The following is a 57,671-nucleotide window of genomic DNA, read 5'->3' as shown; positions in this document are numbered from 1 at the left end:
TGTTTATATGGTGTGTAGCACTTGCAGGGATCTGCACAGCCGGCTGCCGCTACCTGTTACCCCTAATTAACAGCGACACGATCTACACCGGCTTCCTGGCCCAGTCGTTAATCATCCGCTTTTTTACCGACTTTTTGGCTATAGGCTGGATGGCCATGATCAGCCTGCTGTGGTTTTCGCAACTCGACCAGAAAGAAACGCTGAAACGTAAAACCGAGGCCGAGCAGCTTGCCCGCGAAGCCGAATTATATAATTTGAGGCAGCAACTGCAGCCCCACTTCCTGTTTAATAGTCTTAACTCTATCAATGCGCTTATTGGCTTTAAGCCTGATGAGGCCCGCAGGATGATCCACCAGCTATCCGATTTTTTACGCGGAACGCTTAAGAAGGACGATCAGCTGCAGGTTAGCTTAACGGAAGAACTTGCACATCTTAACCTATATCTCGATATAGAGAAAGTACGTTTTGGTCACCGTTTACAAACCGAAATAAGCTGTGATCCCAAATGCGGAACCGCCATACTGCCATCTATGCTGTTACAGCCTTTGGTTGAAAATGCCATTAAATTTGGTCTGTACGACACCATAGGCGAAGTTACCGTGAGCATTCGCGGTGAAATTGAGGATGGCTATCTGAACTTAATGGTACAGAACCCTTACGATCCGCAAACATCGAAACCAAAAAAAGGTACAGGTTTTGGTTTGCGGGGAGTGCAACGGCGATTATATTTGCTGTATGCCCGCAATGATTTAATGGAAACCCATGCGAGCGATGATCTGTATACTACCATTATAAAAATACCGCAACTATGAAGCGAGCTTTAATTATTGATGATGAACCTTTAGCCCGCATGGTTGTAAGGGAATACCTGCTTGATTTTAAAGACATTGAACTGATACAGGAATGTAACGACGGCTTTGAAGGCCTTAAAGCCATTCAACAGCACCAGCCCGACCTGGTTTTTTTAGATATCCAGATGCCCAAAATTACCGGCTTCGAAATGTTGGAACTGGTTGAACAGCCTCCTGCCGTAATATTTGCTACCGCATTTGACGAATACGCCATCAAAGCTTTTGAAGCCCACGCGGTCGACTATTTATTAAAACCCTTCAGCAAAGAACGTTTTAATAAGGCGGTTGAAAAATTCCTGGCCTCAGCCACGCCAAAACCTGCTGTTAAACAAACGGAAGAGTTGCTGGAAACTGCCGCTACCCAGTCGCCTGCCCAGCATGAGCGTATTGTGGTTAAAACCGGCACCAAGGTAAAGATCATCCCGGTTGCCGATGTTGAGTATTTGCAGGCCGATGATGATTATGTAAGTGTGATCACCAAAGAAGGCTCGTATCTCAAAAACAAAACCATGAGCTTTTTTGAGCAAACCCTTGATCCTAATCATTTTGTTCGTGTTCATCGCTCCTACATCGTAGCCATACAGCAGATCACCCGTATCGACCCATACGAAAAAGACGCGCACCTGGCCATCCTGAAATCAGGCGCTAAAATCCCGGTAAGTAAAACAGGGTATGTAAAGTTGAAACAGGTGCTGGGGATATAAAATTGACAAGAAAGGCTTCTACACCACGTCATTGCGAGGCACGAAGCAATCCCCAATTAGCAGAGCGGCAATGCAAATTCTCGCTGTAAAGTTCGCGATTGCTTCGTACCTTATAATGGCGTGATCGTAAGTTATTGATTATTAAGTATATTTTTTTATGAATTTTATAACATGGGCGTTGCCTGCGGCCCGGGCGTTCCGTTGCAAGTCCTCGCCTTTCCTGCCCGCAACCCCTTTACACGCTCCGGGCTTTACACTGCAATCCCTAACGCGGCCCACGCACAACACCGCTAAAATATATTTTACATGTCATTACGTTTTTTTTTCAGGGCTTCCCTGATGGTTACTCCCAATTGACATCGCTGAAACCTCGTTTTAGCCAACAAAAAATCTCCCCTCCCGCATAATTTCCTTCCAACAACTCCGTTAACTATAATTATAGTTAAAAACCTGACCAATGCCTAAACCAATTACATTGCTGCTATTAATTATATTGGCAGCACTTCACAAAACCGAAATCCCCGACAGCAAAAGAGCCAACGATGTACGTTTTAAAGTATGGCCTAAGCTTCAGAAAGAACTTAAAGATAAAGGCTTTGCCCCCTATGGCTCAGTATACCTCCGTATTATCAAAGACATCAGCGTACTTGAAGTATGGGTAAAATCGGCTAATAAATACCAGCTCTTTAAAACTTATGACGTATGCACCTACTCGGGCGGGTTAGGTACCAAAACCCGCAGCGGCGACGGTAAAAGCCCGGAAGGTTTATATACCATCGAACCTAAACAACTTAACCCGGTAAGCAACTATTACCTGGCTATTAATGTTGGCTACCCAAATGCCATTGATAAAGGTAAAGGTTATACCGGCAGTGCCATCATGGTACATGGGCACTGTGCTTCTATAGGTTGCTATGCCATGACCGATGCACGGATAGAAGAAATTTACACGCTGGTTTACGAGGCATTTGTAGCCGGCCAAAAGCAAGTCCGCGTTGATATTTTTCCTTTCCGGATGGATGATGCAAGCTTAAAGCGTTATGCGGCTTACAAACAGGATGCCTTTTGGCGCAACCTCAAACCGGCTTACGAATTATTTGAAAAACGACAGCTACCAGTTGATTATCATCTTAAGGGGAAGGAATACGCTTATTAACCGTTGATTTTTTGATTACGCGGATGGGGCTCAAATATTTAGCTTGTGATCGGTGTTATCACCAGAAGTATTCGAAAGATTTTTAATTCCCTCCCCCTGGGAGCATAGCCGTCAACTTAAGCACCGATTGAACAAAATCCCCTCTCGAGAGGGGGCGCGGAGGGACGAGCGGTTAGCAGGGGTGTGTTTCTGCTGTAGGCTTATCAAAGCAAAGACACACCCCTCCGCCCCTCTCAAGAGGGGAATCGCACCCTCCCCCGCTTTCTATTCCTTAAGTTGACGGCTATGCCCTTGGGAGGGGTGCGGCTGGATTTCGTGGTGGCAGGGAGGGGTTTATACGCCTTGCAACGATCAGGTATCTCGCTAAAACCCCTCCCTACACCCTCCCAGGGGAGGGAATCGCACAATCCCTCGCTTTTTCTATTTCTTCCGAACAATTCTGGCGTTAACACACGCTCAATGTCAATCCGAACAAGGATTTGCATTCCCCGGGAGAGGAGACTTCGGCCATCAGGCATAATATGGAGCCTTTATTTACAAAGTTTACATTTTTATTTACAATCCAGGTTCTTCTGACGGAAAGGTATCAGAGTAATTTCGCTGAATCAACTTGATATGATATGAAAAATAAAAGAAACGTTTTGTCCTGCCTGATTATACTGCTGGCAGGAGTAATTTATTCCCCTGCACAGGCCCAGCAAAAACATGCCGAAAGCGTAATTCCTTTCGCCGGGCCTAACCGTATCACCCGTAATATCATACAAGATAAAAAAGGCAACATTTGGATTGCTGCATTTGATGGTATTTTTCGATACGATGGGAAATCTTTTACCAATATCACAAGTAAAGTGAGTTCGGCCCGTTTTTTTTCTGTTTTAGAAGATAGGAAAGGCAACTTGTGGTTTGGCTCTATCGGTTCAGGTGTTTACCGTTACGACGGGAAATCCTTTCGTAATTTTACAATAAAGGATGGCCTTCTCAATAATGATGTGGTAAGTATTTATGAAGATAAAAAAGGCAGCATCTGGTTTGGCGTTTGGGGTGGAACAAGCCGGTATGACGGAATATCATTTCGGAATTATATCATAAACGGATATGGGATGAATGAAGACCCAACAGGGAAAACATTTCCGGATAGGGCACCTTACGAAGTTAATTCAATTATTGAAGACAGAACGGGCAAGCTTTGGTTTGCCACAAGAGGCAACACCTTTGTGTACGACGGCAAAATATTTAATGTTTTGAGCCGTAATGGCAAACCTTTTACCAATGTTCGTTCTGTAATGGAAGATAAAAAGGGCAATATCTGGCTCGCCGGCAGTGATGGACTGTGGCGCTACGATGGTAGGTCATTTACCAATTTCACCCGGAAATTTGCGGGTTATGTTTACGAAGATAAAAAAGGAAACATTTGGACAAGTTCAGAAAGTGCTGATAACCCCAACATGGTACTTTCTGGTTTTAGCGCTAATACAGCGGCCTGGGCGCTTTCCCGTTACGATGAAAAATCCTTGTCTGATAAAAAGCCGTCAGTAACCGAAATCACTAATAAGCCAATGGTTTTTGGGATTTTAGAAGATGATAAAGGAAATATTTGGTTTGGTGCTATGGGTGGAGTGTACCGGTATGACGGAAATACTATAACAGACTTTAAAGGGATGTAGCTGATGATCCGTCCTACGCCGGCAGAAGAATGCATATTCAGCTATCGTTCCATCAGCAACACCATCAAAGCTTCTTCAACCCGCTCTTCTTCAAGCAATTGTTTAGCTTTCAAATGTAATTGCAACTCACGGGTCTGACTATCGCCGATGGTGGCATCAAGTACTTCTTTTATCTCCGGGGTAAGCGCAAAGACTTCGATAGCTTCATCGCCGGGTATAGCTTCGAGGTTACCCAATTGCCCGAGGTTGTTACCCGTAAGAACCCTTGAGTTGCGGATAGCATAAGGCAGAGCATCAACACCTATGCCCATTTTGGTATTGGGTTTGGCTACTTTAAACAGGTTATCTTTAGTAACCCGGCAATACCAGTCGCCGCCAAGCCGGGCGACCAGGTCCATTTTGGCTTGGTTTATTTTGCCCTCTGCATCTAAAACGGCATCATTAATGTGGACCAGCTTAATTTCAGCAAGCACAAGATTACCTGCGCCATGACTTTGCCCCAATTCAATCACTTCGTTAATCACACATTCCAGTTGTACGTATGATTCGGCCACACGCGGGGGTTTTACCAGTTGGGATTGCAAAGATGTTAAACCCGATTTAATAAACTCATTAACACCCTGCGGGTACTCTACGCTTGAGAGCGAAGTTTGCTGCACCATATCATAATTAACAATATTGATCACGCATTCGGGCACTTCCCTGATATTTTCGAGCGTGTGTTTGGTGGTATTATCCCTCACCCGCCGCGATGGCGAAAAAATACATATGGGCGGATTAACGCTGAAAATATTAAAGTAACTGAAAGGGCTCAGGTTTACATTCCCGGCCTTGTCAACTGTGGAGGCCAGGCAAATCGGTCGCGGAGCTACCGCAAAGTTCAGGTAGCTTTGCAGTTGAACAGGAGAAAGATCGGATATGTGGATGGTGGGCATGGACGTTTTACTTTCACCGTCATTGCGAGGTACGAAGCAATCCCCAATTGGCAGAGAAGCTATACAAGTCCCTCTGTATAGTTTGGGATTGCTTCGTACCTTATAATGACGGAATTATAAGTTATTGATTATTAAGTATATTTTCTCGATCAATTTTATAACATGGGCGTTGCCTGCGGCCCGGGCTTTCCGTTACAAGTCCTCGCCTTTCCTACCCGCAATCCCTGCACGCGCTGTGGGCTTTTCACTGCAATCCCTAACGCGGCCCCGCACGTCATAATACATTTTAAAGGTCATAACCATTTTTTCCCGGGGTTCCCTGGTGGGTTATAGCAATGACGCATTTCATGCTTACCGGTATTATTTCTTACTTCTTCAACTTCAATATCGAAAAATCACTATTGGATTTTTTAATAATATTCCCGAGCATGCCTAAACCGGTAACCTCCATTTCAACCAAATCTCCCGGCTGCAGCCATTGTGGTTCATAATCTGCATTATTAAGTACACCGGTGCCATTCAGTTCAAGAAAACAACCTGTGCCAACAGTACCCGAACCAATTACATCGCCCGGCAAAACATCACAACCATAGGCAGCACGCTCAATGATCTCGGCAAAGGTCCAGTCCATATCAGCCATATTACCTGCCGATACCTGTTTCCCGTTCACCACGCATTTCATATCCAGGTTATAAGCATTACCTGTATGACCAGATTTTGCGGGTATTTTATATTGCTCCAATTCATCGGGCGTCACCAACCAGGGACCAATCACCGTCGAAAAATCCTTACCCTTTGCCGGGCCAAGGTTCAGCAGCATTTCTTCCATTTGCAGGGTGCGGGCGCTCATATCATTCATGATCATATATCCCGCTATAAAACTATCGGCTTCGGCAGCTGTAATGTTACGGCCTTTTTTATGGAGAACAACGGCAACTTCCAGCTCAAAATCAAGCTTTTGAAAATGATCGGGCATACATTCAATTTCGCCGGGGCCTTGTATGGCGTTGTGATTGGTGAAATAAAAAATAGGATACTGATCAAACTCAGGTATCATATCCAGCTTACGGTTGCGCCTTGCCGAAGCCACGTGCTGGCGAAATGCATAACCGTCACGACATGATGTTGGATGGGGTACCGGTGCCATCAGCTCAAAAAACAGTTCCTCTTTAGCCTCTATCTTTCCCGACCGGATATCTTCGTTAACCCGTGCAGCATGCTCCATCAGTTCGGGGCCTCCCCATAAAAACTCGTTCATATTGTCGGGGATCAGCTTATCGCAGGAGTTTAAATTGTAGATATGGCCATTAACAAAAACGCCAAGATGTTCACGGTCTTCGGTTTTATAGGATACTAATTTCATAGAGTAGCTTAATTGGTATAATCAAAGCTAATGATTTTGATTGAGGGAATTATGGTGAATGGTTGATTATTGGGGAGTGAATGGTTGATTAAGTTGATTAGGTGAGTAGTTGCTTGAATAGTTAGCAGTTTATATCGTTGATCAGGTTAGTGGTTACAACTTTCGGCCACCGCTCGGCTCCAGCCGAGTGGTAATTATTCCCAGGCCTCTGGCCTGTATACATCATGCCGGCGGCCAGAGGCCGTTTTATAGTTGCCACTCGGCTGGAGCCGAGCGGCGGCGTAAGGATTAAAAAATAACTAACCACTCACCTAATCAACCACTCACTATTCAACCCTAAATTTGCATCCTAAAAATAATCCCCTTAACTTAGTATCATGCTGCGCGTACAAATGCATTTCCTGTTTTCATTGGGGTTAACCTCCATGAGCGATGCGTCATCGTTCAGAGATGCTATGCTTGCCAAGATCGTCCTGGCGCAATACTAATTTCCCCTCCTCTTTCGTCTATCTTTTTTAACCATTATTTATTTAATGGTCAGGCTATGCGTTACGGACTTTTTGGGCCCGAACACAAATCAGCATTTTATACGTTTTATTGTTAACCAATTAAACCAATCCATGCCTCTATATCATAGTTTAGGATCAATTCCGCCTAAGCGGCATACGCAATTCCGTAAGCCCGATGGTAGTTTATATGCCGAAGAGCTGGTGTCAACCGAAGGCTTTTCGAGCCTTTATTCGCTGGTGTACCACGCCTACCCGCCCACCATTGTAAAAACCCTTGGCGAACCCTACAGTGTGGAACCCAAAATAGCACGCGAAAAACACCTGAAGCATACCAGTTTGATAGGCTTCAACGTACAGCCGGAGGATGACTACCTGCAAAGCCGCAAACCGGTGCTGGTAAACAGCGATCTGCACATTTCGCTGGCAGCACCACGCCAAAGCATGACCGATTATTTTTACAAGAACAGTCAGGCCGATGAGGTAGTTTTCATTCACGAAGGCACAGGCACTTTAAAAACAGGTTTCGGCAACATCAAGTTCCAATACGGCGATTACCTGGTGATCCCCCGCGGCACCATCTACCAGATGGAGTTTGACGGCACGGCCAACCGGCTTTTCATTGTGGAAAGCTTTAGCCCTATCCGGCCGCCAAAGCGTTACCGCAACCAGTATGGGCAATTGATGGAGCATTCGCCTTATTGTGAGCGCGATATCAAACTACCGGCCGATCTGAAAACTTATGACGAGCATGGCGATTTCAAGATCCTGATCAAAAAGCAAGGTCTTATTTATCCCTATATCTATGGTACTCATCCTTTTGATTTTGTGGGTTGGGACGGTTTTCATTATCCCTGGGCGCTGTCCATCCACGATTTTGAACCCATAACCGGGCGCTTACACCAGCCGCCTCCGGTACACCAAACCTTCGAGGGCAACAACTTTGTGATCTGCTCATTTGTGCCCCGCAAGTTTGATTACCATCCGTTGTCTATCCCTGCACCCTATAACCACAGCAATGTAGACAGCGATGAGGTTTTGTACTATGTAGATGGCGATTTCATGAGCCGCAAAAGCGTGGTAAAAGGGCAGATCACCCTGCACCCCGGTGGCATCCCACATGGCCCGCACCCCGGCTCGGTTGAAAAATCAATAGGCAAAGAATCAACAGATGAGCTGGCGGTGATGATCGACCCGTTCAGGCCGCTGATGCTAACGGAAGACGCGATTAAGATTGAGGACGAAAATTATTATAAGAGCTGGCAATAATAATCTTTTGTCATTGCGAGCGTAGCGTGGCAACCGCACGGAGGCGTATTCGCCCTGTATAGCATGCGATTGCTTCGTCGTTCCTCCTCGCAATGACATATTTAATTCAATTAAAATGAACACACAAACTTTAGATAAACAACCCACCACTACCGACTTTCTGCCCCTTAACGGCACCGATTATGTGGAATTTTATGTTGGCAATGCCAAGCAGGCTGCCCATTACTATAAAAGTGCATTCGGTTTTCAAAACCTGGCTTATGCCGGACCCGAAACCGGAGTGCGCGATAGGGCATCATACGTATTACAACAAGGCAAGATCAGGATTGTGCTTACCACTCCCCTGCACTCTGATCACCCTATTGCCGAACATGTTAAAAAACATGGCGATGGTGTGAAAGTGCTGGCCCTATGGGTTGATGACGCCTACGACGCCTTTGAACAAACTACCAAACGCGGTGCCGAAGCATATCAGCAACCGCAAACGCTAACCGATGAGCATGGCGAAGTACGTACCAGCGGCATCAAATTATACGGCGAAACCGTGCATATGTTCATCGAGCGTAAAAACTACAAAGGCTTGTTTTTACCGGGATATCAAAAGCTGGAAAATAATTACAATCCGACAGATACCGGCCTGCTATATGTTGACCATTGCGTTGGCAACGTGGGCTGGCATAAAATGAATGAGTGGGTTAATTTTTATGAGGAAGTATTAGGTTTCCGTAATATCCTCACCTTTGATGATAAAATGATCTCGACCGAATATTCGGCCTTAATGAGTAAAGTGATGAGCAATGGGAACGGCTATGTGAAATTCCCGATCAACGAACCTGCCGAGGGTAAAAAGAAATCGCAAATTGAAGAATACCTGGAATTTTACGAGGATGAAGGTGTACAGCACCTGGCCCTTGCTACCCATGATATTGTAGCTACCGTAACCGAACTAAAAAACCGCGGGGTTGAATTTTTAACAGTGCCTTCAACCTATTATGATGACCTGATCGACCGTGTTGGCCATATTGATGAAGACCTTGAGCCATTGAAACGTTTAGGCATCCTGGTTGATCGCGATGATGAGGGTTATTTGCTGCAAATTTTTACCAAACCCGTCGAAGACAGGCCGACATTGTTCTTCGAGATCATACAGCGCAAAGGGGCCAAATCATTCGGCGCAGGCAATTTTAAAGCCCTATTTGAGGCCATTGAACGTGAGCAGGAAGCAAGGGGAAACCTTTGATTTCGGATTTGAGAATTTCGATTTCGGATTTTTAAAAGCGATTTATGATTTAAGCCGGGCGAATGCCCGGCTTTTTATTTGCCGGCATTATTTATATTTGATATAACCAATAATCACTTTATGAAGAAAGCTTTACTTATCCTTGCATCCTTTGCATTAACTCTTAGCTGCTTAGCCCAAACTATCCCTGCTTCAAAACCTGTTTACGATGCCGCCCTGGCCAAAAAACTCGGGGCTGATGATTACGGCATGAAAAAGTATGTGATGGCCTTTTTAAAAGAAGGGCCAACACAACTCAAAGATTCGGCGGCTAATATGCAGCTGCAGATGGCACACCTTAAAAATATTGGCCGCCTTGCGGCCGAAGGTAAGTTAGTTGTGGCCGGTCCGTTTCTGGATAACCAACCCTTACGCGGCATTTTTATTTTTAATGTAGAAACCGTGGAAGAAGCCCAAAAACTTACCGAAACCGACCCGGCCATCAAAGCAGGGGCCTTAGTTATGGAGCTGCACCCTTTTTATTGCAGCGCGGCACTGATGCAGGTAGTGCCAATTCACAATACACTCCAAAAGAAAAGCATGACCAATTAAATGGATGCCGTACCATTTTTACTTGAACAGCTTAAAGAAAAAGCTGATGCCGCGTACCTAAAAGGGATGGCCCGTTTTGGTATTGATAGCTCACAAGCTTTGGGGGTAAAATTGCCGGAGATCCGTAAACTGGCGAAGGTCATTAAAAAAGATCATGAGCTGGCTTTGGCACTTTGGGATACACAAATACATGAAGCCCGGTTACTGGCCTCCATGATAGCCGACCCTAAACAAGTTACCTTCGAACTAATGGACAGCTGGACCAGCGACTTTTATTCATGGGATATTTGCGACCAGGTTTGCGGCAATCTCTTTGACCGCACCCCATTTGCCATTGATAAAGCCGTGGAATATAGCAGTCATGAGCAGGAATTTGTAAAACGTGCCGGTTTCGTTTTAATGGCCGAATATGCAGTTCACAATAAAACAGCGCCCGACGAAATATTTATAGACTTGTTTCCTATTATGGAGCGGGAAGCCTGGGATAATCGAAACTTTGTTAAAAAAGCTATTAACTGGGCTTTACGCCAAATAGGCAAACGGAATAATATATTAAAAGTTAAAGCTATTAACACTGCACACAATATTTATGGCCAGCCCAGCAAATCAGCCAAATGGATTGCAAAAAACGCGCTTAATGAACTAATAGGCAAATAATGATTTAATATTTTCTACAAAGTTAAACCTCGGTAAATTGCCTGTAAAATAGGACATTATAATACCCATTAATAGTTCACCCATATTTACTAACTTAGTACCCGCTATTTTTTACAATTAAATTATATCAAACAATTTTATGAAGGACACCTTCATTTTTTCAACACAAAAAATGAAGCCTGAACATATTTTTGTAAAATATTACTTCAATTAGGAGTAGATATAGCCAGATATTCATAAAACCGTAAATACCAGTAAAAGAATACTTTAGAAAATATCAAAAATATTATATTTGAAACCGGGCAAATGTGGAATAATGATTGAAAAGATGCCACAGCCACACAACTGATGGTTATAAATTATAAAAACTTCAAATCATGGCACACGTTTTAATCATAAGCATGTGTCAAAAGCAAATTGAATTAGTGAACAGATTGTTGATATGAGTTTTTTTGAAAAGGGTAAACTTTCCGGCGATGATGTACATCTTACCCCTTTGATCAATGATCTGGATACGGGGATCTGGAAGTACAATTTCAATACAAGGGAAGTAAAATGGTCAACGGGTTTCTATACACTATTAGGCTATCAATTCAATGAAATTGAATGCGATGCTTATACTTTTTTTGAACATCTGCTTTACCACGGGGATAAACCGTATTTTTTCAACGCTATTAACAACAGGATAGCGGAAGACACACCGCCGCTTCAATTACGTTTTTTAACAAAAAAAAACGGGTACCAGTGGTTTGAAACTACTATCAGGAAGCTGGACGACGAGCATGGCAGTATAGTTTACGGTTCGCTTGTAAACATCAACCGTTACAAACAAGATGACTTATTATCGGCACATAACCAAATCACCAATGACGATGCCTTTAAAACAGCGCGCTTAGGCATCTGGGAAATTGATCCTCAAAACATCAATACCATTGCGCTGTCAAAACAGGTATATGACTTATTTGATCTTCAAAATCATTTAAAACTGAGCGTTGAAGAGTTTATTAGTTTTTTTGAGCCTCCGTACCGGCCTGTTTTACAAAATGCTATTAACCATACTGTTGAAGATAGCAGGCCCTTTGATATTGAGTTGCTCTTACGTTCGGCCAAAAACAATATGCTATGGCTAAAAGTAAAGGCTGTACCTGTGATTGATCACCTGGGCAAATGCACATCTGTTAAAGGGGTTATCCAGGATATCGACAGCGAAAAAAGAAAGTTGCTGAAACTTGAACAGTCGATAAATTTACTGACCGACCAAAACCGCCGCCTGCAAAACTTCGCGTACATTGTTTCACATAATCTTCGTTCGCATACAGGCAACCTTCAATTTATGGTAAACCTGTTTGAACAAACCGAAACAACTGAAGAACGGGAGGAGATCTTTTCGCATATTAAAACCATCAGCGACAGCCTGGATCTGACCATCGAACACATCAACGAAATAGTTAAGATTCAAACCGAAATTACCAAAGAGCGAAAGGTGGTTGAGTTGGAACCCATGTTCAAAAACATTTGCTCGGCGTTAAAAAATAATATTGAAACCATAAACGCCCATGTTGAGGGTGACTTTACGCAATGCCGTGAGATCAGTTATATACCGGCTTACATGGAAAGTATTTTACAAAACCTGCTTACCAACTCCTTAAAATACAGTCACCCCGACAGACAGCCCATTATAAAATGCTATACCTTAACAGAAGGAAAACATATTTATCTCATTTTTGAAGATAACGGCCTTGGTATAGATCTTGACCGCTATGGCGATAAGATTTTTGGGATGTATAAAACATTTCATCAAAATACGGATGCAAAAGGCATTGGCTTATTTATAACCCGTAACCAGATTGAAGCATTAGGCGGAAGCATTAAAGTTGACAGCACAGTAAATGTTGGCACAAAATTTACTATCAGATTGGTATAATTAAATTACCAATAGATGATTGCAGAGCGAAGTCCGGCTAACACCTGGATTGTGGATGATGATAGTATTTACGTTTACGGCCTAAAAAAATTAATAAGCATAAAGGAACTGAATACCCAATTAAGCCATTTTGTAAATGGAGAAGAAGCCATTTGCGCATTGAAAAAAGCAAACGAAGATCATAACCTACCCGATGTAATATTACTGGATATTAATATGCCGGTTATGGATGGATGGGAGTTTATGCATGAATTTGCGAAAATAAAACCCCGAACTGGGAAAAAGATCGCTGTTTATATGGTGAGCTCATCAGTTGATCTTAACGATATCCACCGGGCGAAAAATATTTCTGAGGTTTCTGACTATCTGTTCAAACCTGTACGAATAAACCAGTTAAAAGAGGTTTTTGACAACGTTTAACCGCAAGTCAACGAGCAAGTAAAAAAATACGGAACCTAAAAGGCTCCGTATTTATTATTGCTTCATTAACACCGAAGTAGAAATAAAGTATTGGGAGGTATCTTTAAATGTAAGCTGAACTTTTCCGCCTACATTGCTCACCACGCCGTATGAAACAGATTTATTAGACAAAGTAAACTTTATCCGGTTGCTGCTTTGCACCCAGGAACCTGACGCAGATGCCCCCTTTTGCCCAATAATAGTGTAACTATTATCAGTCCGTGAAACATAACAATCTTCAGCGCCTACGTAAGCGGCTGTCCATGTGCCATCGCCTTTCAGGTTAGTTTGGTTATCACTTATGCACGGTGATACGGCGTTTGTATAGGTATCTGAGTGACCGGTGGTGATGTTTATATTCGTTTCTGATATCAGCGAATACTTACCTGCATAAGCATTTACAGGTTCACCTTTTTCTTTTTTGCAGGCATTACCCGCAAGTAATGCTACTGTGGCCAGGCTTAAAAAATATATTTGTTTTTTCATAAACGCAGGAAACAACCGTATGCTATTATTCGATATAGCTTTCCAGTATTTTAAAGCCACCTGTTGTTTCCAGCTCAATTTTATCGATGCTTTTTGGCAACAATATACATTCGCCCATTTTAACGGCGTACGCTTCATTGTTATATTTAACGGTATATCCACCTTCAACACAAACATGGATCACAAAAGAATCAAGGGCCGAGTAGTCTTTTGATGTGCTTTCATCAAAATCAAGCACATTGGTTGTAAAATACGGGCAGCTAACCAATTTTACGGTTTCATTCTCTTTAGGCTCGTATAATGTTTTGTATTCGGGATAATGTTTATAATCGATAGCAGCAAGGGCTTCTTCAGTATGTAGCTCACGTTTATTGCCTTTATCATCAACGCGGTCGAAATCGTAAATGCGATAAGTAATATCAGATGTTTGCTGAATTTCGGCAATCAGCAAACCTTTGCCAATAGTATGCACCCTGCCTGCCGGTAAAAAGAAAACATCGTCAGCTACTGCCTTCTCTTTGTTAAGGATATCCATGATGTGGCCGCTGTTTAAAGCATCTACATATTTCTGCTCGGTCATTTCCTGGTTAAAACCGGTGATCAATGTCGAACCCGGATCGGCTTCAATGATATACCACATTTCGGTTTTACCAAAGGAGTTATGGCGTACTTTGGCCAGCTTGTCATCGGGGTGTACCTGTACTGAAAGATCATCATTGGCATCAATAAATTTCACCAATAACGGGAAGATGTTGCCGAAGTGATCATAAACCTTTTTACCAACCAGCTCGTCTTTGTATTGCTCTAATAAGTCGGCCAGTGATTCGCCTTCCAATGCGCCCGAAGCTACAACCGAAACATCAGATTTCACGCCGGATATTTCCCAGGTTTCGCCGCAATTGGGCAGGCTGCCAAAATCTTTATGCAAATAGGTTTTTATCTTTTGACCGCCCCATATCTTGTCTTTATATATGGTTTTAAATTTTAATGGATATAATGCCGACATAGTGTTGTGTATTTTTGCCCGCTAAGTTAGGAGTTAAATAGATAATTGAAAATGCTAAATTGGTTTACCTGGCATTAATGTATAACAAAAAAGCCCATACAAATTGTATGAGCTTTTCCATATTAATTTGCCTGGCAATTATTTACTTAAGCGCTTTTTTAAGTTTTCGTCAATTGCAGCCAAAAACTCTTCGGTGTACAGGTAATCGGTACCGTGCTCCACTTTTGGTTTAATGGTAATGGCCAAATCCTTGGTCATTTTGCCGCTTTCAACGGTTTCAATACAAACTTCTTCCAAAGCCTTGCAGAAATTAATCAATTCTGTGTTTTTATCTAAAATACCACGGAATTCCAAACCTCTTGTCCATGCAAAAATAGATGCAATTGGGTTGGTTGAGGTTGGTTTGCCCGCCTGATGGTCACGATAGTGACGGGTTACTGTACCATGGGCTGCTTCGGCTTCCATTACAGTACCATCCGGAGTAACCAAAGTTGAGGTCATTAAACCTAATGAACCAAAGCCCTGTGCTACGGTATCTGACTGTACGTCGCCATCATAGTTTTTACAAGCCCAAACAAAGTTACCGTTCCATTTAAGGGCCGATGCAACCATGTCGTCAATTAAGCGGTGCTCATAAGTAATGCCGGCAGCTTCAAACTTTTGTTTGTAATCGTTTTGATAGATCTCTTCAAAAATGTCTTTGAAGCGGCCATCATATTTTTTAAGAATGGTATTTTTGGTTGAAAGGTATAAAGGCCAGCCTTTCATTAAAGCCTGGTTAAAACAAGCGTGAGCAAAACCTCTGATAGACTCATCGGTATTGTACATGGTTAATGCAACACCATCACCTTTAAAGTTAAATACTTCGTATGATTGCTCGGGGCCGCCGTCTTCAGGAGTAAACTTAACAGTAAGTTTGCCTTTACCTTTAGTTAAGAAATCGGTAGCGCGGTACTGATCGCCAAAAGCGTGACGACCGATGCAGATAGGTGCTGTCCAGTTAGGTACCAAACGAGGTACGTTAGACATAACAATTGGCTCACGGAAAACAGTACCATCCAGGATATTACGGATAGTGCCGTTTGGCGATTTCCACATTTGTTTTAACCCAAACTCTTTCACCCTTGCTTCGTCGGGAGTAATAGTAGCACATTTAATACCAACGCCATATTGTTTAATAGCGTTAGCTGCGTCAATAGTTACCTGGTCGTCGGTTTGGTCACGGTACTCGATACCTAAGTCATAATATTTGATATCAAGATCAAGGTAAGGGGTAATCAATTTGTCTTTAATGAATTTCCAGATAATTCGGGTCATTTCATCACCATCCAGTTCAACTACCGGATTCTCTACTTTTATTTTTGACATGCCTGATGTGGTTTTTGTTATACAAACGGCCCAAATATATAAAATTGACTTTATGAATTTTATCAAATAACGCAATGAATAATTATAGATTTCGTTATAATGACAATTATTAACACTGGCATTGTTGTTTTTATAAACTTTGGTGCTATTTTTATAAAATAAAACGCTTACCATAAAACAAGCTCCTTTTATACAGGTGCTGCAGTTTATTTATGATAAAATCCATACTAAAAGCCTCCGTTATAATCCTTTTGTGTTCTGTATCTTTTTTAGCCAAAGCCCAAATAGGCTTTGATTATGCACAATATGATGTTGGCTTTGCCGCAGGTATCAACCAGGCCAGTTCGACCGATGTACAAACCTTAAAAACAACACCTTCTATAAATCTTAACTTTACTTACAATCAAAGCCCGTTTGTAAATTATGTATTTAATGTGGAGGTAGGCCGTTTAAAAGGCGGTTCGCCGGCTACAAGTACACAAAGGCAATTTGAAAACCATTTCAGTGCTTACTCTTTCAGGGTGCAGGTACAGGCAGGCGAATTAATTGACTACTCGAGAAGTACCATAGCCAATGCTTTTAAAAACCTTTACCTGTCATCGGGCTTGGGATACATTAATAATAATGTTGTATACAGAACGAATGATGCGCTTTTATTGGAGCATGACCAGGTATTGCCCTACGAACCTAAAACAAATGAAATATTTATACCGCTAAGGCTGGGTTATGAGTTTAAGCTGTTTAACAGTTACAACCAGCCTGCGGTTAAAATTGACCTGGGTTACCAATACAACTTTATTATGGGCGATAATCTTGACGCATATGTTGCTGGTGCGCATAATGATGCATATTCGCAGGTTACTTTAGGTTTTAAATTTGCCATTGGTGGTGTTACATCTTACCGGAAACAGATTCATTATTAAGCTTAGGCTAAATCTTTTTTTTTGGTTGATTTGCTTTTTGGCAGGATTTTTACTGCGTATATTTATATAATAAAAGTACAAACCTATGAACAACGATCAAATAGACGATGCGGGCTTTAACGATGATCTGCCTGATCGCGACGAAACACTGAAAGATGAGCTGGGCGAAACCATTGATGAGGAAAACCTGAACTATAATCCGGACGACAACAGCTACGAATACGATGTTAAAAGTGATGACCCGGACTATGACCACCCAGACCCGTATCACACTACAGCCAAAAACGGTGAAGATTTTAACTCCACTTATGATGAAGCAAATCCCTACGATGTTGACGGCGAATTTGATGAAGACCGTTCCCTGGAAACCGATGTAGATGAGTTGGGAATGCACATTGACAACGGAGAAAGCGTTGAGATTGATCCGGTTGATGCCGCTCTTTCTCATACTCCCGAAGATGACCGGGATGACCTTGACGAAGAGGGATACCCCAAAAATGACAGGAACCCCTGAGATAATTTATTAACTGCTGAGTTGTGGATTTTAATCAAGTTCACAGCTCAGCGTTCATAACCCCAAATTAATCAAAGTCAAGATTAAACCGGCTCTTCAACTCCAGCAATTGCGGGTTGCGGGCTGCCATATGCTGAAACTTTTCGGGCGCGGTATAAGGCTTACGTACCACCTTTTGTTCGTCAACCCGGGCATTTACTTCAATAGTAAAATTTTTAAGTGCACTGCGCATGTAGTTGAGCATAATAGGCTTTTCATCCCTGAAAATATTTTCCTGCACCATATTACCTACTATTACCTCAAAAACATAAGGCTTTAGCATGCGCGGAGCACCAGACGTAAGAACGGTTAGCAAAGTTTTTTTTCCTTCCTTTTTTGCAAATGCGGCAAAGTCGCTCCAGCATTGCAAAAAGGCATCCATGGTAAAATCTTCCTTATCCTCACCTTTTAAATAAGGGTCTTCTTCTTCAAGTAAAGCTTCAGGCGTTTTCACCTCTCCGGTTAACGAAGGAGTGAGCGTGCTGCGCAAAGGCATTATCACCTTAGGCTTTTCAGCGGGCGGGGCTTCTTTTACCTGTGCAGCCGGTATTGCAGTTTCTTTTACCGGAACGTTGTATACAGGTGCGGCCTCACTTGCTATTGATACAGCAGGACTTACCGGTGCACTATTAACAGGTGCTATTGCTGAGGTATCAGGTTTTTTTTTTAATCCCCCGTCGGTCGCGGAAGTTACAGTGAGTGGTGTGGTTGCCAGGTTAAACACCGATGGCAGGTGGCACATCTTGAGTAATGCCAGTTCAACCTGGAGTCGTTGATTTTTGCTGAGCTTATAACTAATATCGCACTGGTTGGCAATATTCATGGCCGAGAGCAAAAACGACACCGATGCCTGCTGGGATTGCTGCAGGTATTTTGTTTTTATTCCTTCACTTACTTCAAGCAATTTCAATGTTGATTGATCTTTTCCAACTAACAGGTTCCGGAAATGTTCGGAAAGCCCGGCTATAAAATGGGCACCATCAAACCCCCGCGAAAGGATCTCGTCAAAAAATAACAATACTTTTGCAGTATCTTCCTTAAGCAGGCTTTCGGTTATATTAAAGTAGTAATCGTAATCAAGTATGTTCAGGTTATCAATAACCGAACGATAAGTAACTTTGCCACCCGAGAAGCTTACAATCTGATCGAACATTGAAAGCGCATCGCGCAAACCACCATCGGCTTTTTGTGCGATGATGTGCAAACCGTCGGGTTCATAACCTATGTTTTCCTTACCGGCAATTGATGCCAGGTGATTGGCCATATCCTCAACCCGGATACGGTTAAAGTCAAAGATCTGGCAGCGCGAAAGAATGGTTGGCAGGATCTTATGTTTTTCGGTAGTGGCCAATATAAATATGGCATAATGAGGCGGCTCTTCCAATGTTTTCAGGAAAGCGTTGAACGCCGCCTGCGATAGCATGTGCACCTCATCAATAATATAAACCTTATACCGTGCCGCCTGTGGCGGGATCCGTACCTGTTCAATCAAACTGCGGATATCATCAACAGAATTGTTTGAAGCAGCATCGAGCTCATGAACATTAAAAGAATTTCCGTTTTCAAAAGCCTTGCATGAAGCGCATTCGCCGCAGGCTTCGCCATTGGGCTGCAAATTGGTACAGTTAATGGTTTTAGCCAGAATCCGCGCGCAGGTAGTTTTACCCACACCACGCGGCCCACAGAACAAAAATGCCTGCGCCAGCTGGTTATTTTTTATAGCGTTTTTGAGCGTATTGGTTATATGTTGCTGACCAACAACGGTTTCAAAAGTAGCCGGGCGGTACTTACGGGCCGAAACAATGAAATTATCCACAAGTGCTAAGGTAGTGAGAAATTAGATTTGGTGAAAGAGCGGTTTTGCTAATTTTTTTTACACATGTGCCACTTATCTTTATTTAAAAAAACCTTAAACCAATGTTTGTTACATAAACGACTTTGAAAGTTTCAATATAATACCAAAAGAATTATATAATAATTCTCCATTATCATATGCCAGATCATAACCTATGCTATAGCCATTTTTCAATGGCCTCGAACTTCCAAAATAAAATGATAGCTGGTTTATTTCACCAAACGCACCTGGATTAATTGGTTTTGTTAATTGACCGCCTACCCACCTGAAAGGCCCGGTGCCGGTTTGAAATGTACCCAGGTTATGTGAATAGGACATTTTAACAATATAATTCCATTTAAATGCATAAAACTGCGCTGCACCGTGCAAAGCATACAACCTGTTATTTATAAAAAACTGCCGTTGATAACGGCCCACATCGGCTCTTGCATCTACCGTAGTTGTAATAAATGGCGAACCCAAAGCAATATTTTTGTATGACCACCCTTCTACATACTCGTAATTATTATAGTAATCCTCTGCGCCTGAATTCGTAATTTTAGAATCTGGAGTGCCCGCCTGGTTAGCAGTATATAAAAACTCAAACAATAGCTTTTTCCAAACAAAATTACCTGATCCGGCCTGGTTATTAGTAAAACTAATACCATTTAGGCCGTCCTTAATATTAGCAAGCGACCCGAGCCCTCCTTTATCATAAAAATTTTGACGATAAAGCTTCAGGGTAAGCGCGTCAAATTTATATTCGGCCCCCACGTCCAACGACCCGAGGTGATTACCTACCTTCGAATGGTTAAACACCTTCCCTGTAAACACATACCAGTAAGTTTCTGCGCCGGACAGGTTGAACCATGGGCCAAAAACCCGTTTTTCTTCCCCCCACAAGGCCTGGTGATTATATCCGGTTTCAAATTTCAAACGCCAGTTAGGTTTGCCTATTTTGACATACAGGTAATTTTCGAGATAATAACTCTTAAAGTTTATATCCTTGTCCCGGTAGTTTGATGAGATTCTTCCGGCGTATCCATTTGCAAGGGAGCCTTTAACAGCAAATAACTTACCAAAAACGGGAATACTATAATAATTGGGTATACTGATACTTATTTTAGGAATTCCTAAAGCATTCCCCGATATAGAAAAGGCTCCCGATGACAGGCTCGAATCTACGAGTCCTACAATATCTTTTGACCGACCTGCTTTCAGTTCAAAAATACCTGCATGAGCTTTGATCAATCCTTCAATAAGCAAAAAATTGCTCCCCTTACCTACGTTACCACGTCCTTCAAATGAAAATCCCCAGCCATAGGTTTTTGTTGTATCATAATCTTTCCGAATTTTCCCGATCAAACTTCCCGAACCTCCTGATAACGGAATACTGCCAAACTGATTTGACCGTAACCAAAATGGCACTGAATTATTGGTAGTGGCAATGCCCTGGGCCTCCAGGCTAATATGCACATCCTGATTTTGTGCTTTTGCTAAAAAAAAAGATAATAATATCGGCAACAAGACGACTAATTTTTTCATAACAGACAGTTTCGGCTAACGATTAATTTCAAATAACAAAAAATGATAATTTATTAAAAATAATATTGTTTTTTTATTAAAATCACACCAATAATACTATTGACAATACAAAAACAATCGTAATTATAGCAAATAAATTACATTATTCGTATTTTAACTTCAAATTAAATTTAACTATCCGTTTAAATCAATGAAACTCAGATCGAAAAAAATTAAATCATGGAGAAAAAAATAGACACCAAAGAGCATGCGTTATGATTGTTACGCAATTTTGGTTTAACTCAGCTCAGAGAACAAGCTGCTCTGATTGTCTTTTTAAGACAACAACGGGAAATAAACAGGAATAAGCAAAAAAAAGCTTAATATGTTACAGTCAAACAAACAAGACTTAGCACATAATATATTAAATATCATCATCAGGCAAATGATCATCATCTTCGGGGTCGGGCTCGCCGATATTGCCGTCAACCTGTAATTCATGCATATCTTCTTTATCCTCAAGGATATCATCAAAATCCTCATCTTCCTGGTCGTCCCAATCGCCTTCAAGGGGATCATCCCCTCCGCCATACATTAAGATCTCATCGAAAGTAAGCGGATTACTTATTCCTTTTCCGGCTTGAATAGTTGCGGGTTGCATAACTTATGAGTTTCAAAGTAAAACCATAAGCTATGCCATAAGTTTTAGAAAAAATATTGTTTTTATCAACACAATCTCTTCCTTGTTTACAAAATATCTATCGATACTATTTCCTTTACTGTATAATACCCTTTAGCCTGCGGCAGATACACTTCCATATCCTTCCAGGTTATCTGCAGTTTTTTACCGGCAAGTTTAGCCAGTGGAGCATCCATAAATTTCTCAGACCCGGGAAACTGCCTGAGCCAGATAAATGATTTTTCGGACGCCGCCTTATCTGTTATAACAATATAATTAAATCCCTTTGTATCAATCCGTTTAAATACGCCGGTAGTAACCTGGGTACCGGTATCCTCAGCATCGTCATCCTTTCCCATTTTCATAGCCAGTTGCATAAAAGATCCGCATTTTTGCTTCATCAGGTTTTTACCAATCTCCACGCCTACTTTACTCATTGCCGGTTCATCGGTTACCTCAACATTTTGCTCTTTGGCTACATCCAGCAGCAAGTCGGCATGGTTTTCAAAACACTTTTCAAAAGCATCATTGGCTGCCTGTTTGGTAGATATCTTCGCCACATCAATTTTGGACAATTCTTTACAAAGCGAATCAAGCAGGCGTTGTTGCGCGGGCCCTATTGTTTGTGCTTTTATTGCACTGGTTGTTGTTAAAAAAAATGCGATAAAAAGGAGCAGGTTCTTTTTCATAATATTAATTTAGCTGCTAATATAGCGTTGCCGGGCTAATTTGCTGTTATACACGTAGCATTTCATCTAAAAACATTTGATTGTTTCAATAATTACCTCTACATTTGCAGCCCCGTTATAGCGGGTAAATAATTAAAAATCAAGTATAATGCAACAGTACGAAATCGTGATCGTTCTAACCCCGTTGCTTTCAGAAGAGACTGCTAAAGAGGCAAATGCCAAATACAGCAAAATTCTTACTGATGGCGGAGCCGAAATTGTCCAGGAGGATAATTGGGGTTTGAGAAAATTAGCGTACCCAATTCAAAAGAAAACTACAGGGTACTATCACTTAACTGAATTTAAGGCTCCGGGTGAATTAATTAACAAATTGGAGATAGAGTTAAGGCGCGATGAGCGTGTTTTGCGTTTCCTGACCATTGCTTTGGATAAACATGCCATTGCTTACAATGACAAAAAACGTAGCGGTGCTTTTAACAAAAAACCAGCAGCTAAAGCAGAGGAGGCAGCAAACTAATGGCTAACGAACAAATTAAATACGTTACCGCTCCAAAAGTGGAGGATAACCGTAAAAAATACTGCCGTTTCAAAAAGAACGGTATCAAGTATATTGATTACAAAGACGCAAACTTTTTATTGAAGTTCATTAACGACCAAGGTAAAGTATTACCACGCCGTTTAACCGGTACTTCATTAAAATTTCAGCGTAAAGTGGCCCAGGCTGTTAAACGCGCACGCCACATCGGTTTATTACCTTACGTTACAGATTCATTAAAATAATAGGAGATTTAAGAAATGGAAATTATTTTAAAACAAGATGTAAAAAACCTGGGTGATAAAGACGATATCGTAAATGTGAAACCAGGTTATGGCCGTAACTACCTTTTACCAAAAGGCTACGCCATATTAGCTACTGAAAGCGCACGTAAAGTTTTAGCCGAAAACCTTAAACAAGCTCAATTTAAGCAAGAAAAAATCCGCAAGGATGCTGATGCTATTGCAGCACGTTTAGAAGGTGTTAAACTTAACATTGGTGCTAAAGCCGGCGAAACAGGCAAAATCTTCGGTGCTATCAACACTATTCAAATTGCTGATGCATTGAAAAAAGAAGGTTTTGAAGTTGACCGTCGTCGTATCACTTTTGACCAGGAGCCAAAATTTGTTGGTGAGTATGTTGCCAACATCAACCTGCATAAAGAAGTTAAAGTACAGGTTCCGTTTGCAGTAGTAGCGGAATAATTATATTTCGGAATTCGGAGTTTCGATTTCGGATTTCTGGAAAAATTTTAGAATTTTAGAGGGTGTTTTGCTAAAGCGAAACGCCCTCTTCTTTTATCAGGAAATATTTTATAACTGTGTTCAAATTCTTCGGCAAAAACAACCAAAAAACAACGTTGGGCAAACGGAATTCAAAATCGGATTCAAAGTTTTATGGCATCCCTAAATTGATATTCAGGATTTTTAAACTGATATTCATCTTGTTTTTTGGGTTAAGTCTTTTGGGTGTAATTGGCTACCGTTTTATAAACCCTCCTTTTACCTGGTTAATGATCGAACGCGGCTTCCAGCGTAAATCGGCAGGTAAGGAATGGAAGATCGATAAAAAGTGGAAAGATTTTGACGAGATCTCCGACAATATGAAACGCGCTGCCGTTGCTGCCGAAGACCAGACCTTTTTAGAGCATCACGGCTTCGATTTTAACGCCATCGAAAAAGCTATCGAAAAAAACTCGCACAGCAAAAAACTAATTGGCGGCAGTACCATATCACAGCAGGTAGCCAAAAATGTTTTCCTTTGGGAAGGCCGTTCCATACTCCGTAAAGGCATCGAAGCTTATTTTACCATATTGATAGAAACCTTTTGGAGCAAAAAACGCATCATGGAGGTTTACCTGAACGAGATTGAAATGGGCGATGGCATATACGGTGTTGAGGCTGCTTCGCAGGCTTATTTCCACAAACCGGCCTCCGATTTAACCCGGCAGGAAGCTGCCGCCATAGCAGTGATTTTCCCAAGCCCGCTAAAATGGTCGGCTACCAACCCAACCAAATATTTAAGGCACAGGCAATATCTTATTATGAAAAATATGAAAAGGCTGGGGCCTTTGGATTTTTAGCCCCCTGCCCCCCCTAAAGGGAGAATGAAAATTCCTTTCCTGGTTTTTCTTTTTTATTTCAGCAACGCTGTAACCTTTTGTAAATTAAGACTATCTTAATTTATATAACCACACGCCATGTTGAAACAAAGTATCAGGGCCAGCCTCTATCTACTTGCTTTTATCTTTTTCGCAAACATTGCTGCCGCGCAGGTTAAAAGCGATACCCCCGCCCCTTTTACTGACAAAGACATGGTGCAATGGGACTATCACTCAACAGTTATTGGCGAAGATTATACCATCTACGTACATTTTCCCCCGGGCTATGATACTACCAAAACCAAATACCCGGTGTTGTACATGACCGATGGCGACTGGAACATGACCGTTGCCATGAACTGTTTCAACATGCTCCGGCAGGATTATGAAACCACCGAAGCACTCATTGTAGGCATTGGTTACGGCAGCCGCCTAAATCAACGCAGCCGCGACCTTAACCCCGCAACCGGCGGACCAAAGTTCATATCATTTATTGAGCAGGAAGTAATTCCTTTTATACAAAGTAAATACTGTGTAACCGATAATAAAGCCTTATATGGCTATTCGTTTGGTGGCATGTTCACTACTATGGTATTGTTTGAACACCCCAACCTATTTAACATGGTCTTTATTGGAGCGCCTGGTAATAGCGGCAGTGAACTGATCCCTTCCGCTAAAAAATACTTCGCCAACAATCATGACATTAACTGCAGGGTATTTTTAGGCGTAGGTTCTTTTGAGCTCTTAACCAGCAAAAATATTCAGGATTTTAAAATCTACATGGAAAACCAGCATTGTAAAGGGCTTGATATTGCTACCGCAATCACCCCAAATGCCGGGCATGGGGCAGCATTGGCGCAAGTAATGCAAAACGCAATAAAATTTGCTTATTGCAAACAGCATAAGGCTATTAATATACCAGCAAAGCAATTGGAACAATATGCAGGTAATTACCAGATAGCAGGCGATGAAAAAAACAAATTCAAGACTTATGTTGCTGAAGGCAAGCTATACTTCGTCCAAAATGATGCAATACCAATGGTAATTGTACCATATGCAAAAGCGTCGTTCTTTATGTATGAAAATGAACGGGCCGATATTACTTTCAATACAGACGGCAACAAAATGTACATGGTTTTCAGCTTTCCAAATGAAAAACCAACCCGGCTGGATAAAATAAACTAAACCTATTCTGCACCGTCCAGCAGTGCCGTTAAATCTGGGTGATACACGGGAGTTAAGAACTCGGTGACGGTAAATTCAGCAAGTTTATGCTTGTAAAAGGGATCTTCGGTAATGATCTTCTCTATTTGCTCCTTTGAGCCTGCAAAGGCCAGGATTACCCCACCCGTGCGCGGCACCTTAGGCCCCCAAACAACAAATACCTTTTCATCATAATATTTATTAAGATGCTTCAGATGGACTTCCATATAAGCATCAATCTCTTCAAGAGGGGCGATATACTTAAGATCGATGAAAAACATAAGCGTTAAGTTTAATATTCGGTATTTGGAATTTACTTGTACTTCCAGTGCCTTGATTTACCTTCAGTAAGCCACTCAGTGGCGGTTTCCATACGCTTAAGGCGGGTGGCCTCGGTTTTGGCTTCGGTTATCCATTCAATATACTCTTTTTTCTGCGAGTAGCTGAATTGATTAAGGTTTAACCAGGCTTGCGGATGGGCTTCTAAAAATTTCACGAAGTAGTCAGGTACTACCAGCTCCTCGCGTTGGGCGGGCGACTTTTTTTGGGAAGCCGGCCTCGGTTTATTGTCCTCATTTAAAGCAATCGCCTGTTGTATAAACTCAACAAGTACTTCCTTTGGAGGAAGGTCATCAATACTGGTCAGGCGGCCGAAGCTACCTGCAGCCTGATCAGCCAGGCTCAATACCTTTTGTGGGTCGTATAATAACGATGCCTTCCAAAAACCAAATGAGCAATGCTGTTTAAAAGCAGCCATATTGCAAACCACACCTTTATAATCAAAAAAAGGCATGCTCCATTTCATGGTTTCAATTATCATAGGCGAGGCTTCATGCACCACAGCTCTCAGATAGTTTAAAATCGGCTTCGCAAATTCGGGCGATTTTTCGATGTAGGCATCAACCCGGTTATCGTAATATTCCATAATTAAAGTTAGCGATTACAACAACTCCGGCAAAATGGATTTAAATACGCCCTGCCAAAACCGGATGGGTACAAGCTCCTGCAAAAAAGGCCCGCTTCAAAAAGAAGCGGGCCTTAAAAATGTATCAACCATCTCTCCCCTTCAGGGGTCGGGGGGGCTTATGAATCTATCTTAGCGTATTTAGCGTTGCGTTCAATGAACTCGCGGCGCGGAGCAACCTCATCACCCATCAGCATGCTGAAGGTATGGTCGCACTCGGCGGCGTTTTCAATGGTAGCACGTTTAAGCGTGCGGGTAGCGGGGTTCATGGTAGTATCCCAAAGCTGGATATCGTTCATCTCACCCAAACCTTTGTAGCGTTGTACGTGTACACTGTCTTCTTTGCCCGCACCTTTAAGGCGCTGGATAGCGGCATCGCGCTGTACATCGTTCCAGCAATATTCGTACTCCTTACCTTTTTTAACCTGGTAAAGCGGCGGCGAGGCAATATATACGTAACCAGCCTCAACCAGCTCCTTCATGTAACGGAAAAAGAAGGTAAGGATCAGCGTGGTAATGTGCGAACCGTCCACGTCGGCATCCGTCATGATAATGATCTTATGGTAACGGAGCTTGGTTAAGTTAAGGGCTTTATCATCTTCAGGCGTACCGCGGCTTACGCCCAAACCGGTAAACATGTTCTTGATCTCTTCGTTTTCGTAAATTTTATGCTCCATGGCTTTCTCCACGTTCAGGATCTTACCACGCAATGGTAAAATAGCCTGATACTCGCGGTTACGGCCCTGTTTGGCGGTACCACCCGCCGAGTCACCTTCGACAAGAAATAACTCGCAAAGGGTTGGATCGCTATTGGCACAATCAGACAGTTTGCCCGGTAATCCAGAGCCTGTCATCACGCTCTTGCGCTGTACCATTTCGCGCGCTTTACGGGCGGCGGCACGCGCAGTAGCGGCAAGGATCACTTTATTTACAATCAGGCGGGCTTCTTTAGGGTTCTCTTCTAAAAAGTTACCCAAAATTTCCCCCACAGCCACGTCAACCGCGCCCATCACCTCGTTGTTACCCAACTTACTTTTGGTTTGGCCTTCAAACTGAGGCTCCTGCACTTTTACTGATATAATAGCAGTTAATCCTTCGCGGAAGTCATCGCCGCTGATCTCAACTTTCACGTTTTTCAGCAGGCCCTCTTTATCTGCATAGGCTTTTAAGGTACGGGTTAAACCGCGACGGAAGCCCGCTACGTGTGTACCACCCTCAATGGTGTTAATGTTATTTACGTACGAAAAAACATTCTCGCTGTAAGTATCATTATACTGCAGGGCAAGCTCAACCGGGATACCTCCCTTATTACCGTCTACATAAATGGGCTCGGGGATGATCGATGTACGTGTTCCGTCCAAAAACTTAACAAACTCGCGCAAACCACCTTCTGAGAAAAACTCTTCGCTACGGAAAGTACCATCTTCCTGGGTTTCACGCTCATCGGTTAAACTCAGGCGAATGCCTTTGTTCAGGAACGACAGTTCACGCAAACGGGCAGCAAGCGTATCATATTTATACTCTGTAGTGGTAGTAAAAATCTCCGGATCGGGCTGAAAGGTTTGAATAGTACCTGTTTTATCAGATACGCCAATTTCCTTAACATCAAACATTGGCTTGCCGCGTTCGTATTCCTGGGTAAAGATCTTGCCTTCACGGTGCACAAGGGTCTTCACATGGGTTGATAATGCGTTAACGCAACTCACACCCACACCGTGTAAACCGCCGGATACTTTATAAGTATCCTTATCAAATTTACCACCGGCGTGCAAAACGGTCATTACAATTTCAAGCGCCGATTTACCTTCTTTTGTATTGATACCTGTAGGAATACCACGACCGTTATCTGATACGGTTATGGAATTACCAACATGTATAGTAACTTTTATATCATCGCAATAACCGGCAAGGGCTTCGTCGATAGAGTTATCAACTACTTCATATACAAGGTGGTGCAAACCTTTAACACCTGTATCCCCAATGTACATCGACGGACGCTTACGTACCGCCTCTAAACCTTCTAAAACCTGTATGTTATCTGCTGAATAATTGGATTTATCCTGAATTTCTTCGCTCATATTTATTTAATGAAACAATCTTCAAAATTACAAAAAATACCCCGTATTAACGATTATTTGTGGATAAAAGTACAGTTGTGGAGAGTTGTCAGAATCAGAATTTACAGGATTTTAGGATTAACAGAATACTTCGTCTGAACTCTAATTTTGTAGAACTTGTCACATTTCAAACCCTGCCAATAAAAAGTCAGGTTCAGAAATCTGAAATTAAAAATCCGATATTCAAAATCATTAATGGAGTTACCTGCGGCCGCTATCCGCGCATACGCCTGCTGGCAATACGCTCATGGCCGGTATCCACTCTCATAATGCAAAATGCCGTAAAACGAGGACCGTAGTGGATAAGAAAGACTTTGCCGCTTGTGGCTTTGCGCGCAAATTAAAATCCTCCAAGCCATCACAATAAATCCCATCTGCATATTTGTAATTTGAAATTTGCACATCTGTTTGCTCCCAAAATCACCTCATCTAAAATTAGGATACTTGCAATGAAAGATTATCTTTGTCAAAATTTTATAATATTTTTATTGAGATAATGAAAACCAGTGCTTCAATTTTAACCAAGCTTACTTTAGGATTAGCCATTGCAGGTAGCGTTGCCGCTTGTAACCAAAATAAAACCGCCGATAAACCGGCTGCTTCAACAACTGCGGCAACGCCTGATAAAGAAACCATTGTTTATGTAAACTCTGACTCTTTATTAAACAAGTACGATTACTTTAAGGATATGTCAAAACGCCTTGAAGAAAAAGGCAAAGCATCACAAACCGATCTGCAAAACCGCGGTCAGGCTTTTCAGCGCCAGGTTGCCGAGTACCAGAAAAATCAGGCTACCATGCCTGCCGATCAGCGCCAGGCCACCGAACAACAGTTACAGCGTAAACAACAGGAATTACAAGGCTACTCTCAAAATGCAGGTGCCGAGTTCCAAAACGAGCAAGCCTCTGAAAATGCTAAACTGTATGATAAAATTGCCGACTTTGTAAAAGGTTATGCTAAAGAAAAAGGCTACAAACTGGTGTTAACCTATTCAAAAGCCAATCCAACCGTATTGTATGGTGATCCATCTTTAGATGTTACCGTTGACGTTGCCAAACGCCTTAACGAAGCTTACGCTAAAGACAAAAAATAATATACGATTTGAAAATTTGATGATGTAGTAATTTGAAAATTACAAGTCATTTTCAAATATTCAAATTGACACATTTTCAAATTAAAACCTCAACTTCGGTTGAGGTTTTTTAATTTAGGACAATATGGAAAATACGGCACACGAAAAATTTATGCGCATAGCTATTGAGCTGGCCGAAGACAATGTAAAGCGCGGAATAGGCGGCCCTTTTGGGGCTGTAATTGTTAAGGATGGCATGATAGTAGCCCGCAGTGCCAACCGTGTTGTGTCCACTAATGACCCTACCGCACATGCCGAAGTCTCGGTGATCCGCCTGGCCTGCCAGGAGTTGGAAACCTATAACTTAGCGGGTTGTGAAATTTATACCAGCTGTGAGCCCTGTCCCATGTGCCTGGGCGCCATTTACTGGGCCCGTATTGATAAAATTTATTACGCCAATACCAAAGCCGATGCCGCCGCAATAGGGTTCGACGATCATTTTATTTACGATGAATTGGAAAACCCAATGGATAAACGCAAACTTCCTTTCGTGCAGATCCTTCGGGATGAAGCATTAACCGCCTTTAAACTTTGGGAAACAACCGAGCATAGGGAACATTATTAAGTTGCTCCTTAAATCTCCCCTAAAGGGAAGACTTTTACAATACATTATCCGGCTTTCAGAAGCCCTCTCCCTTTAGGGGAGGGTTGGGTTGGGCTATCCCTCTTCTTTTTCCTCAAAAAAATTATCTTTCAGGTCATCAATTTCGCGCCTGTCTGCCTTGGTAGGGCGACCAGTACCACGATCTCGCTTAAGTATCGGGGCGTGAAACATTGATTTAAATGCCTGGGTTTGTTCAACCGGGGTTATATCTTCATAAAAATTCACAGCCGTTTTGGCGTCAACCCGGTTTTCGAGCAGACCTGTTACCTTCACTACCTTGCGCTCTATACCCTTAGCTACCTGGTAAACATCGCCAATTTTTACCTCGTACGATGGTTTTATATTTTTACCATCCAGTTTTACGCGGCCAGCTTTACAAGCATCAGAAGCCAGTGTGCGTGTTTTAAAAACGCGGATGGCCCACAGGTATTTATCTATTCTAAGTTTTTCTTTTTCGGCCATTTATCATTTCCTTTTATATTTATCGGCCAGGCGTTGGGCCAATTCATCAATATCATTTTTACGTGCAATCATAAGTATCCAGTGTTCGGGAATACTTTCAATGCCATAAAGCAAACCGGCCAACCCGCCGGTAACTGCGCCGGTTGTATCGGTATCGAGCCCCAAATTTACTGCTTTTAACACGGCTTCGCTATAGCTTGTTGTGGTTAACAAACACCAAATTGCCGCTTCAAGTGTATGCAGCACGTAACCGCTACTTTGGATTTCATTTACAGGATGTTCGTGAATATCATTATTCAGCAACCTGTTAAACAAGGCTAACTCATCTGGATTGATGGTTGTGCCAGCTAAAAATGTTCTTACCTCAGTATTTGCTTCATGATAAGCAGCTAATGCGTTGGCATTAGTAAGCAATTTCCGGGCAAATTCAAGGTAGTAGAAACAGGCTATTACCGAACGTACATGCCCATGAGTTATAGATGATACTTCTTTTACAATCGCAAAACGTTCCTTTACCGACTTATCTTTAATATAAAATAACAAAGGCAGGATCCGCATCAATGAACCATTACCGTTTGATGATTCATCGAATTCACCGGCTAAATCCGGCCTCGCTTTGCGTAAAACCCTTTCAATTGCAGCCCGGGTAGCAATGCCAACATCAAATACCTCTCCCCGTGCTGTCCATTGCGCGTCGTATAGCCAGTTAACAAAACTATTCGCAATTTTTTGCAGATCGTAACCATCTGCCAAAACATCAGCAAGGCAAAAAGTCAACGAGCTATCGTCAGACCATGTGCCGGGCAACTGATCATAAGTGCCAAAACCTATCATGTCAGTCACCGGCTTTTGAGCGATGTTTTCTCTCGACCTGAATTCAACAGGAACACCAAGTGAATCACCGATAGCGACACCGAAAAGTACATCTTTATAAAAGTTTCGATTTACTGCCATAGTGCTAATTAACGCATTTTTAAATATGCGACAAATCAGCTGCGCAAAACTTATTTTGGCAAATCCCTTTTCACAAATTTCCGATAAAGGTATTCGGCATAACCAACGCTGATATAATCAGGGAATTTCCAGTGTGGATAATAGCGCCTTTGGATGTATTTGAGAAAGCTAAAAAACAAAACGCCAAAAATAAGCAGCAATGCCAGGCCAAGTAAAATAATGGCAATTAGGACAAATGGGGTCATACTTTAGGGGATAATCAGGGTTTATAATCAATTAAAAAGTAAAAATAGCCATATCAACCTCCTGTAATTTAAGAGATTGATATAAGAAAATATTTATACGCTGAATAAAATGCTATTGTTTATTTTTTTTATAAATTATTATCCAAAAAACGATCACAAAAAATAAGCCTCCCCGACACTCGCTGTCCGGAAGGCTTTGACACCTAATTAGTTTAAACGTTGGTTTCCGTTTATATAAAATTAAGACTTACTTAACGTCTTTTTATACCCTATTAACGGATTGCCCGCATATTGTATACATGTGTGAAAACCAATGCGCTGTAAGTCAAAATATTATACGCAACACGTCAATTATACTTACATATTTCCCGCTATTGCGTTCATACAGCGTTAAACCAAAGTCAACCGGTGGTATAATTCTATTTGATTACCTGCTTTGTTTCAAATCCTGATTGAATCCCCTTTCACTTCATGATATACAATCTTTTAAAACATATTTCCTTAAAAATCCTTTAATTTGCCAAAAGTTAATTTCACCAATGCAAGATCTTAAAAAACTGATTGAAGAGGCCTGGGAAGACAGGAACCTGCTGAACTATAATGAATACACCAACGCCATTGAAACCGTTATTGACCGTTTGGACAAAGGCGAGATCCGTGTGGCCGAACCTATTGGCACACGCTGGCATGTAAATGAGTGGATTAAAAAGGCGGTTGTTTTGTATTTCCCGACCAGGCAGATGGAAGAAATTAAGACCGGGCCTTTTGTTTTTCATGACAAAATGAAACTCAAAACTGATTACAAACAAACCGGCGTTCGCGTGGTACCACATGGTATTGCCCGCTACGGTGCCCACCTGGCCAAAGGTGTTATCATGATGCCATCGTACGTAAACATTGGTGCTTATGTTGATGAAGGTACTATGGTTGATACCTGGGCCACTGTAGGTTCATGCGCACAAATTGGTAAACATGTACACTTAAGCGGTGGTGTTGGTATTGGTGGTGTGCTGGAGCCGTTGCAGGCTGCCCCGGTTATTATTGAAGATAACTGCTTTATTGGCTCACGTGCCATTGTTGTTGAAGGTGTACATGTTGAACACGAAGCCGTATTAGGCGCAAACGTGGTATTAACAGCATCAACCAAAATCATTGATGTTACCCACAGTACTCCAATTGAATATAAAGGCCGTGTACCTGCCCGTTCGGTAGTAATTCCAGGTTCATATACCAAAAAATTTGCAGCCGGCGAATACCAGGTGCCTTGCGCCCTGATTATCGGTACACGTAAGGAATCAACCGACAAAAAAACGTCATTAAATGACGCCCTGCGTGAAAACAACGTAGCGGTATAATATAGTCTGAAGTCGTAAGTTTAAAGTCATAAGTGATTGTTGGGTATTTAATCCACCTTCATTTATGGCTTTAAATGTTAATAGGCGACTTAAGAACTTAAAACTTCCGACTTAAGACTCAAAATGAAGATAGGATACGATGCTAAACGGGCTTTTTATAATAACACGGGCTTAGGCAATTACAGCCGCTGGTTAATTAAAGGCGTAGCATCGCTCAATCCGATCAATACTTTATATTTATATACGCCAAAGGCAAAAGCCAATCCCCGGCTTAATTTTATTGGCGATTATCCTAACATCCGCACCGCAATTCCTAAAAGTAAATGGTTTACCTCATGGTGGCGCAGCAAGGGAATTATTAAAGATCTTAAACGCGACGGCATTGAACTATATCATGGTTTAAGCCATGAGTTGCCTTCAGGTATTCAGGCAAGCGGCATCAAGTCGGTTGTTACGGTGCACGACGTTATTTTTATGCGGTACCCGAAACAGTTTGGTGCAATTAATTACCGCATTTACCTGGCAAAGGTTAAACATGCCTGCCGCGTTGCCGACAAAATCATCGCCATAAGTCAGAAAACAAAAGATGACCTTGTTGAACTGCTTGGCATTGATCCAGAAAAAATCGAAGTCATTTACCAGGGATGTGACCCTTCGTTTGCAATTGAACAAACCGCCGCGCAAAAATCGGCAGTAAAAGAAAAATATAACCTGCCAAACCGTTTTATTTTAAGTGTTGGCACTATTGAAGAACGTAAAAACCTGCTGTTAAACGTTAAGGCGTTAAAAAATATCGATGACATAACACTGGTGGTAATTGGCAAAGAAACCCAATACACAGAATTGGTTAAAACGTATATAACGGCTAATAACTTAAACCACCGGGTAATATTTTTAAAAGACGTTACATTTGCAGAGTTACCGGCTGTTTACCAGCTGGCGTCGGTATTTGTTTACCCTTCACGGTACGAAGGATTTGGTATACCCGTGTTAGAAGCTTTAAACTCCGGCACGCCGGTTATAGCAGCAACAGGCTCCTGCCTTGAAGAAGCAGGCGGGCCGGGCAGCCTTTATGTGAACCCTGATGATGATACCGGTCTTGCCGAAAAACTAAACCGGGTACTTAATGATGAGGGCTTAAGGCAAACCATGATCACCAAAGGCCGCGCTTACGCAGCCAATTTTACCGATGATAAATTAAGCCGGCAATTAATGCAGCTTTACCAAAACATTTTGAACCATGCTTAGAGACGAAGTAGCCAAGGCTTTTAAAATTGTACAAGAGGGTGGCATCATCCTTTATCCTACCGATACCATTTGGGGCATCGGCTGTGACGCCACCAACACCGAAGCCATTCAAAAGATCTACCGCCTGAAACAGCGCGATGAGGCCAAAAGCATGATCATTTTGCTGGATACTGAAAACAAGCTGGAAAGCTATATCAGTGAAGTAAACCCGCTGGCCTTTGAACTGATTGAATATGCCGAAAACCCTTTAACACTGGTAATGCCGGGTGCTAAAAACATTTCTCCGGCATTAATTGCCGCCGATGGCAGCGTGGGGATCAGGGTTGTAAAAGACACGCCTTTTTGCCAGCAGTTGATTCAGCGTTTACGCAAACCATTGGTTTCAACATCAGCTAACTTCAGCGGGAAACCTTCGCCACAGTATTTTTCGCAAATAGATCAGGAAATTATTGATGGCGTTGATTATGTAGTTGATTTAGAGCAGCATAGCAAAGAGATCAAAACACCGTCAACCATCATGAGGTTGGCCCCTGATGGCAGGTTTGAGTTTTTGCGTCGTTAACGAGAGATTAGAGGTTGGAGATTAGTAATTAGTTAAAAAGGCATTTTTGAAAATATCTTTTGACAGAAACATTTTTGGAAAATCTTTGGCGTAACCCCTCTATATATTCAATATATTGACTATCAATTATTTAAATCAAAATAATTTAAATTATGTTAACCCTGTTAACCCCCCATCGTGCAGAAAGTCGGAAGTATGAGGTCCAAAGTCTGAAGTCTGAAAATTTTGTTTATTGAGCGGAAAGATACTTAGGACTTTCCACTTAAGACTTCCCACTTAAGACTTTTGACTTTACCGGGGCATTTTACCAATTAATCTTACCTTTGTACCCTTATCAGCATTTTTAAGCATCAAACTATGCAACAACACCTCAGGCATCCCGTATTTTCTGTTATATCCCGTTTAGCGGGCGAACAAAACGTACAGGCCTATGCCATTGGTGGTTTTGTGCGCGATATTTTCCTGAACCGCCCGTCGAAGGATATTGATATCGTAATTATTGGCAATGGGATAGCTTTTGCCGAAATTGTTGCCAATACACTTAAAGTTAAACTGGCGGTTTATAAAAACTTCGGTACAGCTTCACTCAAATACCGCGATCTGGAGATAGAGTTTGTTGGCGCCCGCAAGGAATCGTACCGCCGCGACTCGCGCAAGCCAATTGTGGAGAATGGCACTTTGGAAGATGATCAGAAACGCCGCGATTTTACCATCAACGCGCTGGCCATTTCACTGCACCCCGATTCATTTGGCGAGTTACTTGATCCCTTTAACGGCATTGCCGACCTGGAAAATAAGCTGATCCGTACGCCGCTTAACCCTAACGAAACATTTTCTGATGATCCGCTGCGTATGATGCGGGCCATCAGGTTTGCCACTCAGCTCAATTTCAGGATTGATGATATCGCTGTTGAAGCCATTAAAACCACGGCCGACAGGATCAGTATCATATCGCAGGAGCGGATTACCGATGAACTGAACAAGATCATCTTGTCGCCGGTACCATCAATAGGTTTTAATTACCTGTTTGATACCGGGCTGTTGCATAAAACCTTCCCGCAAATGGTAGCCCTTTACGGGGTTGACTATGTAGATGGCAAAGGCCATAAGGATAACTTTTACCATACACTACAGGTACTTGACAACATCTGCGAAACTACTGACGACCTGTGGTTACGCTGGGCTGCTATACTGCATGACATAGCCAAACCAGCCACCAAACGTTTTGAGCCCGGCCACGGCTGGACCTTTCATGGCCATGAAGACCGCGGCGCACGCATGGTGCCCAAGATCTTTGCGCAGCTTAAGCTGCCGCTGAATGAAAAAATGAAGCAGGTTCAAAAGTTGGTGCAGCTGCATTTAAGGCCCATCGTACTTTCACAATCCATAGTTACCGATTCGGCCGTGCGGCGTTTGCTTTTTGAGGCAGGAGATGACATTGAGGCACTCATGTTGTTGTGTAAAGCAGACATCACCACCAAAAATGAATATAAGGTTAAAAAATATCGTAACAATTTTGAGCTTGTTCAACAAAAATTAAAAGATGTTGAAGAGCGCGATAGTATCCGTAACTGGCAACCGCCGGTTACCGGTAACGATATCATGACCATGTTTGGGATAAAAGAAGGCCGGGAAGTAGGAATAATCAAAAATCAGATCCGCGAAGCCATCTTGGAAGGCGAAATTCCCAACAGTCGTGAGGCCGCATTAAGCTTTACAATAAGCAAAGGCCTTGAAATTGGCTTAAAAGTTGTGACTACCCCAAATTAAATTAAAACATTATTATTTTTGTCCAAAATCTACAATAAGCAATGGCAGTATACAGGTTCAGGGTTACTTTTGAAGACTACGATGACGTTATGAGAGAAATTGATGTAAAATCAAATCAAACTTTCGAAGACCTTCACCGCGCAATTCATCAGTCAACCGGGTATAATCCGGAATTTTCTTCATCATTTTATATTAGCAATGACCAATGGACCAAGGGTGAAGAAATAACTTACCTGCCTAACCAAAGGCGTATTGACCGTGGTGTATCATTAATGAATAAAGTAAAGCTGTTGAGTTTTATTGATGATCCGCACCAAAAATTTTACTATACATTTAATTTCGATCGTCCGTTTGATTTTCATGTTGAACTGATGAAGATCATTTTAGATGAAACACCAGGTACTACCTACCCTGCCGTTGTAAAATCAGTTGGCGAGGCCCCAAAACAATTTGGCAACTCATTTAATGCTACCGTTTTACCGCCTGTTACCGAAGATTTCGACTTTTTGAACGAAATGGCCTTTAACCCGGAGGATGCCGAAGATTTTTCGGAAGTTACAGATACCGATGATCTGCCGGAAGAAAAACACAGCGGTGGTGAAGAAGAAGAGGAGGAAGATGAATTCGGCAATGAATTTAGCGATGATGAAGGCTTTGATGATGATGAAAAGCCTGGCCGCGGCGGTAGCGATGATTATTAAATCACAAAAAACGAGTATATAATTTATATACTCGTTTTTTATGTTAGGTCACCTCACTTGTTTTGTTACTTTAACCAGCTCATAATAATTTACCCCCATTTATCAATGAATAACAAAAATTACTATGCCATAATTATGGCCGGAGGAATTGGAAGCCGCTTTTGGCCGATAAGCCGTACATCGCACCCCAAACAGTTTATAGATATACTCGGTACCGGTAAAACCTTAATACAAAACACCTACGAACGTTTCCTGAAAGTTTGCCCCAAAGAAAATATTTACGTTGTTACTAACGAAAACTACACCAAACTGGTAAAACAACAATTGCCCGATATGGAGGATCAGCAGATCCTTACCGAACCGGTAATGCGTAATACGGCACCTTGTGTTGCCTATGGCTGTTTTAAAATTGAAAGCCTTAACCCCGATGCCGCTATTGTTGTAGCCCCTTCTGATCAGCAGATCCTGGATGAAGATGCTTTTGTTGCCGCTATCGAAAAATCATTGCAGACCGCCGCTTCAAATGACTACCTGATAACCCTGGGCATTAAACCATCAAGGCCAGATACCGGTTACGGATATATCCAATACACTGATAACGTTATCAATGATGAGTTTCATAAGGTAAAAACCTTTACCGAAAAACCAACTCTTGAAATAGCTAAAACCTTTATTCAAAGCGGCGACTTTTTATGGAATGCAGGCATCTTTGTTTGGTCGGCCAAAACTATTGTTAAGGCCTTTAATCAGTATCTGCCCGAAATGCATGAGATCTTTGCTGAGGCAAGGCCGGTTTATAACTCGGATAATGAAAAGCCGCATGTACATAACATTTACCAGCAATGCGTTAATATCTCGATAGATTACGGCATTATGGAAAAAGCAGATAATGTGTATGTACTACCTTCGGATTTTGGGTGGAGCGATCTGGGTACCTGGGCATCAATATATGACCTTGCCGAAAAGGATTATGTAGGTAATGCCGTTATCCCCGCCGAAAAAGTGATCATGTATGACTCTTCAAACTGCATGGTAAACGTGCCGGGCGAAAAACTGGTAATATTGCAGGGCCTGCATGATTATATCGTGGTAGAATCAAACAACTCCCTGCTCATTTGCCCCCGCGACCAGGAACAGAACATCAAACAGGTTGTGGCCGATGTAAAGAATAAGTTCGGGACGAAGTATATTTAGTTACCGACATTTTTGATATGAGTAAAGCGTAGGCTTATGAACATGACGCAGGGTAATAAAACCCTCATTGTAGTTGCCGGCCCCACGGCAGTAGGGAAAACAGTTGCAGCCATTAAGTTAGCGCAACAGTTCAATACTGTAGTGGTTTCTGCCGATTCGAGGCAATTTTTCAGGGAGATGAGTATTGGCACTGCCAAACCCGATGAAAGCGAGTTGGTTGCGGCCAAACACTACTTTATCAATTCGCACTCCATATCCGAAAGTTTTTCTGTTGGCGATTTTGAAAAGCAGGGGCTTGCGCTTTTAGATGAACTATTTAAAGTACATGATAAGGTGATCCTGGCGGGAGGATCAGGTTTGTACATTAAAGCTATTTGTGAAGGCTTTGATGACTTGCCCGTAGCCGATATTTCAGTACGTGAAAAACTAAACCGGCAACTGGAAAACGAAGGAATTACAACATTACAAAAACACCTACAACAGGTCGATCCGGATTATTATACCCAGGTCGACCTTAATAATCCTCAGCGTATCATCAGGGCGTTGGAAGTTTTTGAAACATCAGGCAAACCGTTTTCATCTTACCGCAACGCTACTGTAAATAAAAGACCTTTTAATATTATCAAACTGGCACTTGATATGCCCCGCGAAAAATTGTATGAACGTATAAACCTGCGCGTCGATCTGATGGCTAAACAAGGCCTGATTCAAGAAGTAAAAAACCTCCTTCCCTACCGTCAACTTAATGCTTTAAATACAGTGGGCTATTCTGAGCTGTTTGATTACTTTGATGGCAAGACCGGCCTTGATGAAGCCCTTCTGCTTATAAAACAAAATACCAGGCGTTTCGCCAAAAGGCAGCTTACCTGGTTCAGAAAAGATAAAGATTTTGTTTGGTTTGATGCCGGTGCTCCCGATGTTATTCACCAAATGATCAAAACGATTGAAACAACTGCATAAAGGTATTATTATAAATAGCTGCCCCCCGAAAAACACACAAAATTAATCCAAATCTTCATTGCTAAATTCCAAATAGATAGCGTTTAAATTATCACAAATGCGTATAATTGCAGTTTAAATGCCAAACTCTACTATTTAGGTGGGGTTAGCAGTGTTTTTATTGGTAACATGCATAAATATTATCTTACTCATCTGCAGGAATTAGAATCAGAGGCCATTTACATTATCAGGGAAGTGGTTGCACAATTTGATCGTCCTGCCATCCTGTTTTCGGGCGGGAAAGACTCTATTGTTGTAACACACCTGGCAAAAAAGGCATTCTGGCCCGCTAAAATCCCAATGCCCCTAATCCATATTGATACTGGTCATAACTTTCCTGAAACTATGGAGTTTAGGGATAAGCTGGTTGAAAGCCTTGGCGTACAACTTATTGTAGGCTCGGTTCAGGAATCAATTAACAAAGGCCGTGCAGTTGAGGAAAGTGGTATCAACGCCAGCCGCAACGAGTTGCAGATAGTAACCCTGCTTGATACCATCGAAAGCAATAAGATAGATGCTGCTATCGGCGGCGCACGCCGTGACGAAGAGAAGGCCCGTGCTAAAGAACGGTTCTTCAGTCACCGCGATGAGTTTGGCCAGTGGGATCCTAAAAACCAACGCCCCGAGCTTTGGAATATCTTTAACGGCCGCAAGCGCATGGGCGAACACTTCCGTGTGTTCCCGATCAGCAACTGGACCGAAATGGATATCTGGAACTACATTCTGCAGGAAAACATAGCTATACCTTCATTATACTTTGCACACCAGCGTAATGCAGTTTACCGCGATAATACCTGGCTGCCTGCTTCGGAGTTCTTACAGCTTAGGGAGGGTGAAACTATCGAAAATAAGCTCATGCGTTTCCGTACCCTGGGCGATATCACCATCACCGGCGGTATCGAATCAGACGCTGATACCCTGGAGAAGATAGTTGCTGAAGTATCAGCAACCCGCAGCACCGAACGGGGCAACCGAAGCGACGATAAACGCTCGGATACTTCAATGGAAGACAGGAAAAAGCAAGGTTATTTTTAAATTTGATTCAATGAGCCTTCAGGCAGCCAAGCCCGGAGCAAAAAACATACCACCACAATGGAATTATTACGTTTTACTACAGCAGGTAGTGTTGACGATGGTAAAAGTACCCTTATAGGGCGCTTACTATACGATTCGAAATCCATCTTTGAAGACCAGATGGAGGCTGTAAAACAATCGAGCGAGCGAAAAGGACTTCAGCATGTTGATCTATCATTATTAACTGATGGTTTACGTTCGGAGCGTGAGCAGGGCATTACCATTGACGTGGCCTACCGCTATTTTGCCACGCCTAAACGCAAATTTATTATTGCCGACACTCCCGGCCATATCCAGTATACCCGCAACATGGTTACTGGCGCTTCGACCGCCAACCTTGCCCTGGTGCTTATTGATGCACGCAAAGGCGTGGTAGAGCAAACGTGCCGTCACTCGTTCATCGCATCGCTGTTAAAAATCCCTCACATTATTGTTTGTGTAAACAAAATGGACCTGGTTGATTACAGCGAAGAAGCGTTTAATAAAGTAGTTGAGCAATACGAAGCATTTGCAGCTAAAATTGATGTTACTGATATCCGTTTTGTACCGATCAGTGCTTTAGCCGGTGACAATGTGGTTAACGACTCGGAAAATATGCCATGGTACAAGGGCGAAAGCTTGCTGCATACACTGGAAACTATTCATATTGCAAGCGATGAAAACCATTCTGACGCCCGCTTCCCGGTGCAAACAGTGATCCGTCCGCATGCGGATGAATATCATGATTACCGTGGTTATGCCGGCCGGATAGCTGGCGGTATTTTCAGGCCCGGCGATAAGATCACCGTATTGCCGTCAGGGTTAACATCAGCCATAAAATCTATTGACACTTATTCGGGTGCGGTTGAGGAAGCTTTTGCACCAATGTCGGTTTCCATTACTTTGGAGGATGATATTGATGTAAGCCGCGGCGATATGATTGTAAAAGATGACAGCGAACCGCAGGTGAGCCAGGACCTTGACGCCATGATTTGCTGGATGGCAACCCGCAGCCCGCGCCCAGGTGCTAAATATCACCTCAAAACCACCACCCGCGAGGTAATGTCGATCATTAAAGAAGTTTATTATAAACTGGATATCAATACGCTTGAAAAGCAGGAAGAAAATACTGATATTAAGATGAACGAAATGGTGAAGATCCGCTTACGCACTACTCAACCCGTAGTGTTTGACGAGTATCGCAAAAACCGTATTACCGGTTCATTGATCCTGGTTGATGAATCAACTAATGAAACGGTAGCAGCAGGGACATTCTTATAGCCCTTAACTTTACCGAGGAGACGGTTAGCAAACCAGTTTTTCAAATCATAAAATAAGAGGCCGGATTTTAGAAAATCCGGCCTCTTATTTTACATAAATCGCAATACCGCTCAATTATCTTTGTGCAACCTGTTGGCCATTGACTAAAAAGTCATTATAAGCAATCGCAATACCTTGCTCTAATGTAGTATGGTATTTCCAGCCCGCATTGTTCAATTTGGTAACATCCATCAATTTACGAGGCGTTCCATCAGGCTTAGAGGTATCAAAATTAATTTCCCCCTCATAACCAATTATTTTCTTGATAAGCAAAGCCAGATCTTTTATAGAGATATCTTCGCCCGTACCTACATTGACCAGACCCGGCTCATTATAGTTTTGCATCAGGTAATAACAGGCTTCGGCCAGATCATCAGCAAATAAAAACTCACGCATCGGCACACCGGTACCCCATATGGTAACAGCAGGTGCCCGCTGCACTTTTGCTTCATGGAAACGACGGATCAACGCGGGCAAAACATGCGAATTCTGAAGATGATAATTATCATTGTAGCCATACAAATTGGTTGGCATAACAGATATATAATTGCAGCCATACTGGGTACGATATGCATCGCACATTTTTATACCGGCTATTTTTGCAATGGCATAGGGTTCATTTGTTTCTTCAAGCGGACCTGTTAACAGATAATCTTCCTTCAGCGGCTGCGGAGCCATCTTAGGATAAATACAGCTTGACCCCAAAAACATCAGTTTTTTTACGCCATTCAGATATGCATTGTGAATAATATTATTCTGAATTTGCAGGTTATCATACAAAAATTCAGCACGGTATGTATTATTGGCCACAATCCCTCCCACCTTAGCGGCCGCAAGAAAAACATACTCCGGTTTCTCCAACACAAAAAAATCAGCTACCTGTTGCTGGTTGCGCAAATCAAGCGCTGGCGATGTACGGGTAATAATGTTGGTAAATCCCTCTTTTTCCAGCTTGCGAAAAATTGCTGAACCAACCATGCCCCGATGGCCGGCTATATATATTTTTGCATCTTTTTCCATCGATATTACTCAAATTGCTTTCTAATGCTGTAACCCGAATCTTCCAGCAGCTTTTCACGTTTGAACAGATCGACATCGGCAGCAACCATTTCTTTCACTAATCCCTGCAAGTCATACTTTGGTTCCCAACCTAATTTTGTTTTTGATTTGGTGGGGTCGCCTATCAAGAGATCAACTTCGGTGGGACGGAAATACTTTTCATCAACTGCAACTATTTCTTTCCCAATCTGAACGTTGAAATCTGGATCATTACAGTTAACCACGTACCCTTTTTCATCAGCACCTTCACCTTTAAATTCAACTTCAATACCTACCTCTTTAAAAGCAAGACGTACAAACTCACGTACACGTGTGGTTATACCAGTAGCTATTACATAATCTTCGGCAACTTCCTGCTGCAGTATAAGATACATAGCTTCAACGTAATCTTTGGCATGGCCCCAATCGCGTTGAGCATCAAGGTTACCAAGATATAACTTATCCTGTAGCCCCATAGCGATCTTAGCAACTGCACGGGTAATTTTACGGGTAACAAATGTTTCGCCCCGTAAAGGGCTTTCGTGATTAAATAATATACCGTTGCAGGCATAAATACCGTAAGCTTCGCGATAATTTACCGTGATCCAATACGCGTATAATTTAGCAACTGCATAAGGTGAGCGCGGGTAAAACGGCGTAGTTTCCGATTGCGGAACAGCCTGCACCAAACCATATAATTCCGACGTTGAGGCCTGATATATTTTAGTCTTTTTTTGGAGCCCCAGGATGCGTATAGCTTCTAATAAACGCAGGGTGCCAATGCCATCGGCATTAGCTGTATACTCAGGTGTATCAAAACTTACTTTAACATGTGACATTGCTCCAAGGTTATAGATCTCATCGGGCTGCACCTGCTGAATTATACGGATCAGGTTAGTGCTATCACTAAGATCTCCATAATGCAATATCAAATTTTTATTAACATCATGAGGATCCTGGTACAGATGATCAATCCTATCGGTATTAAATAGGGAGCTACGCCGCTTAATACCATGAACTATATAATTTTTGGAAAGTAATAATTCAGTCAGGTATGCGCCATCCTGCCCGGTAATGCCTGTAATTAAAGCAATTTTTACCATTCAATCATATTTATTGGGCTTCTAATTTACAACGATATTAACGTTTATAATATTAACAGTTTTTATTGTTGCGCAATACCCTGAATATATTTACCATAGCCGCTTTTAATATATTTTGTGGCAATAGCCTGAAGTTCATCATAAGTTATATATCCCATCCGGTAAGCAATTTCCTCAATACAGCCGATTTTGGTAGCCTGTCTTTTTTCAATTACCCTGACAAATTCTGTGGCGTCACTTAACGAATCAAATGTGCCAGTATCAAGCCATGCTGTGCCCCTGTCCATTACGCCCACAAAAAGTTGCTGTTTTTCAAGGTATACTTTATTTACATCGGTAATTTCATATTCGCCCCTTGGCGAAGGCGGAATATTTTTGGCTATTTCAACAACCTGGTTATCGTAAAAATATAAACCGGGAACAGCATAATTGGACTTTGGTTTAAGCGGTTTTTCTTCGATAGAAAGTGCTTTAAAATCTTTATCAAACTCCACCACACCATAACGTTCCGGATCAGCTACCGGATAGGCAAAAATAGCTGCTCCGTTTACATCGTTAAAGCTTTGAATAAGGGTGCTGAAACCGGATCCATAAAAGATATTATCCCCAAGCACCAGGGCTACTTTATCACTCCCAATAAAATCGGCGCCTATTACAAAGGCCTGTGCAAGTCCGTTAGGCACTTCCTGCACTGCAAACTCAAAACGGCACCCGAGTTCACTCCCATTGCCCAGCAAGCGTTTAAAACCAGGCTGGTCTTCGGGGGTTGTTATAATCAATATTTCATTGATCCCAGCCAACATCAATACCGACAGAGGGTAGTAGATCATTGGCTTATCATAAATAGGCATCAACTGCTTACTGATCGCCTTTGTTATGGGATAAAGACGGGTTCCGGAGCCGCCTGCCAGGATAATTCCTTTCATAGTCAATTTTTTTATTGTGCCGATTGTAATGCGTTAATACAAACTATAAGGCTGTCCCGCCAGTAGGGTATTTGTAAACCAAAGGTATTCCTGATCTTAGCTTTATCCATTACCGAATATGCGGGCCTTGTTGCCTTTGTAGGATATTCACTTGTACGGATAGGGTATACCTTAACCTGTGTTCCAGATATATCAAAAATTCCTTTAGCAAAATCATACCATGAAGTTACCCCTTCATTGCTGTAATGATAAATGCCATAATTTTCCGAGCCTGAGATTATAATATCAAGTATGGCACCGGCAAGATCAATGGCATAAGTTGGTGTGCCAACCTGATCGGCAATGATCTTTAATTCGTCCCTGTCGGCGCCAAGCTTTAGCATCGTTTTCACAAAGTTATTAGCAAACTCAGAGTATAGCCAACTGGTGCGGATAATAAAATGCTGCGGCAAAATAGCTGCTACATCTTGTTCTCCCTCAAGCTTGGTAAGCCCGTAAACACTTATAGGTTCAGCAATATCATCCTCACTGAGCGGGTTTGGGTTATTACCCTCAAAAACAAAATCGGTTGAAATCTGCACCAACGCAGCACCATAAGCCTTACATTGAACCGCCAGGTTAGCAGCTCCGGTTTTATTGATTTTACGGGCGAGTTCTACCTCGTCTTCGGCCTTGTCAACCGCTGTATAGGCAGCACAATTGATGACATAAGCCGGCTTATATTGTTCAAAAACTTTAGCCAGCAAGTCAGTATTCAGAATATCGGCCTCTGATTCGGGAGGGAAAGAAATGGAGGTTACACCCTTTAACAACGCAACTTTTTTTAAACACTGACCAAGTTGCCCGGACGCGCCGAATACTAAAATATTTTCCATATTAAGATTGACAGGTATTTTTCAAAAACAAAAATAAACTTTAAAAGCCAAGATCACCTGCATCTTTTAAAAATGGCAGTTGCAGGTCCTTTTCTGATACCAGGAGCTCAGCTGCCGGCATGCCCCAGTTTATATTCAGGTCAGGATCGGCAAAGTGCAAACCTCCTTCGGCTGCTTTATTATAGTAATTATCACATTTGTATTGAAAAATGGCAACATCGCTCAATACAATAAACCCATGTGCAAAGCCACGCGGTATAAAAAATTGTTGGTGGTTTTCTTCAGAAAGCAATACTGCGTGATATTGACCATAGGTAGCCGACTTTTGCCTTAAGTCAACAGCAACGTCTAACACCTCACCTTTGGTTACCCTCACCAACTTTGCCTGCGAGTGCTCTCCTTTTTGAAGGTGCAACCCTCTGAATACGCCTCTTGTTGAAAAAGATTGATTGTCCTGAACGAAATTCACCTCATATCCAACAGCGTTATTAAAAGTTTGTGTATTATATGATTCAAAAAAATACCCCCTGTCATCGTTAAAAATGCGTGGAGTAATAATTATACATCCGTCTAGTGGTGTGGGTGTTATGGTCATAAATATCTTATACCTGTTTAACTGAATTAATTGCTTGCGTACTGATTATCATAATAGCTGGCATATGCTCCACTTGTTACATTATCCAGCCATTTTTTGTTTGCCAAAAACCAATCAATGGTTTCAGAAAGTCCCTGTTCAAAAGTCACAGACGGTTTCCAGCCAAGTTCGCGGTTAATTTTTCCGGCATCGATGGCGTACCTCCGATCATGGCCCGGGCGGTCTTTTACAAAAGTAATCAGTTGTTTACTTGTTCCGGCTTCACGTCCAAGCTTTTCATCCATTTGCTCACAAAGCAAGTGTACAAGATCAATGTTTTTCCACTCGTTAAAACCGCCAATGTTATAGGTACCTCCTACTGTTCCTTCATGAAATATCAAGTCGATAGCAATAGCATGATCTTTAACAAACAGCCAGTCACGTGTGTACTTTCCGTCGCCATAAACAGGCAATGATTTATTATTGATAATGTTGTTGATCATCAGCGGTATTAGTTTTTCGGGAAAGTGATATGGCCCATAGTTGTTTGAGCAGTTGGAAACTACTACTTTAATGCCATAAGTATCATGATATGCACGTACAAAATGATCGGATGACGCTTTGCTTGCGCTATACGGTGAATGAGGATCATAGCGGGTTTCTTCGGTAAAAAAGCCTTCACTACCTAAAGCACCATAAACCTCATCGGTAGATACGTGGTAAAACAGGTGCGCACCGTAATTATCCTTCCACTTATTTTTTGCTACTTCAAGTAAATTTACCGTGCCGATAACATTGGTATAAACAAAATCCATCGGGCTTAAAATTGATCTGTCGACATGCGACTCAGCAGCCAGGTGAACCACGTCTGTAATCCCAAACTTATCAAAAACATTACTCATAGCATCTCTATCAGTAATATCTGCTTTTTCAAACTTATAATTGGGGGCGTTCTCTATGTCTTCCAGGTTTTCCAGATTTCCGGCATAAGTTAGCGCGTCAAGATTAACAATTGTATATTCGGGATATTTCGTAACAAACCGGCGAACTACATGTGAACCAATGAAACCGGCACCACCGGTAATAAGGATTATTTTTTTTGACATAGTTTAAATTTTTTTTTTTAATTAACCTCGGCACTGTCATTACCGGGTTTCACTTTATCATATGAGCCGTTACTTCCGGCCACGGTTATAGCATCTAAGTAAATAACACGCTTTGTTGCCACTGTAGGCAATTCTGCCCAGCCTGGTTTGTAAATGCCCAATTTAAGGTAAGGTCCTTTTTCATTGACCTGATTGATCCACTTATACATGGTTGAGCCATGATAATCAACCAAAACCTTACCATTTCGCCAAATTTTAACCGAGCCGTTTTCGTAATCAAAATTAACCTTGATTACCCAATCGCTCCATTCACCTTTAGGGACTGAAAATCTTGCAAGGTAGTTTGATTTTCCATATGCTGACGGGACATCTCCGGTTCGTAAAACTACACGTAAGCTATCGCCTTCAACGTAAGCCGCAAGTGGCGGGCTTCCACCTCCGGGGCCATTTACGGCACCATGAAACTGCCAAATAACGTCCTGATTCCCCTTCAAATCATTTTCCCAATCGTTTGGAATATATTCACTAAAACCAACCCACCAGTCGCGCCCCATTGTAAATTCTTTGAACCTTGTGTTCATTATTTCAGTCCGCCGGTTACTTTGTCTGCTCCAATCAGCCTTCGCAAGGCTTAATTTTAATGAGCGCCCGCCCCTAAACCTGCTTTGCTCAGATGTTACTTCAACTGAATTACCGGCAGACTGCAAACCCCAGTTTGATATTTTAGGACGTCCGCCCATCAAACTCCGGTTAAAACTTGTTTTATTTACTGTTTTTGAACCTACCGAATCCTGCGGCGGTATAAAAGCCAATAGTGTGCCTCCCAAAATAAGCCCGGCTAAAGCTTTAATCAACGTCTTTTTCATGTTTACTAAATTTGTTATTACAGCAATAAATCAAAATTCAGTATAATGGTGACTATTTTCCTGCAAATACCTTCTTATAAAAATCGATAAGCTTTTTACTTTCAAATTCCCAAGAAAGCTCATTCACTACACGATTATATCCAAATTCAGACATGCGGGCCCTCTCTGCAGGATTATCAAGTAACCAGCATATTTTATTTGCAAAATCATCAGGATCTTTTTCATCAGCATACAACGATGCCTCCTGTGCCGAAAAACGTCCCTCTTTTAAATCATACTGAACTATTGGTTTTTTTAACGCCATATACTCCATAATCTTATTCATAGTTGAAAGATTATTCATTTCAGTGGGTTTATCGGGGTTAACGCAAACGTCGGCTGTATTTAAAACATCAACTAAAGTTGCGTCATCAACACGGCCATAAAAATCAACGTAATCCTCAAGACCAAGTTTTTGGGTTAATACTTTCAAGTTTTCAACCTCGGTACCACCGCCAACTATAGCAAACTGAACATCCTGCCGTTTTGCTATAATTTTTTGTGCCGAATAAAGCAACAAGTCAATACCTTCCTGCTCGCCAATAACTCCCACATAACCTATTAAAAATGTTCTTCCTTTTTTATAGACTACATTGCCCGCAGTAAGTTTAAGCCTGTCAAGCTTTGGGCCGCTCCTGATTACGGTAACCTTGTCGGCAGGCATACCGCCACGCTCAATTGCTATTTTTTTATAGCTTTCATTTGTTGCGATACTGAAATTAGCCGCTTTAAAAGTTAATTTTTCGGCGAGGAGCAAGAAGTTATAAAAAAAACCTTTCTTATTATACTTAGCTATATAAAGTTCAGGGTTGATATCGTGATGATCAAATACGTATTTTACACCAAAAATCTTAAAAAAAATGGCGACCAAAAATATCAGATCGGGAGGGTTACAGCCTTGTATTACATGAAAACGTTTCTTGAAGTATATTTTCCAGCTTAGTACAAACTCCCAAAACAAGGCTGCACTGTATTCTAAAAGATACCCTAAGGCACCGTCAGCTTCAAGCGGCAGATAATGCCGGTAAATATGGATTCCGTTAAGACATTCATATTTTTCGGTGTATCCCTTCATTTTTGGGCATATCACTGACACCTCTGCCCCCTGCTCTTTAAAAGTGTTGGCCTCCTGCCATACACGCCTGTCAAAAGGAAGAGGTAAATTTTCTACAACAATAAGTATATGTTTGCCTTTCAGATCCTGCATATAATTTAATTACCAGTTAATTCCTCTATAGTTGTTATTGGAGATGATTTTAGGGCTATTAATTTTAACCATATCGATAATGGTTTTGCCAGATACATTTTCGAGCTTTTCAACAAACTCAAGTTCCTTATTGCTTATAATTATCAGATCACTTTCCTGAACAAGCTTATCCAGATCACTAACCATAAGGCGTGATAAGTGAGGAATACGGCTGTCTATATAATCTTTGTTTTTGCCCGTAAGTTTAGCAATGTGAACATTTTTATCATAGATTTGAATATCAAACCCGCGGCCTAAAAGGTTCTCCACAATTTCAACAGAAGGACTGTTACGGAGATCGTCTGTACCTGCTTTGAAGCTCAGGCCTAAAACTGCAATTTTTTTACCGAAATATTTATTAAGCATACTTAGTGCGCGCTGCTTTTGGTATTCGTTGGTTTTATCGATGCTATCAATCACCGGCACTGATACGTAAAGATCATGAGCAAGTGTTTGCAAACCTTTCAAATCCTTAGGCAAACATGAACCGCCATAGGCAAAACCCGGCTTAAAATAGTAAGGAGATATATTCAACTGTTTATCTTTGCAAAAGATATCCATTACTTTATGTGAATCGATATCAAGTGCACTACAAACGTTACCAATCTCATTTGCAAAAGAGATTTTGAGCGCATGATAGGTATTGTTAACATACTTCATGATCTCTGCGACTTTCACATCTGTAACAATAACTTCGGCAGGTAACTGATCATACAAACTCACCATCAACTTGGTAGCTTGTTCACTATTACTTCCAATTAGTGTAAGCGGCGGGTTATAGTAATCATCAACAGCAGTACCCTCTCTCAAAAATTCGGGATTGTCAACTACTGCAAAATCGATGTTGTTTTTTTTGCCCGTCCTTTCTTCAATAATACGCGAAAACTTCTCGCATGTACCCGGAAAAACAGTTGAGCGTATTGCAATAACGTGAAATTCGTTTTTACTCTTTAACACGTCACCTATATTTTCGGCAACTTTAAAAATATAATCAAGGTTAAGGTGCCCTTTTTCAGATGAGGGGGTACCAACTGCTACTATTGAAATTGTTGTATTTAAAATAGCCTGAGCCACATCCTGTGTGGCGCTTATGCGACCAGCTTTATGCTGTTCGGCAATAATTTCATCTATATCATTTTCAACAATTGTTGCTATGCCACTATTGATCTGTGATACTTTACTTTCGCTCACATCAACACCAACAACGGTGTGACCATTCTTTGCCAAACAACCGAGGCTTACGCAGCCTACATATCCAAGTCCGAAAATACTAATATTCATAAGCTATAGAATTTTTATAATGGTGTTAAATGTCATTGAACTGTTCAATGATAAATTTCCTATTAAAACAGATGATGGCTGTTTTATCATAAATGACGGTGAATACCATGCAAGGGGGTCATCGGCCTGCGCGGTAATAACCTCCCATTTAAAAGCCGGGTCAACTGTTAATGACGCGATGTTTTCGTTTGATTCCTTTTTTGAAATTGCAACTTCATTACTGTTTGCCAAAGCCGATACAAGGGGATGCAAATGGAAAGGCATTTTCAAATCAACAGAAATCCCTTGCTTCAGCGCTATCTCATCAGTAATATAAAAAACCTTATCACTGCTGTTATATTTAACAGTTCGCCTGTGCCTCACCCCCATTTTATTATACCCGTCATGACTTGCCTGTACCTGAGCTTCTGTACCGTTTATAGCAGCATCTTCGACGATACATTTAAAATGGTTTAACCACATGGTAGGACCCGCCAGTTGAGCCTGATCTTTGTTATTTACTGTTATTGTATTGTGAGCAAGAGTACTGACAAAGTATTTACGCCAGGCCGGGTGGGTATGATATGTAAATGTTCCGGGATCAACCAAAACCGGCAATCCATCGATAGTTAAAGTAAACGATAACGCATCGGCATGGCCGTGTGCTGCTATGGATAAAAAACCAAGTGACGCTGCATCCATATGCGCATAAACCTCTTTATTGGCAGCCGTATAATCTTTGAAATAAAAATGCCCTTCTTCCTTGTAAAATTTACTGACAGGTTTATATCCAGAGACAGGTAACTTATCCCATACTGATTTTCCGTTAATATAGGCAGTAAGCAATGCGGTTTTTATATCCCATTCAGCGTCTTCTCTTTTAAATGAGCTGTTATTGAATAAAATTGCCGCTGTACTTAAAATCGAAATAAAATTATTACTGTGCGTATTACCGTCGGGCAGTATCAAGCGACCGTCATCTTCATCGCCATATTTGGGGAAAGCACCCTTGATATCTAAAAACTCATTTATGTAATTAACAATATTAATGAGCATGGTTTTATAGGCAGGGCTAAAGCCTTTTCCATATTGTTCAGCAGTTACGTAGCTTAATAAAAAGAAGTCGGTAATAAACTGAATATATTCTGCAGCTTCTTCCTTATTGATACCATTTGGCGAATGCTGCAAAGCGATTTCTTTCTCCAGTCCTTTACGTGCATAATTATTCCAATAGGCCGACTCTTTGAATTTCCATAAACTGGTTGCTAAAAATAAACCGGCATATTCAGATATCAAGTGGTTATTAGCCGAGGAATAAAAAGACGGGTTATGATATGAATAATAACAATGTTTGTAAATAAGTGGTACCCAAATATCACCTTTGAAGCGGGTGTAACTTTCATCATTTAAAAATGTTTCATCATCGGCAAGTAATAACCAGCACCAATACCAGTTCATGAGCCGGATATTAACTTCAATATTACTGTACCAGTTTACTCCTTTAAGATACGGGTTTTGCTTGTCCCACTCTGTCATGATACTCACAAAGCGGTTGAGTAAAGTAACATCCCTGGTATGTTTATAATCCAAAAGCAACGGCAACAGAAATTGCAGCCTGTTAACTTCCCAAACAACCTTTGCACTTCCGTAAGCATCAGAACGCATATTAATTTTCTTCGAAAAACTCATTGGAAATGACTTTCCAGACGACACATCGAGGTGAAAATCCAGGGGATCACTGATATTGACGGAATATGCAAAAAACTTAAAATCGTTTTTTGAGGAAACTGCCGGAAGGTTGGCAAATTTAATAGCCGGCGGTAATTCAACAGTTAAAAGTTTCCCTTCGGGGACTTTGGGCAGCAGCTGTTCTCTTTTTATTAATAACTGCTGTTTTATCCGATAACCCCACTCTGGTAGTGATATAGTGCGGGCCCTGTTAATAAACCACAATAATTTGCTTTTCATACTATACTGCTATACAAATTATTAAGTTCAACAATCAATTTATCGGGCATATAATCTTTTACTATTTCAAGTGAAGCTTTTTTCATGTCAGCGAACTGCAGATCATTTAGCTCCTGTATTTCATTGATAGCTTGCTCAAGCGCAGGAAGATCTCCCGGTGTTACAAGGAAACCGTTAACCCGGTTTGTTACCACTTCAGGAATTCCGCCCACATTTGAAGCTATTACCGGCATTCCGTAGCTAAGGGCTTCGAGAATAGAGATAGGTAACCCTTCATTATATGAAGGCAGCAGCAATACATCAGAAGATGACAACGCTTTATGCTTTATCGTTCCATCAACCCAGCCAATGTATTTTACGATATCTCCAAGCTCATTATCTGCTATTATTTTTTTCAACCTGTCAATGTCACCATCGCCGCCAATGTGTATCTCAAATTTGCCCCTCCATGCCTCTTTATTATCGTTTACCACATTAAGCACATCAAATATGCCCTTACGATCGCCAATTCTGCCTAAAAATAAGAAACGTGTTTTGCCACCCGCCCTGGTTGGCTGCAGTATTGAGAGATCAGGATACGGGATCACATTTTTTATGGTAATCAGGTTTTCGGGGGCAAAAGTTTCATTGTAATAATCATACCACTTTGGCGATAGCGCAACTACAACATCGGCTGCCTTAATTGATTTATTACACAGCCATTTATAAACCCCATTTCCCTTTTTGTAGTAAACATCAAATGAGCTGGCATGCAAATGGTAAATAACCCTTTTTGAAAAGATCTTTTTTGCCAGGAAAATAATTATTGATTTTCGATAAACACTGGCTCCATGCGAGCCATGAATATGCACCACCTTTATAGCTTTATCTTTGCCTAAAACAGATGATATACTAAACAATGAGCCAACAAATACCAATGCTTTTCTTAGCGGATTAACTGCTTTAAAAGATGGAACAAATTTAAAGTTGCCCAGATAGCTTGCATAAACGTCAAGTACTGCACCTATCCCTCCCCTGTGATTTTTGTGGTCGGGGCCAATGTATAATATGTTTTCGAAGTTGTTGTTCAAGACAGGCAGTTTGTTATTTTATTAAAAAATCAATATATCCCTCTTTAAACGATTCGTTTTTCATAATATCGTAATCAAGGGTAGTTACATCGCCAAGTATTTTAGCCGGAATGCCACCTACAATTGCATCTTTTGGAACACTTTTGGTGACCACCGCATTGGGTGCAATAATTACATTGTCTTCAATAATCACAGGGCCGGATATTACCGCCCCAGGCCCAATAAATACTTTATTGCCAATTTTAGGCGCGTTTTTATAGGGGCTTTTACCCACAATTTTAACACCGGCGCCAATACTGCAGGCTTCACCTATAATCGCTTTGCCATTAATTAAAACACCAATACCTCCATATACACAAAAAGTACCTTTACCTATTGGTGTTTTGTGCGAAATTTTTGAGTTGTATATAAGGAAAATAAAAAGTGTAATTAAACTTGGGAGAAGAGGGATTTTATGCGAATAAAGATAGTAAGCGATTCGTTGAAAAAATATGGCGTTAGGCATCGGGGGTAAAGACTTTTAAAAACAGATTTTCAATAGATAGTATTGCTAAATTACATTTTTTTTATTGATATCAATAAATTATTTTGATAAATGCAATTTTAATGAATTTAAAGTTTAATTTTTATAAAGCTTCCATTAATTAATTAAGCATTTAAATATTTGATCACTTTTGCCGGGTTACCTGCAACAACCGCAAAAGCAGGCACATCTTTCACAACCACCGAGCCTGCTGCAACTATAGCATGATCACCTACTGTAATTTCACCAATTATTACCGCGTTAGCGCCAATCTGTACATTATTCCCTATAACTGGTGAGCCTCCATTTACTTTGGCATTACCTATAGTGGTATTATGCCTGGCTATTACATTATCACCAATTACAACAGCTCCATTAATTACAAGCCCTTGCCCATGGTAAACATTAAAACCGGAGCCTATTTTGGTAAAATCAAATACATCTATCCCCATAATCCACTGAATAATAATGCGGTATAGCAACCTTACCGGAAGACCAATGATTTTTAATGGCAGATTGCGGGTAAAAAAAGCACTGGTGCGAAAAAACAGTAAAAAGAATATTCCTTTCGAGTTACCATTCAGCAATTTTATCTCTTTAAAAACATTCATTATAATTTAATTAATCAGTGGGAATATCTCTTTTTATTATCCTTGCCGGAACACCTACCGCTGTGCTGTTGTCAGGTACATCCTTTACAACCACGGCATTTGCTCCAACATCTACATTATTACCAATTTTTATTTTACCGATCACCTTTGCACCGGCAAAAACACGCACATTATTACCGATGACAGGGTCTCCGCCATGTGCAGATCCTACGGTTACCTGTTGCAGTACCCAAAAGTTTTCGCCAATTGATTCGGCCGATATTATGCATGAAAAACCATGAGCTATAAACAACCCTTTACCTATTTTTTTTGTATTTATGTAAAGGGTATTCATTTGAGGGCACAAAAATTTTATTACACGGCTGGCATTGCCCATACGATAATAAAAAAGATTCCTGAACTCGGGTTTATATATCAGGAAATGTAAAAACGCGCTTATGTCCGAATGTTTTTCTTTGTGGTATAATTCCTTCCACCTTAAAAGGTCGCCGGCAAATAAAGGGTCGGCTTTAAGTTTAAACAGAAGTATATGAAATATTAACCTTGACGAGTTTATAGCAAAGAAAATATTTTTAACAACCCTTTTCATATGTTAAATATTGACTGATTTAAACATGTTTTTATATTTTTCAACTATAACATCAAGCGAATAATTATCATTTACATATTTGCGTTGCGCTTCCATTAGCCTACCATAGTTTTCGGCATGAGTATTAATCGCATTGGTCATTACACGTTCCAGATCCTTTACATTTTCAGGCTCAAATAAATAACCAGAAACACCGTCTTTCATCTCATCGGCAAAGCTGCCTATTCTTGAAGCAATTACAGGAGTATTATAGTTAAATGCAATTTTCAGCGGACCACTTTGCGTAACCACTTTATAAGGTAAAACAAGGTAGTGGTACCGGGCAAACATATCCGAAATTTCGTCGTTTTTAATAAATCTGATATCGCACGTAAATATTTCAGGATAGCGTATCTTTTGTTGATAAAAATCCCAGTCTGGACAAGAGCCCGCAATAACTATCCTAAAGCCACGCACGCCCGCTTCGTATATATTGCAGGCAGCTTCAATTAACAAATCGATGTTTTTACCGGGCTTTACGGTACCGAAATTAAAAAAAACTACTTCGTCTTTAACCAAACGCTTATCTGTATCACCAAAACTTTTTAAGGCCAAATTAATGGTATAAACCTGTGTTTGGGGGTACAGTGCTTTAAACAATTTTGACTGTGCTTCGGAAAAAAGCTGAACATATTTAAACCTTGAGTACGCAAACTTGTAACTGGCTTTGAAAATACTCTTAAATGAAAAGCCGCTATGTACTGATCCCTGGTGTGCCGTAAAAATTGTTTTGGCCTTATCAAGCAATAAAACCGCAGCAATTGCAAAATAAGGTATAGCGGGATGATCAATGTACATAATATCGGCCTTCTCCCGGTTCATTCCTTTTAGCAGTTTATAAAAAAGAGCAAGGTTACGCGGGTTTCTTACACGATATTTATAATAAGTATAATGGATATGCAAATTTTCAATACCTTCCAGATACTTAAGATCAGCCACCGAAAAGCGGCTGTTTTGTTTCAGGAATATAACTGTCCAATGTATTTCGTATTCGCCGCTCAGGGCAAGCTGATGAATTACATTTAAATCACAATCAATAAAATAATCGGGTGTTAACCAACTGATACGTGTCTTTTTCATATGATAGAGTTATAGGGGTATTTTTCACCCGTTCATTAAGGCAATCGCATTTTTATTGTGCCGATGAAAACTTTTCTTTTACCTTTTTCTTTTTTAGGTGCTCAAATACAGCAAACAAAAGCTCATTTAACGTAAACTGGTATTTTTTACGAAGTTTATACCATTTATACGCCGAACTTAAAATGTTTTTATTTAGTGAAAATGCTATAGTGTTAATCTTCTTTTTTTGCAGGTACTTTTTTAACCCTTTTGAAATATTATCATAAACTAAAGCATCTTGTTCTGATGCAGGCTTTTTAGCCAGGAAGTTATTAAACCAGGTACTAAGCTGCATAACCGCTTCCATTTTCATTTCATTA

Annotated in this window: 58 protein-coding genes and 1 pseudogene (2 of these 59 cut by a window edge); 28 read left to right on the top strand and 31 right to left on the bottom strand. The window is 41.4% G+C overall.

Translation table 11 applies throughout. The annotated features are described in order from the left end of the window. From ABIC84_RS17235 to ABIC84_RS17220, 4 genes are all read left to right on the top strand, one after another. Nucleotides 1-812: the 3' portion of a sensor histidine kinase gene (locus ABIC84_RS17235; RefSeq protein WP_426585256.1), read on the top strand. 223 nt of this gene lie to the left of the window's left edge; only the last 812 of its 1,035 coding nucleotides appear in the window; the start codon falls outside the window, past its left edge; it ends in the stop codon at nucleotides 810-812. Then, entirely contained in the window at nucleotides 809-1,555 is a 747-nt protein-coding gene (locus ABIC84_RS17230; protein WP_091166727.1) for a LytR/AlgR family response regulator transcription factor, read from the top strand. The genes ABIC84_RS17235 and ABIC84_RS17230 overlap by 4 nt, the downstream gene beginning before the upstream one ends. A 457-nt stretch (nucleotides 1,556-2,012) precedes the next feature. Then, entirely contained in the window at nucleotides 2,013-2,711 is a 699-nt protein-coding gene (locus ABIC84_RS17225; RefSeq protein WP_429264338.1) for a L,D-transpeptidase family protein, read from the top strand. Nucleotides 2,712-3,331: 620 nt separating this feature from the next. Continuing rightward, nucleotides 3,332-4,375: a ligand-binding sensor domain-containing protein gene (locus tag ABIC84_RS17220; protein WP_429264337.1), complete on the top strand. Its 1,044-nt coding sequence runs from the start codon at nucleotides 3,332-3,334 to the stop codon at nucleotides 4,373-4,375. A gap of 41 nt (nucleotides 4,376-4,416) precedes the next feature. Here the strand turns inward: ABIC84_RS17220 and ABIC84_RS17215 are convergent, their stop codons facing one another. Next, the gene (locus ABIC84_RS17215) at nucleotides 4,417-5,310 is read right to left on the bottom strand and encodes a flavin reductase family protein (protein WP_429264336.1); all 894 of its coding nucleotides are present in this window, start codon (nucleotides 5,308-5,310) and stop codon (nucleotides 4,417-4,419) included. 367 nt (nucleotides 5,311-5,677) lie between these two features. Continuing rightward, nucleotides 5,678-6,673, bottom strand: a complete 996-nt coding sequence (locus ABIC84_RS17210; RefSeq protein ID WP_429264335.1) for a fumarylacetoacetate hydrolase family protein — start codon at nucleotides 6,671-6,673, stop codon at nucleotides 5,678-5,680. A gap of 620 nt (nucleotides 6,674-7,293) precedes the next feature. Between ABIC84_RS17210 and ABIC84_RS17205 the strand changes: the two genes are divergently transcribed. The 6 genes from ABIC84_RS17205 (at nucleotide 7,294) to ABIC84_RS17180 (ending at nucleotide 13,280) form a co-directional block, all read left to right on the top strand. Next, nucleotides 7,294-8,448 carry a homogentisate 1,2-dioxygenase gene (locus tag ABIC84_RS17205; RefSeq protein WP_426585245.1) on the top strand — a complete coding sequence of 385 codons (1,155 nt, stop codon included), beginning with the start codon at nucleotides 7,294-7,296 and terminating at the stop codon, nucleotides 8,446-8,448. A 115-nt stretch (nucleotides 8,449-8,563) separates the two neighbouring features. Next, nucleotides 8,564-9,688 carry a 4-hydroxyphenylpyruvate dioxygenase gene (hppD, locus tag ABIC84_RS17200; protein WP_429264334.1) on the top strand — a complete coding sequence of 375 codons (1,125 nt, stop codon included), beginning with the start codon at nucleotides 8,564-8,566 and terminating at the stop codon, nucleotides 9,686-9,688. Nucleotides 9,689-9,808: 120 nt separating this feature from the next. Further along, on the top strand, nucleotides 9,809-10,279 hold the full coding sequence (locus ABIC84_RS17195; RefSeq protein ID WP_429264333.1) for a YciI family protein: 471 nt from the start codon (nucleotides 9,809-9,811) through the stop codon (nucleotides 10,277-10,279). Then, nucleotides 10,280-10,936 carry a DNA alkylation repair protein gene (locus ABIC84_RS17190; protein ID WP_429264332.1) on the top strand — a complete coding sequence of 219 codons (657 nt, stop codon included), beginning with the start codon at nucleotides 10,280-10,282 and terminating at the stop codon, nucleotides 10,934-10,936. A gap of 442 nt (nucleotides 10,937-11,378) precedes the next feature. After that, on the top strand, nucleotides 11,379-12,860 hold the full coding sequence (locus tag ABIC84_RS17185) for a PAS domain-containing sensor histidine kinase (protein WP_426585237.1): 1,482 nt from the start codon (nucleotides 11,379-11,381) through the stop codon (nucleotides 12,858-12,860). Nucleotides 12,861-12,875: 15 nt separating this feature from the next. Further along, nucleotides 12,876-13,280, top strand: a complete 405-nt coding sequence (locus ABIC84_RS17180) for a response regulator (protein WP_090528481.1) — start codon at nucleotides 12,876-12,878, stop codon at nucleotides 13,278-13,280. A gap of 54 nt (nucleotides 13,281-13,334) precedes the next feature. Here the strand turns inward: ABIC84_RS17180 and ABIC84_RS17175 are convergent, their stop codons facing one another. The 3 genes from ABIC84_RS17175 to ABIC84_RS17165 all read right to left on the bottom strand — a co-directional run bounded on the left by ABIC84_RS17175 (nucleotide 13,335) and on the right by ABIC84_RS17165 (nucleotide 16,179). Continuing rightward, entirely contained in the window at nucleotides 13,335-13,805 is a 471-nt protein-coding gene (locus tag ABIC84_RS17175; protein ID WP_429264331.1) for a hypothetical protein, read from the bottom strand. A gap of 25 nt (nucleotides 13,806-13,830) precedes the next feature. Further along, on the bottom strand, nucleotides 13,831-14,811 hold the full coding sequence (locus ABIC84_RS17170) for a type I phosphomannose isomerase catalytic subunit (protein WP_429264330.1): 981 nt from the start codon (nucleotides 14,809-14,811) through the stop codon (nucleotides 13,831-13,833). Nucleotides 14,812-14,949: 138 nt separating this feature from the next. Next, nucleotides 14,950-16,179 (bottom strand): NADP-dependent isocitrate dehydrogenase, encoded by a 1,230-nt coding sequence (locus tag ABIC84_RS17165; RefSeq protein WP_429264329.1) that lies wholly within the window; start codon nucleotides 16,177-16,179, stop codon nucleotides 14,950-14,952. 212 nt (nucleotides 16,180-16,391) lie between these two features. On the opposite strand from ABIC84_RS17165, the gene ABIC84_RS17160 reads away from it, so the two are divergent. Further along, nucleotides 16,392-17,102 (top strand): hypothetical protein, encoded by a 711-nt coding sequence (locus ABIC84_RS17160; protein WP_426585228.1) that lies wholly within the window; start codon nucleotides 16,392-16,394, stop codon nucleotides 17,100-17,102. An 85-nt stretch (nucleotides 17,103-17,187) separates the two neighbouring features. After that, nucleotides 17,188-17,616 (top strand): hypothetical protein, encoded by a 429-nt coding sequence (locus ABIC84_RS17155; RefSeq protein WP_426585226.1) that lies wholly within the window; start codon nucleotides 17,188-17,190, stop codon nucleotides 17,614-17,616. 67 nt (nucleotides 17,617-17,683) lie between these two features. On the opposite strand, the gene ABIC84_RS17150 is transcribed toward ABIC84_RS17155, so the two are convergent. The 4 genes from ABIC84_RS17150 to ABIC84_RS17135 form a co-directional block, all read right to left on the bottom strand. Then, nucleotides 17,684-19,471, bottom strand: coding sequence for a DNA polymerase III subunit gamma/tau (locus tag ABIC84_RS17150; protein ID WP_429264328.1), 1,788 nt, complete (start codon nucleotides 19,469-19,471; stop codon nucleotides 17,684-17,686). A 108-nt stretch (nucleotides 19,472-19,579) separates the two neighbouring features. Continuing rightward, nucleotides 19,580-21,034 carry a capsule assembly Wzi family protein gene (locus ABIC84_RS17145; RefSeq protein ID WP_426585222.1) on the bottom strand — a complete coding sequence of 485 codons (1,455 nt, stop codon included), beginning with the start codon at nucleotides 21,032-21,034 and terminating at the stop codon, nucleotides 19,580-19,582. 403 nt (nucleotides 21,035-21,437) lie between these two features. After that, nucleotides 21,438-21,674 (bottom strand): hypothetical protein, encoded by a 237-nt coding sequence (locus ABIC84_RS17140; RefSeq protein ID WP_426585221.1) that lies wholly within the window; start codon nucleotides 21,672-21,674, stop codon nucleotides 21,438-21,440. Nucleotides 21,675-21,760: 86 nt separating this feature from the next. Next, a complete protein-coding gene (locus ABIC84_RS17135; RefSeq protein ID WP_429264327.1) occupies nucleotides 21,761-22,381 on the bottom strand; it encodes a hypothetical protein in 621 nt (206 codons plus the stop codon). A 148-nt stretch (nucleotides 22,382-22,529) separates the two neighbouring features. Between ABIC84_RS17135 and rpsF the strand changes: the two genes are divergently transcribed. The 5 genes from rpsF (at nucleotide 22,530) to ABIC84_RS17110 (ending at nucleotide 25,701) form a co-directional block, all read left to right on the top strand. Next, nucleotides 22,530-22,898 (top strand): 30S ribosomal protein S6, encoded by a 369-nt coding sequence (gene rpsF / locus ABIC84_RS17130; protein WP_090528512.1) that lies wholly within the window; start codon nucleotides 22,530-22,532, stop codon nucleotides 22,896-22,898. Further along, entirely contained in the window at nucleotides 22,898-23,161 is a 264-nt protein-coding gene (rpsR, locus tag ABIC84_RS17125; RefSeq protein ID WP_022833472.1) for a 30S ribosomal protein S18, read from the top strand. The genes rpsF and rpsR overlap by 1 nt, the downstream gene beginning before the upstream one ends. Nucleotides 23,162-23,176: 15 nt before the next feature. Further along, nucleotides 23,177-23,620 (top strand): 50S ribosomal protein L9, encoded by a 444-nt coding sequence (gene rplI, locus ABIC84_RS17120; RefSeq protein WP_429264326.1) that lies wholly within the window; start codon nucleotides 23,177-23,179, stop codon nucleotides 23,618-23,620. A 206-nt stretch (nucleotides 23,621-23,826) separates the two neighbouring features. Beyond that, nucleotides 23,827-24,498, top strand: a complete 672-nt coding sequence (gene mtgA / locus ABIC84_RS17115; RefSeq protein WP_218117281.1) for a monofunctional biosynthetic peptidoglycan transglycosylase — start codon at nucleotides 23,827-23,829, stop codon at nucleotides 24,496-24,498. A 117-nt stretch (nucleotides 24,499-24,615) separates the two neighbouring features. After that, nucleotides 24,616-25,701 carry an alpha/beta hydrolase gene (locus ABIC84_RS17110; RefSeq protein WP_429264325.1) on the top strand — a complete coding sequence of 362 codons (1,086 nt, stop codon included), beginning with the start codon at nucleotides 24,616-24,618 and terminating at the stop codon, nucleotides 25,699-25,701. A 2-nt stretch (nucleotides 25,702-25,703) separates the two neighbouring features. Here the strand turns inward: ABIC84_RS17110 and ABIC84_RS17105 are convergent, their stop codons facing one another. The 3 genes from ABIC84_RS17105 to gyrB all read right to left on the bottom strand — a co-directional run bounded on the left by ABIC84_RS17105 (nucleotide 25,704) and on the right by gyrB (nucleotide 28,761). Beyond that, nucleotides 25,704-26,000 (bottom strand): YciI family protein, encoded by a 297-nt coding sequence (locus ABIC84_RS17105; RefSeq protein WP_426585213.1) that lies wholly within the window; start codon nucleotides 25,998-26,000, stop codon nucleotides 25,704-25,706. A 32-nt stretch (nucleotides 26,001-26,032) separates the two neighbouring features. Beyond that, nucleotides 26,033-26,644, bottom strand: a complete 612-nt coding sequence (locus ABIC84_RS17100) for a YdeI/OmpD-associated family protein (protein ID WP_429264324.1) — start codon at nucleotides 26,642-26,644, stop codon at nucleotides 26,033-26,035. A gap of 158 nt (nucleotides 26,645-26,802) precedes the next feature. Continuing rightward, entirely contained in the window at nucleotides 26,803-28,761 is a 1,959-nt protein-coding gene (gene gyrB / locus ABIC84_RS17095; RefSeq protein WP_091166682.1) for a DNA topoisomerase (ATP-hydrolyzing) subunit B, read from the bottom strand. A 535-nt stretch (nucleotides 28,762-29,296) separates the two neighbouring features. On the opposite strand from gyrB, the gene ABIC84_RS17090 reads away from it, so the two are divergent. Further along, entirely contained in the window at nucleotides 29,297-29,893 is a 597-nt protein-coding gene (locus ABIC84_RS17090) for an OmpH family outer membrane protein (protein ID WP_426585207.1), read from the top strand. Nucleotides 29,894-30,017: 124 nt separating this feature from the next. Continuing rightward, a complete protein-coding gene (locus ABIC84_RS17085) occupies nucleotides 30,018-30,497 on the top strand; it encodes a nucleoside deaminase (protein WP_429264323.1) in 480 nt (159 codons plus the stop codon). Between the two features lie 93 nt (nucleotides 30,498-30,590). On the opposite strand, the gene ABIC84_RS17080 is transcribed toward ABIC84_RS17085, so the two are convergent. The 3 genes from ABIC84_RS17080 to ABIC84_RS17070 are packed head-to-tail and all read right to left on the bottom strand — an operon-like array spanning nucleotide 30,591 to nucleotide 32,197. Further along, entirely contained in the window at nucleotides 30,591-30,998 is a 408-nt protein-coding gene (locus ABIC84_RS17080; protein WP_426585203.1) for an RNA-binding S4 domain-containing protein, read from the bottom strand. A 3-nt stretch (nucleotides 30,999-31,001) separates the two neighbouring features. After that, on the bottom strand, nucleotides 31,002-31,952 hold the full coding sequence (locus tag ABIC84_RS17075; protein ID WP_426585201.1) for an ADP-ribosylglycohydrolase family protein: 951 nt from the start codon (nucleotides 31,950-31,952) through the stop codon (nucleotides 31,002-31,004). A 50-nt stretch (nucleotides 31,953-32,002) separates the two neighbouring features. Beyond that, complete coding sequence (locus tag ABIC84_RS17070) at nucleotides 32,003-32,197, bottom strand: hypothetical protein (protein WP_426585199.1); 195 nt, start codon at nucleotides 32,195-32,197, stop codon at nucleotides 32,003-32,005. 539 nt (nucleotides 32,198-32,736) lie between these two features. Here ABIC84_RS17070 and ABIC84_RS17065 point away from each other — a divergent pair. From ABIC84_RS17065 to cysN, 9 genes and pseudogenes are all read left to right on the top strand, one after another. Continuing rightward, nucleotides 32,737-33,552, top strand: coding sequence for a 2,3,4,5-tetrahydropyridine-2,6-dicarboxylate N-succinyltransferase (locus ABIC84_RS17065; protein ID WP_426585195.1), 816 nt, complete (start codon nucleotides 32,737-32,739; stop codon nucleotides 33,550-33,552). Between the two features lie 123 nt (nucleotides 33,553-33,675). Then, on the top strand, nucleotides 33,676-34,800 hold the full coding sequence (locus tag ABIC84_RS17060) for a glycosyltransferase family 4 protein (protein WP_429264322.1): 1,125 nt from the start codon (nucleotides 33,676-33,678) through the stop codon (nucleotides 34,798-34,800). Next, nucleotides 34,793-35,362 (top strand): L-threonylcarbamoyladenylate synthase, encoded by a 570-nt coding sequence (locus ABIC84_RS17055; RefSeq protein WP_429264321.1) that lies wholly within the window; start codon nucleotides 34,793-34,795, stop codon nucleotides 35,360-35,362. The genes ABIC84_RS17060 and ABIC84_RS17055 overlap by 8 nt, the downstream gene beginning before the upstream one ends. Nucleotides 35,363-35,719: 357 nt before the next feature. Further along, on the top strand, nucleotides 35,720-37,132 hold the full coding sequence (locus tag ABIC84_RS17050; protein WP_429264320.1) for a CCA tRNA nucleotidyltransferase: 1,413 nt from the start codon (nucleotides 35,720-35,722) through the stop codon (nucleotides 37,130-37,132). A 41-nt stretch (nucleotides 37,133-37,173) separates the two neighbouring features. Continuing rightward, the gene (locus ABIC84_RS17045) at nucleotides 37,174-37,833 is read left to right on the top strand and encodes an IS1096 element passenger TnpR family protein (protein ID WP_426585189.1); all 660 of its coding nucleotides are present in this window, start codon (nucleotides 37,174-37,176) and stop codon (nucleotides 37,831-37,833) included. Between the two features lie 105 nt (nucleotides 37,834-37,938). Beyond that, a complete protein-coding gene (locus ABIC84_RS17040; protein ID WP_426585187.1) occupies nucleotides 37,939-39,027 on the top strand; it encodes a mannose-1-phosphate guanylyltransferase in 1,089 nt (362 codons plus the stop codon). A gap of 36 nt (nucleotides 39,028-39,063) precedes the next feature. Then, nucleotides 39,064-39,987, top strand: coding sequence for a tRNA (adenosine(37)-N6)-dimethylallyltransferase MiaA (gene miaA, locus ABIC84_RS17035; protein ID WP_429264319.1), 924 nt, complete (start codon nucleotides 39,064-39,066; stop codon nucleotides 39,985-39,987). Nucleotides 39,988-40,155: 168 nt separating this feature from the next. Next, nucleotides 40,156-41,061 carry a sulfate adenylyltransferase subunit CysD gene (gene cysD / locus ABIC84_RS17030; RefSeq protein ID WP_426585183.1) on the top strand — a complete coding sequence of 302 codons (906 nt, stop codon included), beginning with the start codon at nucleotides 40,156-40,158 and terminating at the stop codon, nucleotides 41,059-41,061. Between the two features lie 51 nt (nucleotides 41,062-41,112). Continuing rightward, a pseudogene (cysN, locus tag ABIC84_RS17025) lies at nucleotides 41,113-42,360 on the top strand (sulfate adenylyltransferase subunit CysN); the annotation flags it as partial. A 114-nt stretch (nucleotides 42,361-42,474) separates the two neighbouring features. On the opposite strand, the gene fcl reads toward cysN, so the two are convergent. The 16 genes from fcl to ABIC84_RS16945 form a co-directional block, all read right to left on the bottom strand. Further along, nucleotides 42,475-43,419: a GDP-L-fucose synthase gene (gene fcl / locus ABIC84_RS17020; protein ID WP_429264318.1), complete on the bottom strand. Its 945-nt coding sequence runs from the start codon at nucleotides 43,417-43,419 to the stop codon at nucleotides 42,475-42,477. 5 nt (nucleotides 43,420-43,424) lie between these two features. After that, entirely contained in the window at nucleotides 43,425-44,540 is a 1,116-nt protein-coding gene (gmd, locus tag ABIC84_RS17015; RefSeq protein ID WP_429264317.1) for a GDP-mannose 4,6-dehydratase, read from the bottom strand. Between the two features lie 62 nt (nucleotides 44,541-44,602). After that, nucleotides 44,603-45,466, bottom strand: coding sequence for a glucose-1-phosphate thymidylyltransferase RfbA (rfbA, locus tag ABIC84_RS17010; protein ID WP_426585177.1), 864 nt, complete (start codon nucleotides 45,464-45,466; stop codon nucleotides 44,603-44,605). A gap of 11 nt (nucleotides 45,467-45,477) precedes the next feature. Further along, nucleotides 45,478-46,341: a dTDP-4-dehydrorhamnose reductase gene (rfbD, locus tag ABIC84_RS17005; RefSeq protein WP_429264316.1), complete on the bottom strand. Its 864-nt coding sequence runs from the start codon at nucleotides 46,339-46,341 to the stop codon at nucleotides 45,478-45,480. Between the two features lie 40 nt (nucleotides 46,342-46,381). Beyond that, nucleotides 46,382-46,936 carry a dTDP-4-dehydrorhamnose 3,5-epimerase gene (gene rfbC / locus ABIC84_RS17000; RefSeq protein ID WP_426585173.1) on the bottom strand — a complete coding sequence of 185 codons (555 nt, stop codon included), beginning with the start codon at nucleotides 46,934-46,936 and terminating at the stop codon, nucleotides 46,382-46,384. A 26-nt stretch (nucleotides 46,937-46,962) separates the two neighbouring features. After that, entirely contained in the window at nucleotides 46,963-48,021 is a 1,059-nt protein-coding gene (gene rfbB, locus ABIC84_RS16995) for a dTDP-glucose 4,6-dehydratase (RefSeq protein WP_426585171.1), read from the bottom strand. Between the two features lie 17 nt (nucleotides 48,022-48,038). Then, a complete protein-coding gene (locus ABIC84_RS16990) occupies nucleotides 48,039-48,887 on the bottom strand; it encodes a polysaccharide lyase (RefSeq protein WP_426585169.1) in 849 nt (282 codons plus the stop codon). A gap of 52 nt (nucleotides 48,888-48,939) precedes the next feature. After that, nucleotides 48,940-50,133, bottom strand: coding sequence for a glycosyltransferase family 4 protein (locus tag ABIC84_RS16985; protein WP_426585167.1), 1,194 nt, complete (start codon nucleotides 50,131-50,133; stop codon nucleotides 48,940-48,942). Between the two features lie 9 nt (nucleotides 50,134-50,142). Continuing rightward, nucleotides 50,143-51,453: a nucleotide sugar dehydrogenase gene (locus ABIC84_RS16980; protein ID WP_429264315.1), complete on the bottom strand. Its 1,311-nt coding sequence runs from the start codon at nucleotides 51,451-51,453 to the stop codon at nucleotides 50,143-50,145. Between the two features lie 3 nt (nucleotides 51,454-51,456). After that, on the bottom strand, nucleotides 51,457-53,400 hold the full coding sequence (locus ABIC84_RS16975; RefSeq protein WP_429264314.1) for an alginate lyase family protein: 1,944 nt from the start codon (nucleotides 53,398-53,400) through the stop codon (nucleotides 51,457-51,459). Next, on the bottom strand, nucleotides 53,397-54,470 hold the full coding sequence (locus tag ABIC84_RS16970) for a glycosyltransferase family 4 protein (RefSeq protein ID WP_429264313.1): 1,074 nt from the start codon (nucleotides 54,468-54,470) through the stop codon (nucleotides 53,397-53,399). Before ABIC84_RS16970 ends, ABIC84_RS16975 begins: the two co-directional genes overlap by 4 nt. Before the next feature lie 13 nt (nucleotides 54,471-54,483). Beyond that, nucleotides 54,484-54,975: a serine O-acetyltransferase gene (locus tag ABIC84_RS16965; protein ID WP_426585159.1), complete on the bottom strand. Its 492-nt coding sequence runs from the start codon at nucleotides 54,973-54,975 to the stop codon at nucleotides 54,484-54,486. A 143-nt stretch (nucleotides 54,976-55,118) separates the two neighbouring features. After that, a complete protein-coding gene (locus tag ABIC84_RS16960) occupies nucleotides 55,119-55,604 on the bottom strand; it encodes a serine O-acetyltransferase (protein WP_429264312.1) in 486 nt (161 codons plus the stop codon). Nucleotides 55,605-55,614: 10 nt separating this feature from the next. After that, on the bottom strand, nucleotides 55,615-55,938 hold the full coding sequence (locus ABIC84_RS16955; protein WP_429264311.1) for a serine O-acetyltransferase: 324 nt from the start codon (nucleotides 55,936-55,938) through the stop codon (nucleotides 55,615-55,617). 258 nt (nucleotides 55,939-56,196) lie between these two features. Next, complete coding sequence (locus tag ABIC84_RS16950; RefSeq protein WP_426585153.1) at nucleotides 56,197-57,312, bottom strand: glycosyltransferase family 4 protein; 1,116 nt, start codon at nucleotides 57,310-57,312, stop codon at nucleotides 56,197-56,199. A gap of 52 nt (nucleotides 57,313-57,364) precedes the next feature. Next, nucleotides 57,365-57,671 carry the 3' end of a glycosyltransferase family 2 protein gene (locus ABIC84_RS16945; protein ID WP_426585151.1) on the bottom strand. Its footprint extends 674 nt past the window's final position, so only the last 307 of its 981 coding nucleotides appear in the window; its start codon lies off the right edge, out of view — the gene reads right to left on this strand; its stop codon occupies nucleotides 57,365-57,367.

The sequence above is a fragment of the Mucilaginibacter sp. 3215 genome, from assembly GCF_050433785.1.
Classification (GTDB): domain Bacteria; phylum Bacteroidota; class Bacteroidia; order Sphingobacteriales; family Sphingobacteriaceae; genus Mucilaginibacter.
Note: the sequence above shows the minus strand (reverse complement) of the source record. Positions and strands in the feature narration are given on the sequence as shown.

Coding starts and splice junctions, on each gene's coding strand:
- ABIC84_RS17230 (WP_091166727.1), top strand. CDS start 809: ATGAAGCGAGCTTTAATTATTGATGATGAACCTTTAGCCCGCATGGTT.
- ABIC84_RS17225 (WP_429264338.1), top strand. CDS start 2,013: ATGCCTAAACCAATTACATTGCTGCTATTAATTATATTGGCAGCACTT.
- ABIC84_RS17220 (WP_429264337.1), top strand. CDS start 3,332: ATGAAAAATAAAAGAAACGTTTTGTCCTGCCTGATTATACTGCTGGCA.
- ABIC84_RS17215 (WP_429264336.1), bottom strand. CDS start 5,310: ATGCCCACCATCCACATATCCGATCTTTCTCCTGTTCAACTGCAAAGC.
- ABIC84_RS17210 (WP_429264335.1), bottom strand. CDS start 6,673: ATGAAATTAGTATCCTATAAAACCGAAGACCGTGAACATCTTGGCGTT.
- ABIC84_RS17205 (WP_426585245.1), top strand. CDS start 7,294: ATGCCTCTATATCATAGTTTAGGATCAATTCCGCCTAAGCGGCATACG.
- hppD (WP_429264334.1), top strand. CDS start 8,564: ATGAACACACAAACTTTAGATAAACAACCCACCACTACCGACTTTCTG.
- ABIC84_RS17195 (WP_429264333.1), top strand. CDS start 9,809: ATGAAGAAAGCTTTACTTATCCTTGCATCCTTTGCATTAACTCTTAGC.
- ABIC84_RS17190 (WP_429264332.1), top strand. CDS start 10,280: ATGGATGCCGTACCATTTTTACTTGAACAGCTTAAAGAAAAAGCTGAT.
- ABIC84_RS17185 (WP_426585237.1), top strand. CDS start 11,379: ATGAGTTTTTTTGAAAAGGGTAAACTTTCCGGCGATGATGTACATCTT.
- ABIC84_RS17180 (WP_090528481.1), top strand. CDS start 12,876: ATGATTGCAGAGCGAAGTCCGGCTAACACCTGGATTGTGGATGATGAT.
- ABIC84_RS17175 (WP_429264331.1), bottom strand. CDS start 13,805: ATGAAAAAACAAATATATTTTTTAAGCCTGGCCACAGTAGCATTACTT.
- ABIC84_RS17170 (WP_429264330.1), bottom strand. CDS start 14,811: ATGTCGGCATTATATCCATTAAAATTTAAAACCATATATAAAGACAAG.
- ABIC84_RS17165 (WP_429264329.1), bottom strand. CDS start 16,179: ATGTCAAAAATAAAAGTAGAGAATCCGGTAGTTGAACTGGATGGTGAT.
- ABIC84_RS17160 (WP_426585228.1), top strand. CDS start 16,392: ATGATAAAATCCATACTAAAAGCCTCCGTTATAATCCTTTTGTGTTCT.
- ABIC84_RS17155 (WP_426585226.1), top strand. CDS start 17,188: ATGAACAACGATCAAATAGACGATGCGGGCTTTAACGATGATCTGCCT.
- ABIC84_RS17145 (WP_426585222.1), bottom strand. CDS start 21,034: ATGAAAAAATTAGTCGTCTTGTTGCCGATATTATTATCTTTTTTTTTA.
- ABIC84_RS17140 (WP_426585221.1), bottom strand. CDS start 21,674: ATGCAACCCGCAACTATTCAAGCCGGAAAAGGAATAAGTAATCCGCTT.
- ABIC84_RS17135 (WP_429264327.1), bottom strand. CDS start 22,381: ATGAAAAAGAACCTGCTCCTTTTTATCGCATTTTTTTTAACAACAACC.
- rpsF (WP_090528512.1), top strand. CDS start 22,530: ATGCAACAGTACGAAATCGTGATCGTTCTAACCCCGTTGCTTTCAGAA.
- rpsR (WP_022833472.1), top strand. CDS start 22,898: ATGGCTAACGAACAAATTAAATACGTTACCGCTCCAAAAGTGGAGGAT.
- rplI (WP_429264326.1), top strand. CDS start 23,177: ATGGAAATTATTTTAAAACAAGATGTAAAAAACCTGGGTGATAAAGAC.
- ABIC84_RS17110 (WP_429264325.1), top strand. CDS start 24,616: ATGTTGAAACAAAGTATCAGGGCCAGCCTCTATCTACTTGCTTTTATC.
- ABIC84_RS17105 (WP_426585213.1), bottom strand. CDS start 26,000: ATGTTTTTCATCGATCTTAAGTATATCGCCCCTCTTGAAGAGATTGAT.
- ABIC84_RS17100 (WP_429264324.1), bottom strand. CDS start 26,644: ATGGAATATTACGATAACCGGGTTGATGCCTACATCGAAAAATCGCCC.
- gyrB (WP_091166682.1), bottom strand. CDS start 28,761: ATGAGCGAAGAAATTCAGGATAAATCCAATTATTCAGCAGATAACATA.
- ABIC84_RS17090 (WP_426585207.1), top strand. CDS start 29,297: ATGAAAACCAGTGCTTCAATTTTAACCAAGCTTACTTTAGGATTAGCC.
- ABIC84_RS17085 (WP_429264323.1), top strand. CDS start 30,018: ATGGAAAATACGGCACACGAAAAATTTATGCGCATAGCTATTGAGCTG.
- ABIC84_RS17080 (WP_426585203.1), bottom strand. CDS start 30,998: ATGGCCGAAAAAGAAAAACTTAGAATAGATAAATACCTGTGGGCCATC.
- ABIC84_RS17075 (WP_426585201.1), bottom strand. CDS start 31,952: ATGGCAGTAAATCGAAACTTTTATAAAGATGTACTTTTCGGTGTCGCT.
- ABIC84_RS17070 (WP_426585199.1), bottom strand. CDS start 32,197: ATGACCCCATTTGTCCTAATTGCCATTATTTTACTTGGCCTGGCATTG.
- ABIC84_RS17065 (WP_426585195.1), top strand. CDS start 32,737: ATGCAAGATCTTAAAAAACTGATTGAAGAGGCCTGGGAAGACAGGAAC.
- ABIC84_RS17060 (WP_429264322.1), top strand. CDS start 33,676: ATGAAGATAGGATACGATGCTAAACGGGCTTTTTATAATAACACGGGC.
- ABIC84_RS17055 (WP_429264321.1), top strand. CDS start 34,793: ATGCTTAGAGACGAAGTAGCCAAGGCTTTTAAAATTGTACAAGAGGGT.
- ABIC84_RS17050 (WP_429264320.1), top strand. CDS start 35,720: ATGCAACAACACCTCAGGCATCCCGTATTTTCTGTTATATCCCGTTTA.
- ABIC84_RS17045 (WP_426585189.1), top strand. CDS start 37,174: ATGGCAGTATACAGGTTCAGGGTTACTTTTGAAGACTACGATGACGTT.
- ABIC84_RS17040 (WP_426585187.1), top strand. CDS start 37,939: ATGAATAACAAAAATTACTATGCCATAATTATGGCCGGAGGAATTGGA.
- miaA (WP_429264319.1), top strand. CDS start 39,064: ATGAACATGACGCAGGGTAATAAAACCCTCATTGTAGTTGCCGGCCCC.
- cysD (WP_426585183.1), top strand. CDS start 40,156: ATGCATAAATATTATCTTACTCATCTGCAGGAATTAGAATCAGAGGCC.
- fcl (WP_429264318.1), bottom strand. CDS start 43,419: ATGGAAAAAGATGCAAAAATATATATAGCCGGCCATCGGGGCATGGTT.
- gmd (WP_429264317.1), bottom strand. CDS start 44,540: ATGGTAAAAATTGCTTTAATTACAGGCATTACCGGGCAGGATGGCGCA.
- rfbA (WP_426585177.1), bottom strand. CDS start 45,466: ATGAAAGGAATTATCCTGGCAGGCGGCTCCGGAACCCGTCTTTATCCC.
- rfbD (WP_429264316.1), bottom strand. CDS start 46,341: ATGGAAAATATTTTAGTATTCGGCGCGTCCGGGCAACTTGGTCAGTGT.
- rfbC (WP_426585173.1), bottom strand. CDS start 46,936: ATGACCATAACACCCACACCACTAGACGGATGTATAATTATTACTCCA.
- rfbB (WP_426585171.1), bottom strand. CDS start 48,021: ATGTCAAAAAAAATAATCCTTATTACCGGTGGTGCCGGTTTCATTGGT.
- ABIC84_RS16990 (WP_426585169.1), bottom strand. CDS start 48,887: ATGAAAAAGACGTTGATTAAAGCTTTAGCCGGGCTTATTTTGGGAGGC.
- ABIC84_RS16985 (WP_426585167.1), bottom strand. CDS start 50,133: ATGCAGGATCTGAAAGGCAAACATATACTTATTGTTGTAGAAAATTTA.
- ABIC84_RS16980 (WP_429264315.1), bottom strand. CDS start 51,453: ATGAATATTAGTATTTTCGGACTTGGATATGTAGGCTGCGTAAGCCTC.
- ABIC84_RS16975 (WP_429264314.1), bottom strand. CDS start 53,400: ATGAAAAGCAAATTATTGTGGTTTATTAACAGGGCCCGCACTATATCA.
- ABIC84_RS16965 (WP_426585159.1), bottom strand. CDS start 54,975: ATGCCTAACGCCATATTTTTTCAACGAATCGCTTACTATCTTTATTCG.
- ABIC84_RS16960 (WP_429264312.1), bottom strand. CDS start 55,604: ATGAATGTTTTTAAAGAGATAAAATTGCTGAATGGTAACTCGAAAGGA.
- ABIC84_RS16955 (WP_429264311.1), bottom strand. CDS start 55,938: ATGAATACCCTTTACATAAATACAAAAAAAATAGGTAAAGGGTTGTTT.
- ABIC84_RS16950 (WP_426585153.1), bottom strand. CDS start 57,312: ATGAAAAAGACACGTATCAGTTGGTTAACACCCGATTATTTTATTGAT.